Below are 44,385 nucleotides of genomic sequence, written 5' to 3'. Positions count from 1 at the left end.
CCCGCTTTTTGACGACTTCTCCATTATCTCAAACAATTGCCCCGTCTGGGTTTGCCCTCCATTGTCACCCTCTCAGGTTTTTCTCAATTCGTAGCGGTTCTGCGTGGCTCCTCCGGGAGCCATACATGATTATTGGAATTGAACATTTTTATCGGATACTACCTGGACTCTGGAGAATGTAAGACTTTCGTGTAGTTTACATGATTTTCTGATATGGCCTTCTCCCTCGGCAAGCGTCTCAAGGCTACCCGCGAGTCCCTCGGATTGACTCAGGAACAGGTGATCGAACAGCTAGAGATTCGCTATGGGGTGAGTCTCAGCCAACAAGCGATGTCCTCGATTGAAAATGGCAAGCGCAAGGTTGATGCGGAACGGGAATTACCGGCATTGGCGGCAGTGTATGGTCAGGCGATCGATTCATTCTACGATTCCTGGGGGTTGCCGGAGGGTGGGAAATCTCAGAAACGTGAGTTTGCAAAACCGGCGGGGCGATCGCCCCAGGATGTGAGAGCGATCGCCACGGTGGATTTGGAGGCACTCACGAAACGGGATATGTTAGAACTCGCGGCTGAACTGATTTATAATGTTTTAGAAGAACCTTAGCCCATTGAGGAGATGTTCAACTTATGGAGAAACCCCATCCTAAAACCGAGGTCAGAAAATCTCTGACTTGCAAGTATCAATCCGGATTTTAAGGATTAGATTACTCTTGAATTTAACTGCAATAAAGGTTTATTTATTCTATAAATTAAGGAGAAATTTGATGGGAATTGAACGAAGAATGTCACGGGATATTTTTGCTGCTACGGAGATTGTTGAACTGAAACAGCCTTGTTTCACTAGCACGGGTGTGTTGTATCCGGGACTTTATCCGGTGGGACAATTACCGGATGTGGCGTTTGAAATGGGGTTGGTGGATAGAGTTTATCCGGAACGGGGGAAGGCGGGGAAGGAGGAACAGCAATCTCCACCGGATGAACCGGGGGAAGGTTAATGGGTTTTATTTGATTTGGATAGATTTAGACAGGAGGCAGAGCCTCCAATTGGGCATTCCTAGGCAGAGCCTAGGAACGAGGATTGGGGGGATGGATTGTAGTTTGAATTGGATGAACTATGTCAACAAATCCTTATGGTTGGATAGAAGAATCGCTCAGGACGATTCATCGGGCGAAGTGGTATCGTTCGGTGCAAGAAATCATGGGTCGTCCGGGTGCTGTTGTGCGGATCGATGGGCAAGAATTGATTAATTTTGCGAGTAATGATTATCTGGGTTTGGCGGGGGATATTCGGGTAATTACTGCGGCAATAGAAGCGACTCAATTGTATGGGACGGGGGCGACGGGTTCGAGGTTGATTACGGGGCATCGTCCGATTCATCGGGAGTTGGAACAGGCGATCGCATCCCTGAAACAAACAGAGGATGCGATTGTTTTTAGTTCCGGTTATCTAGCCAATTTGGGGGCAATTTCGGCTTTGGTGGGGAAGCGGGATTTAATTCTGTCGGACCAATACAATCATGCCAGTTTAAAAAATGGTGCAATTTTGAGCGGGGCGATGGTTTTAGAGTATGAACATGGCGATGTGGAGGGATTGAAATTTCTTTTAGAATCCCATCGAAATGCTTATCGGCGCTGCTTAATTGTGACCGATACGGTTTTTAGCATGGACGGGGATTTATGTCCTCTATCTAAAGTAGTAGAATTGTCTGAAACTTATGGCTGTATGCTGTTAGTGGATGAGGCGCATGGGACGGGGGTGCTGGGAACCCGGGGTGCGGGGGCGGTGGAATATTTGGGATGTACCGGGCGGGGGTTGATTCAGATGGGAACCCTAAGTAAGGCATTAGGGAGTTTGGGGGGATATGTGGCAGGAACTGCACCGTTAATTGATTTTCTGCGAAATCGGGCGGGGAGTTGGATTTATACCACGGGACTTTCCCCGGCAGATACGGCAGCGGGGTTAGAGGCGATCGCAATTGTGAATCAGGAACCGCAACGACGGGCTAAATTGTGGCAAAATGTCAAGTACCTTAAACAGTTGCTGGTAGAGAGTGTACCCTCAGTGGCATCGCGGTTACTGCCCTCAGAGTCCCCGATTCTGTGTTTGCAAGTCCCTGATGCTCAAACGGTTTTAGCCGTGGGGGAGGGACTCAAAGCTGCCGGTATTTTAGTGGGTGCTGTACGTCCCCCGACGGTCCCAACCAGTCGGATTCGGGTGACGGTGATGGCAACTCACGAAAAGGCTCACTGTGAGCGACTTGTTGAAGGGTTGCAGTCTCTCTTAAAATCCTGATGAACCGAACGCTAAATGCTGTTTTTCCTGCTTTAGGACTGACGATCGCCCTGATGGGAGGTCCGGGGGTATTGCCGATATTGGGGGTCCCGGAGGCAGTTGCCCAAACTCGCCCTCAAGATTTCTTGACGGAGGGGGTGCAGAAGTTGGAGGAGGAAGACTACGAGGGGGCGATCGCCGATTTGACCCGGGCGATCGAGTTAGATCCAAAGTTAGTGGATGCTTATACAGCCCGAGGGATTGCCCGTCACCGGAATGAGGATTACGTTGGTGCGGTGGAAGATTTTACAGAAGTGCTGGAAATCCAGCCCGAAAATAGTCAAGTTTATGGGTTACGCGCTTTAGATTATTTATACTTAAGAGAGTATCAGGCCGCGATCGCTGACTTTAATCGGGTGATTGACGAGAATCCCAGGGATGCCGATGCGTATATGCTCAGGGCAGAGGCACAGACGGAACTAGGGGAGTTTCAGCGAGCAATTCGAGACTATAACCGGGCGATCGAACTTTCACCGGATAACCCCACCTTTTATAGAAGACGGGGGCAAAGTCGCGCCCGGAGTGGAGATTATCCCGGAAGTATCGAAGATTTTAATCGCGTCATTGAACTCGATGCCAATGATGCCCTTGCTTATGTATTTCGGGGAAATGCTTATGACGATCGCGGGGAGAGTGAAGCAGCACTTGCCGATTACGAGAAAGCCTTGGAACTGGACCCGACTTTAGCGCAAGCCTATTATAATCGGGGAATTACTCGGCGACGGTTGGAAGATTATCGCGGGGCGATCGCGGATTATACGAAGGCGATCGAGATAAATCGGACTGATGCCAATTCCTACTTAAATCGGGGGGTTGCTTATGCGTTATTGGAAGAATTCCCCGATGCGATCGCCGACTATACCCAAGCCATTCGGTTTAATCCCAACTTAGGAGAAGCCTATTATAATCGAGGGCTGACTTACCAACGGATGGGGGACGCCCAATCAGCCCGGGCGGATTTTCGACAAGCCGCGCAACTCTATCAACAACAAGGATTGACTGCAAAATACCAAGATGCGATCAAGGCAATTGAAAATCTCAATCGGTAAGAATTGAGACTCCCCCAAAAGATGGAGAAACCCATCAGTAATTGCACGGAAAATAGGAATAGATTTCCCAAAAACATCGGGCAAGGATAAGAGCATCTCTATTCCGGGGTAAACTATAAACGTTAACCTATTGGCAAAACCAATGAAGGGAATCGATACGGCGATAGAACAGCCGCCTAGTCCCAATCGGCTGGGCGCTCGCATTGGCAAAGTGTTGATTATCGCGTACAAAGAATCGACGGATTTGCTAGAGAAGACGTTGCGTGAGGAAGGGTTAACGGCGGAAGTCGTGCGACAAGAAGAAAATCCAGCGATGCAGGACTTTTCCCCCAGTTATCGCTGTCTGCTCAACCATCGTTCAGCCTGGGAAAAAGCCTTGAAGGAACCGAAACCCACCTTAATTGTCGAAGCAGATTTTGTGCCCGTGCGGGGATTTGGAAAACTGCCGTTATCTTATCCCGGCGATCGTACCGAGGCGCTAGGAATTGCGTGGCTTTATACCTGTGCGCCCCAAATTTATAGCGTTTCTCAAGACGGCTATGCCCAAGGATTTTCTACCGCAATGGTCGCTTATATTATCACGAATCATAGCGCTGAGTATTTAATACAACTGGCGGAGCGAATCAAAAATGAAATGGGGCCGAAGAATTACTCCGCTTGGGATTCAAAAATTGATGCTTTTTTGCGCCAACACAAATTTAAAAATTACGTTCCGTTTCGCAACTATGGAGAACATGGGGGCCGTCCTAATCCCGAACATAGTAAACATCAACTCAGTTCCACCCATCGTGCGGATGTTCTGTATGGAAAACTGGCTTTTTTACCCCTGTATGCCTGCGAAGCTCGGGAGGGGACTGTGAAATTGTTGGAAGTCCGACTCAAAGCTCGGCTCAAAGGCATCGGGCGTTTGGTAATGGGACGATATATCCGATTGGCGATCTTGAAAAAGTCGAGTGTTCCAGGCAGACTCCTGAGTTTTGCCATTCGCCGACACCTGATCCTGAGACTATAGGGGGAATGGGTTAGAGTGCCGGTAAAGTATGAGCTAACCAGGACAAGAAACGGAGTCTCCCCGTCCAGATGGGTGGGGAAGAAAGCCCAAATTTTGTACAGAACCCGGGTTTGTCACCTTTACTGTACCCCTGGACTAGAGCAACCGTCAGAAACCCGGGGGATTCTTCCCCCTCAACCCGTGGAGATCGCCCCCCTTCAATTTTTGGAAACTACGTTAGGGTAAAAATAGCGTATATTTTTTCTCCTATTCAATGGTGATGTTGTTAAAACCTGTATCGGTATCCCTGAGTGCGATCGCCCTAGTAATCGGATTGAGTGCCTGTGCCAATAGTCCGAATAGCCAAACCTTAGAACGAACTTTTGCAGCGGATCCGCTGCTGGAAGAGAATGAGGGAACTCCAGTGCCACCACCTCCGCCTCCGGATCCCGCCTTGGCACCCGTGGAAGGCTCCTCTGAACTTCCCCAGGATTTCCCAGACACCATCCCCCCCTATCCCAATGCGGAATTTATCCGGACGATCGCCCCGAATGAGACTCCTGAATCCACAAAAGCGGATGCGGGAGTTGTCACCCTCTGGGAAACTTCAGATACTGCCGAACAAGTGCGGAACTTTTATCAACAACAGTTTAATCAGCCGAATTGGGAAATCGTCCCCCAAGCGAACCAAGCCGGATCCCAGCCGAATTTAATAGCTCGTCACAACTTGGATTTGCTCGTGAATATTGACGTCGAACCGCAAATCGGGATGGGGGAAAATACTCCAGAGCGGGTAGAATTTTTAATTAGTTACGTTCGCGCGAATCCGGCTGAAACCACAGGAACAACCCCCGGATCTCAACCCCCCAACACGATCGCCATTGAAGCGGCAACTCCGGTTTCTCAAGGGACTGCGGAACCCTCGGCAACACCCGCCACCCCCACTGCACTAGAACAGGTTCCCGAACAGTTGCGACCCTATCTGCGCGACTTAGAAAAAATGGGCATTGCGATCGCCCAACCCACTGGGAATACCAGCGCTAATGGCACAGAATCTCCGGTAAATCTCAACCAAGGAATTACTCGAAAGCAATTTGCGCGATGGTTGTTAGAAGTCAATAATAAAATCTATGCTAACCAACCGGGAAAACAGGTGCGATTGGCACCTACCACCGCTAACCCAGCCTTTTCCGACGTGAGTACAAACCATCCCGATTTCCCAGTCATTCAAGGATTAGCGGAAGCGGGGATTATTCCCAGTGCATTGAGTGGGGATAGTAGCGCCACTACATTTCGTCCCGATGTTATTATCACCCGAGAACAATTGTTGTTGTGGAAAGTGCCCTTAGATCACCGCAGCAATTTACCCAGCGCCTCCGTGGATGCAATTAAGGAAAGCTGGGGGTTCCAAGATGCGGGTAAAATTGACCCGAATGCGTTGCGCGCAGTATATGCCGATTTTCAGAATGGGGACCGATCGAATATTCGCCGTGCTTTTGGTTATACTACCTTATTTCAACCCAAAAAAGAGGTGACGCGGGCTGAAGCGGCGGCGGCTTTGTGGTTTTTTGGGCGACAAGGGGAAGGACTAACGGTTTCGGATGCAATGGAAAATCCCACTCCGGTAGCACCGTAAAGGCGGTATAGGAGTGAGTACATCTGGGGTACTCTTAAAACCGCCCGAACAGATGAAATCGAGGGTCGATAGTCCCCTTCTCCTTGAGATAGATACCTGGTCAAGGTTTAGAACAAAAGTGAGTCAACGTTTATCAGTGGGTCAAAAATTTTTGAGGTTATTCCTCACTACGGTACTGGTGATGATCGTGGGATGGATTCCCGTGCAAATTGCGATCGCCCGCCTGTTGGTCCCGCTTCCTCAAGCGATCGTGGTTTTAGAAGGAAATTCCAACCGGATGACCTTTGCGGCCCAGTTTTGGCAGCAGCAGCCCCATTTAGATATCTGGCTCTCGGGAGTTGGGGTGGATAATCCGGGCTATCGTCAGATTTTCCAGAACGCAGGAGTCCCGGAATCCCAACTCTATTTTGAAGTGCGCTCAACAGATACCGTGAAAAATTTTACGGATATGCGTCAGGAGTTGGTCGCCCGGGGTCTACGCCATGTCTATTTAATCACGTCAGATTATCATATTCGCCGCTCCTGGGCGATCGCCTTTTTCGTGTTTGGCAGTCGGGGTCTGATCATCACCCCGATAGCGGTACCTTCTGTGGGATTTCCTTCGGAGTCCCCCGAGCGAGTTTTTCGCGACTGCTTGCGTTCGATTCTGTGGATCTTGACCGGATATTCTGGGGCGGACCTCAATCCCAATTTGCCCTAAGTTTTCGGGCAACAAACTTGAGGAGTGAGTGAGCAGGAACTGTCGGAAAATAGCAGGGGAAATCTTAGGTAAATAATCATGTCAGTGTTAGAGTCTGATCGCTTATTTGAGACAATTCAAACCTTAGTGTTGCACCATTCGCCCAGTGGGGATGAGGGAGAGATTGATCGCTGGTTATTGAATCGATTTCAGGAGATTGGGGTGGAGGTATGGCAGGATGCCGCAGGAAATGTGATTGCTAAAACTCCGGGACGCCCGGGGGGGAAGTCCCTGGCAATTACGGGACATAAGGATGAAATCGGGGCGATCGTCAAAACCATTGAACCCACGGGACGAGTCCAAGTCCGCAAACTGGGCGGTTCGTTCCCTTGGATTTATGGGGAGGGGGTGGTGGATTTTTTAGGCGATCGCCAGGTTATCAGTGGCATCCTCAGTTTTGGGTCCCGTCACATCTCCCACGAATCCCCACAGCAAGCATTTCAGAAAGATAAACCCCTGAATTGGGAAGATGCCTGGGTGGAAACCAAATGCACCCCGGAGGCATTAGCCGAGGCAGGAGTGCGTCCCGGTACTCGCATGGTGGTGGGCAAACATCGCAAAAAACCCTTGCGCCTGGGGGATTATATCGCCAGTTACACCCTGGACAATAAAGCCTCTGTGGCAATTTTGTTAGCCCTGGCGGAAACCGTGAAGAATCCCCCGGGCGATATTTATTGGGTGGCATCGGCGAAGGAAGAAGTCGGGGCAGTGGGGGCCTTGTATTTTACCAATCGGCAACGGTTGGATGCTTTAATTGCTTTAGAAATTTGTCCCGTGGCCCCGGAATATCCGATCGCCGAGGGGGAGGTTCCCGTGTTGCTGTCTCAGGATGGGTATGGGATTTACGATGAAGGGTTGAATCGGGAGATTCGGCAGGCGGCAGAACAAGAGGCGATCGCCTTGCAACTGGCAACCATTAGCGGATTTGGCAGTGATGCCTCCATCGCCATGAAATTCGGTCATGTCGCCCGGGCTGCCTGTTTAGGCTTTCCCACCCAGAATACCCACGGCTATGAAATTGCCCATCTCGGGGCGATCGCTAACTGCATTCGCATTCTCCAACGGTACTGCCTCCAAGAATAACCCCGATGAGGATGCTTAGGGATTGGAGATTCATCAGGTCCCATCCCGTGATTTAGTCCCGGTGATGGCCGAATCGGGGCTAAATCAAAAAAATAAGCCCTACAACCCTTGCTCTGTAAGCATTGCAAGCAAAATGCCAAAAATATCTAAATTTTTTTTGAAAAAGGGGTTGACAATACTAGGCGACCTGGTTAATATATAAAAGGTGCTGAGGGCAAGCGAAAAAACGCCAAGACGACCTCAATAAAGCACGAAATACCTGCCCCCATCGTCTAGAGGCCTAGGACACCTCCCTTTCACGGAGGCGACGGGGATTCGAATTCCCCTGGGGGTATTATACCGCAGTGCGGCAGGATTCATAAAAAAGACAGCTCATTTTGAGCTGTCTTTTTTAATGCAATCCGGTTAAGTCCCCTAATTGAACCCTGGGGGAAAATTAGCCGTAATCCCAGGGATTATTCCGAGAGGTTATCAAACTTTTCCTGAACCGAGAGATTGAGTAAAGAGCGCAGGAAAATTAGAAACGTGAAACCAGAGAGGGTAAAGAAGGCGATCGCCCCGCCTGGATAGGTCCCAATCAACAGGACTGCACCCGTTAGCAGAAAAAAGCCACTAACGCAGGCATAAATCAAACTTTTAATCCCGAGATTGATGCGTTTGAGGAGGCGATCGCTTTCCAAGGACCGGACGCGAAATTCCAACTCTCCCCGTTCAATCCGTTGTTCCATGCGGCGGATAATTTCCCCTTGGCGGGGTTGTTGTAGGCGATATTGGACAAACTCTCGCGCCTGTTGAGTCAGTCCGCTAATCAGACTGGTTTTACCTCGGGAAGTCGTCACCCGGCGGATGAACGGTTTAGCACAGGCAACGGGATTATATTGGGGGTCTAACGTGCGGGCAATTCCATCGAGGGTGGTGAGGGATTTGAGAATAAACGTCATTTGGGCCGGTAAGCGAAAAGGTTGCTGCTGAAACATCGCATACAACTCGCTTCGCAGTTCCCGTAATGCCTTGATTTCTAAGGGCTTTTCCGTGAAATTTTCTAATAAAAAGGTAATCATCCGGCGCACGGGTTTCATATCCGGAACCGGCACGACTAATCCCATCTCAATTAAGCTATTGAGAACCGCTTCTGTATCTTTCCTTAAGACAGCAAAGAACGTGCGAATCATCCGGTCTTTGGCCAGAGATTTCATTTCAGCCATCATGCCAAAATCGTAAAAGATGATACTGCCTTCCTGATTGACTGCCATATTGCCCGGATGGGGGTCGGCCTGAAAGAAACCATCTTCTAGGAGTTGTTTGAGATAGCAGCAAATTCCCTGGACGTTGACTTGCTTAACATCAATGCCGCAGGATTCTAACGTTTGGCGATCGTTAATTTTGATGCCAGGTAAATATTCCATCGCCAAAACCTTGCGACTCGTGTAGCGCCAATAGATTTTAGGAACGATGATATTAGAGTAATCTTTAAAATTGTCTCGGAAGCGATCGGCATTTTTGCCTTCTTGAACGTAATCGATTTCTTGAGAGAGGAAATTGACGAATTCCTGATAAATTTCTTGGAGTTCGTATTTGCGAGTCCAGGGAAAAAAGCGATTGCAAATTTTTACGAGGTCTTGCAATGCTTGAAAATCGAGTTGAAATAATTTTTCTAACCCGGGACGCTGAACTTTGATGACCACATCGTCGCCGGTATGGAGACGAGCTTTGTGGACTTGACCCAGACTTGCAGCAGCGATGGGGAATTCATCAAAATCGCGAAACAGGGAGTAAAGGGAGTTGCCGAGTTCCGATTCAATGACCGCGATCGCCTCAACGGAACTAAATTCCGGGACCTGATCCTGCAAGGTCGTCAATGCTTTAACGTATTCTTTCGGGAGAATATCGGCCCGCGTCGATAGGGCCTGACCGATTTTAATAAAAGTTGGACCTAAATCCAGGAGGGTTCCGACTAACCATTCCGCCCGACGATAGCGGTGATGGGGGGCATTGCGCGCCACCTTGTCATCCCACCACAAATAGAACATGAACTGGGCAGCCGAGCTAAAAATATCAAGCTGACGCCCTAGCAAAGAATAGTTAGAGCGTTGCCAACGGAGTGGTTTCGGAGCCGTCTTTACCACCATTTTTCGGTCAAGCGATGTGAATTCACCCCGAACAAGCGACAAGTTCTTTACCTCAAATTGTACGATCTAGGCCATCGGATGGCGATCGTCCACCCTACTGTCTTTTATTAAAACATGAAATCGGGTCAGGGGGAGTGCCATCCTGGGGGGAAAGAGACCTAACCCCCCAGCCCCCTGCCCTAGGAGGGAAGGGGGGGCCGGAACACTGGAAGGGGGAGCATCAAAGCCCCTTCCCTCGTAGGGCAGGGGTTTGGGGAGAGGTCTCTTCCCTGGGGACTAAACCAGGGAATTGTCCACCAACTGAGGTAAGGTCAGGGTAAAGCAGGTTTCCCAGACGGTGGAGTCTTTGATGGGGGTACTGGAGACGGTAATCGAGCCATTGAGGTGCTGAACCAAACATTTAACCAGGGCCAATCCTAAGCCGGTACCCCCGATCGCCTGTTGGGTAACCCCTTGACCCCGCCGAAACTTTTCAAAAATATGGGGGAGGTCCTCGGGAGAGATGCCAGCACCCGTATTGGTTAAGGTCACGATCACTTGATTTTGTTGTAAATCAATTTGGTGAGCAGCTTGTAAATAAACCGTAGTCCCGGGGTCGGAATATTTCCCGGCATTCGTGAGCAGTTCATGCAGGATCCGCTCGAAACTTTCGGCATCGGTGTTGAGTTTAAAAAATTTCTTGCCAATCCCTTTAGGGGCGCGTTTGGGCAAGTCCAAACTGAGATTTAATCCCTTTTCCTCAAATTTGTCCTGAAACGAGTTAGCGATGTCGTTGAGGACCAGTTTCAGGTCGAGGTTTTGGACATGAATAGTGGCTTGATTGGACTCATACTCCTGAAGTTTGAGCAAATCGCGAACTAAATTGCTTTCTCTGCGCCATTCCGACTCTAGGATATCCAGATAGCGGGTTTGGCGATCGGGGGTAATTCCCGGTTGCCGCAACATCTGGATGGCGACCTTCATGCTGGTGAGGGGGGTATTGAGTTCGTGGGAGAGGGTGGTGAGGAATTCGTCCTTGAGTTGGTTTAACTGGCGCAGTTGGTCGATTTGCTGACGGGTTTTTTCATAGAGTTTGGCTTGAACGTCCAAAGAGCGCTGTAATTGAGCCGTGCGTTCTTCGACCAATGCCTGAACTTGCTGCATGGTTTGCCGGTGAAGGATAGCGGTGCTCAATTGTGCCGCTACTAATTCGACGAGACGGAGTTCCTCCTCTTGCCATTGACGGGGTGTACTGTGTTCTAGGACGAGAAAGCCCAAAACCTTACCTGGGCCGGATCCGGCACTGGGAATCCCGACCAAGGGAAAGGTGAGGAGGGCGGGCATGGTTTCTGGAGAGAAGATTGGGGAGGTGCCGATCGCCGAATTGAGGGCGAGGAGGGAACGGAGATCGGCGATCGCCAAGGAATTGGGGGCCGCTAAAAAGGCTTGCTGACACCAGTAACATTCGGACAACCAAAACGAGCGATCGCCCGGGGCAGCGGAGGACTGGCCCTCTCCAAGGGGGGTGAAAGACTCCAAATCCTCTTGGGCTTGGGGGATACTGTCAGAGACAACGGATACTTTGGCTTTGGGAATGCGCGAGGCTGCCGAATCCGGGGGCCGTTCGGAATCCCCCTCTCGGGAAGCAGCCATGCGGTTGCTCGGCTGGAGGCCCGGTTTAAACAGGGGGTCAGCATATTTTAAGAGCAGGATGCGACCGCGATCGGCTTGCAACGTTTCAGCCAGACTATGGATTGCCATCTGAAGTATTCGTTCAATATCGGCCCCGCGATGAATTGCGATCGTGAGCTCGTGGATCAGGGTTTGATATTTTTCTTTCTGGCGAACCTGTTGTTCTAGGGACCCGACTGCTTGAGTCTGGAGGACCTGATTGAAGGCGATCGCCACTTGTTCCGACAGGGCCGTGAGGTTCATCATTTCCATAGAACTCCAATAGGAACCCTGAAATTGCTCCAGATTTTCCAACCGGGCCCTCCCCGCTGATCCCCTCTTTCTTCCCTCCACAGCGACTCGAAGACATCCACGCATAACAATAATGGCTCCGTTAATCTCACCCTGAAATCGGGTGGTGATGGCTAAGACTCTGCCGACGGGCACCGCCGCTGTGGCCCCCACCCCTAAGACCTCTCGCCAAGCGCCCTGGGGATCAGAAATCGCCACCAGGTTTGCACCGTCTAGGATTTCTAACCAATTTACTCCTTGCAGAGTTGCCAATTCCTCGGGCAAGAACGGCGCATTTGGGCTGGGAGATTGCCATATCTGGGTCTGGACAGATTGGTCTTGGGGGTCTCGAACCACCATCAGACAACAATCGGCGGGGAACAACGAGCCAACCCACTCCAGGATGCCGCGCAACACACTCCCGGTCTCGGTTTGCGTCACGAGGATTTGGGCAATTTGTCTCCCTAAATCAGCGCAGTGGAACTCTTGCATGAATCGACCCGGGGATTCGGGCCTCAGAACGGGTGAACTCAGGTGTATAGTAAAAGACTCAGCCATGTTTGCGATACTTTTCCTCGTGATGAGATCCAACAGGCACAGGTTGAGTCGGTTAGGGGCAGTAATTTTCCGGCCCAATCTGGCCGGTACGGGTGCATCGAGATCCGGTCTTCGGGATCGTTCCTGCACTTGATCCACTGCATCTTGATTCTCTCAACTGTTCCTGGCTTTATCTGCAAACCGAGCTGCCATTTCATCCATCAATGATAGACCGACTCTGCTGATCCCAAACCGATCCGGATGTTTTCTAAGACACCCCGGTGGATCTGAGTCCTTTTGATCCAGATTACACCCTGGAGAACCCTAATGGCATCCGTGATTTCGCTGCAATTTATCATTTGAGCTTGATGCTACGGTTCCAACCCATTCGCAAATTCGGCGGCAGAGGGCAGAACAGACCCCTTCAGGAACCCCCCTCCCGAAAAATCCAATATTAACTGGCTTTGATAGTGCTAGTATCACCGATTGGTTACCGGAGTTGATGAAGATAGATGGAAACAGGTGCACAGGATTAAATTAGAAATATGGGCAGAATTTTTATTTCAGCCGGTCACGGGGGTTATGAGAATGGGGCACTCGATCCGGGGGTGATGGCGGGAGGAACGACGGAAGCGCGGGAAATGATTCTCCTGCGGGATTTAATTGTGGCGGAGTTGCGATCGCGTCCTGGGGTAGAAGTCTTAGTGGTTCCCGATAACCTGAGCATGAGTCAGTCTATCTCCTGGATTAACAGCCGTGCAAGGGCTGGGGATGTGGCCCTGGAAATCCATGCCAATGCCTTTGCGAACCCGACGGGCCGTGGAGCCAGCGTCTACTACATTACCAACAATGACCAACGCAAGCGAAATGCTGAACAACTGCTGCTAAGTTTACTGCGACGAGTTCCCCAGCTTCCCAATCGGGGGGTTCAACCGGATACGGCAACGGCCCTGGGCAATTTGTCGTTTAATCGCTGGGTGATTATCCCCTCTTTGTTGATGGAAGTCTGCTTTCTCACCAACCCCGAGGACCGGTCTTTGCTCCAAAATCGTCGCCGGGACTTTGCGATCGGCATCGCTGAAGGGCTACTGGCTTGGGCTACTGGGACCCCCCTGCCGGACCCTGTGCCTCCAGGGACTTCCACTTCGGGGCCCCCGAGTTATCCCCCCATTAATATCAATATTAATGGGCAGATTTATGGCGAACAGGGGGTAATTATTAATGGGAATGCTTTTATCCCCATTGATGTGGCGGATAGTTTTAAAGTGAACCTGTCCACTAATGCAACGGTTCGTCGGGTCACCTATCGAAATATAGTATATGTTCGGGCGATTGAGTTGCGGGAACATAATATCTCGGTCGGGTGGGATGGGGGGACGCGCACGGTGCTGTTGCGCTCAATTTTACAAATTTGTCCGGGCTATCTCGATCGCATTGTTGGACATGGCAACACCTCAGAAGTGCAACTGATTGTCTTTCTAAAAGGCAACAATCCCCAGGCGATCGTCCAGTTCCCGGACCTTCCCAAACTCTATCGGGAAGAAGCGGCGATCGAAGGCATCAATTACGATATCGCCTTCTGTCAAATGTGTTTGGAAACGAACTTTCTGCGCTTTAATGGGGAAATTCAACCCACCCAAAACAATTTTGCGGGTTTGGGTTCCGTGGGTGGGGGCAATACTGCTGCTTCTTTCCCTAGCGCTCGGATTGGGGTCCGCGCCCATATTCAACATTTGAAAGCCTACGCCAGTATTGAACCTTTGGTCATGGAACAGGTTGATCCACGCTTTCGCTTTGTCGCCCGTGGCATCGCCCCTTTACTGGAACAACTCAGTGGTCGCTGGGCCGCCGATCTCCAGTATGGTCAGAAAATTTTGGCCCTATTGCGACGACTGTATGAATCCTCGGGTTTGTTGTAACCCAACTTTAAACCCTCAACTCTACACCAACCCGGATGAGAGTAATCTGGGCATTCCCAACCCGACTCTCATCCGTTCGGGCCCCATCCCCTTCTACAAATCAGGACAGGTCCTCAACATTTTCTTCAAAACAATTCATAATGAGAACGAAGAAGGGGGACTAGGGATATGGGGGATAAAATCAGCTTAAAAGATGTCATCCACTTTTATGCAGAGGGGCGTAGAAACTTTAAAAATGCAGATTTTAGTGGCTTAGAATTCAAGCGGATTAATCTCCAAGAAGCGGACCTCCAGGGGGCCTATATTCGCTGGGGCGAACTCCAGGGGGCCAATCTCAAAGGGGCTAATCTGTCTTGGGCGGACCTCCAAAAAGCGAACCTGTCTGATGCAGTTCTGCACAAAGCCAACCTGAAAGAGGCGAATCTGAAAGGGGCTTGTTTACAATGGGCGGACTTGAGTGAAGCCAATCTTCAAGGGGCAACGGTGATTAAGGGCAATCTCTCGTTTGCCAATCTCCGCGATGCTTGTCTGCGTTTGGCTAAGTTTCAAGATGCCAATCTGGATAAGGCGAACCTGAATGGGGTGGATTTGCGGGTGGCAATGCTCCAGGATGCGGATTTATCCGATTCCGATATTCAACGGGGGAAACTGCAAGAAGCGAACCTCACCCGGGCGAATCTGACGGGGGCGAATCTGGAAGGGGCCAATTTACAAGGGGCAACTCTGGAACAGGCAAACCTCATGGGGGCCAATTTGACCCGGGCCAATTTCAACCAAGCTTCTCTGCAAGGGGCTAATTTGACCGATGCTAAGTTGTTTGGGAGCAATTTCGATGGGGCCAATTTGACTGATGCCAAGTTGCCAGCGATCGAGAATATGCTGGGAGTTTCTTTTAAGGGGGCCAATCTGAAGGGGGCAAGGTTGCCGAATGGAGACCCCTTACAACAAGTGCTGCTGCCGAATGGTTCGCTTCCCGATCATCGGCATCCCTCGGAGATTGCCCCAACTTCCCCGGTTGAACCGAGGACGAATCAAACGAAACAAGATTTACTGGAAATTGCCAATGGTTACTCCACAACCTCGCGATCATCTTTGTCGGGGGGTACGGTTGGGGGGTCACCGGAAGGATTGCCCGCTGCCGCCACAAGGCGATCTCCTTTAAAATCCCCAGGGCCTGAGTTCCCGCTGACTCCAGACCCCTTACCTGTGCTAATTCCTCCCTTGCCACCAGAAAATGGTAAGGGTTTACACTCGAAGGACCCCGGGATTCGGTCCCTCCTAGAAGAGGGGATACCTTTGGGGAAGCATCGATATCTTTACAGCGCGAGTATCGCCATTTCTCATCGCCGTGGTCCTGGGGAATTCCGGCAAAATCTCCTCGCTGCATACAATGGCTGTTGTGCCGTCACGGGTTGCAATGCCGAACCTGTTTTAGAAGCGGTTTACCTCAAATCTAATGATCGCAATCCTTCCACTCATCCTTCTTCGGGGTTACTGTTGCGATCGGATATTCATACGCTGTTTGACCTGTATTTGCTGGCGATCGAACCCGAATCCCTGACGATGCTGTTTTCTCCCCAATTACGGGAAACTTGTTATGCCGAATACCACGGCAAACTCCTCCGGGAGGCGACTGCCCCGGAATTTCAACCGGACCCGCTCAAACTCCAATTTCACTGGGATTTATGTCAATGGATCCAGGAGTTATAGGGAGTCTATATCGGCGTTTCTTTACATATAACCTGGGGGCTTAATCAAATAAGTCGCCCAAGTTTGATGATCCTGTTCATCAGTCCCTGTGGGTTTAGCAATCCGCCAGGTTTTTCCTTCTGCCTGCCGTTGCAAATAGAGGTCAAAGTTATTCTTGCGATCGGTTACCCGTTTTTCGGGGAGTTGAATGGTCAGGTTATAAGTACCTTGGATATGGTAAGCCAACAGACCATCAATTTTCAAAGGGTCTTGTTCCCAAATCTCCACCCGATTGACTTCATAGCTGGGGATCGGATTCTCCGATTGCCCATGCTGAGAAAGATGCTTGCGGAGTTCGGCTTTGTTTTGACTCAGTTCCAAGGCGATCGCCCGTTGCACGACTTCTTGCGTGGGCTGAAATCCGGTGAGACTTAAATTAATGCTACAGCCACTCAATAACCCGATTAAAAGGGTCAGAGCGATCGCTCTCAATATTGGTTTAATATGGATGCCACTCATGTTAACCTCCCCTTTTAGTCTCTACTATAGATCTATTCCCGTTTTGACACTCCATCTTTAACACTCTCTAACCATGACTAAAAAAACCTTGGGATTAGACGATCGCCTCCACAACTATTTCCTCTCAGTTTCTGGGCGCGAATCGGACATTCTGCGCTCTTTACGAGAGGAAACCGCCGCTCATCCATTGTCGCAAATGCAAATTGCACCGGAACAAGGTCAATTTATGGCCCTGTTGGTGCAATTACTCGGGGCCACCAAAACCCTGGAAATCGGGGTCTTTACCGGCTACAGTAGCTTGGCGGTGGCTTTAGCTCTCCCGCCCCAGGGTAAAATTGTCGCTTGCGATATTAGCGAAGATTATACGGCAATGGCGCGCCCCTATTGGCAGGCGGCAGGGGTGGCGGATAAAATTGATTTGCGAATCGCTCCGGCATTGGAAACCCTCGATCGCCTGATTGAATCTGGAGAGGCGGGTACTTTTGATTTTGCCTTTATCGATGCGGATAAGCAAAACTACGATAACTATTACGAACGTGTTCTGCAACTGGTTCGGGTTGGCGGGTTAATTGCGATTGATAATGTTTTGTGGGGGGGTCAAGTTGCGGACCCAATGGTTGAGGATGCCAATACGGAAGCGATTCGAGCCTTAAATGCTAAGTTAGTCCAGGATGAACGGATCTCGTTGAGTGTGGTGCCGATCGCCGACGGACTCACCCTGGCCCTCAAGCGGTAAGTGCGATCGCCCGTTTTCAGGCCAGAAAGCGGGTCAAGGCTCTAAAAAAATAGATAAAATATTTTTGCGCCACCCTTGACAATTTTTGATATAATTATACAATGGAAATCTGTCTTGAATTATGCCGTACAAGATAGTTCTTCCTTATCAGTTTTATCTTATCACAAAAAAATCGAATTGTCTAGGGGTTTAAGAAAAAAAAGTCGCGATTTTTTGTTTAAATCGGACTTTCTCAACTTGACAATTTTTGATATAATTATACAATGGAAATCTGTCTTGAATTATGCCGTACAAGATAGTTCTTCCTTATCAATTTTATCTTATCACAAAAAAATCGAATTGTCTAGGAGGTTCAGAAAAAAAAGTCGCGGATTGCCTCTGGGCATCGATGCCGCGAAGTTTGCTTTTTCTACGGATGCGATCGCGTTTTTGGATGCTGTCCAATCAGGTGTGATGGCAAGAGACTGAGAAATGTTACCGACGAACGGCGGGTAAATCTGGATCAGTGCTGCAAACGTTCAACTCTAGGGCTTCACCACCTTCAATCCGAACAATTCTTTGACGTTGGCTATCGGTGACTACTTCTAAACAGGCGCAACCGTATCCATAATAACCGTTAGTCCTAACAAATTCTTCGGCACTGAGGCTCGGAATATTTTCCATCCCTTGTGCTTGATATCCACCCTGGGCTCCAATAGTCCAGGTGGTATCTCTATCTGTTAGCAACCAGTTTGCGGGGGTGGGATTTTTCAGCCAACCACATCGGAGTTCGGTTGCAGTGGCAGGAAGTGTGGTGGAAATTAACGCAAGGATAACCCATCCAATTTTTTGCATAGTTGTGAGATTTTGTACCAACTTGATAATATTGCAACATAGTTCTTCCTTATCGCTTTTATAATATCACAAAAAAAATAATCCGTCTAGGGGTTGGTGAAAAAAAAGTCGCGATGGTTGGGAATTTGGGTGAGATTAGCGCCAGAGGAACAAGAGGGCAATTCCAACAAGAGAGACAACGGCACCAAGAATGGCACGAATGCTGATAAATTCCCCGAGGGCGATCGCCAGGGGTAAAACAAAGATTGGACTGGTGGAGCTCAGGGTTTGGGCGATGCCTGCGGGAGCGAATTTGAGGGAAATCTGCTGCAACCAAATCCCGAGATAGGTGCTAAAAAAAGAAGTGATGAACACGATCGCCAACAGACGTTGCGACCCTAATCCCGTGAGGACCTGGCGACCCTGTTTCCATAACATCCACAGAAGCAAGAGGGAGACTCCTGCTAATAAGCGAATCAAGGTACTCCATAAGGGGTCGATCGCCGTTTGTGCGAGGGCAGCACGAGAGAGGACCGCCCCCACTGCCTGAGCAAGGGCCGCCAGCAATCCCAAACTGACTCCAGGGAGCAGGGGGGTGGTGCTGTTGGTGCCGGAAACCCGTTCGGCAATCGTCCAAGCAACGCCAATAATCGTGATCAGCATCCCCCCCCAGGCGATCAGGGTGAGTTGTTCCCCTAAAAAGAGGATGGCGAGTAAGGCAGTGAAAGGGGGTGCCAAGGTGTGAATTAGAAGAGTACGCCTTGCGCCGAGTTGATTGAGGGCGGCAAAAAACACTGTATCTCCGAAAGTAATGCCGATTGCGCCACTGAGGATTAACAGGAACAGGGGGAGGGCAAACTCGTTGAGGGTATTGAAGGGAGGGGACAGCGATGGGAGGAAGGCGGGGGAATCGATCGCAGGCAGCAGGAAGTCGCGCAGGAAGAGGGTAAGCAGCAGCAGGGCGATCGCCACGACTCCTTTGCTTAAATTGAGCAGCATCGGCGGAATTTTTTGGCCGAGGTAACCGTAAACCACGGAAACAACTGCCCATAATAATGCCGCACTCAGGGCGGCGAGTTCACCTTTAAATTCGGCGATCGCATTCATTCGGAACAATGGATTAAATTAAGGTTCTATTTATAATATCAGGTTTAGGCAGCAATCGTTGATCCCTGGGCTGTTTCGGGGTCCATTTATTAGCACTCTCAAGGCCAGAGTGCTAATAAATATTCAGGCGATCGCACCCTGGAGGAATAGATTTGTCAAATTCAATGTAAACTTTTAAAATAGAAGCAGATCTGGTAACAGCGGTAACGATTTGCTGCTCAAAATACTGGTATCAAAGAGATATTAAAACACAAGTAGAAAGCGGGAGGATGTGGCAATGGAATACACCTTCGACATTTTAGGGGTGTCCCCCATTTTATATTTTTTTAACCAACAACAGGAGAAAGTAATCACGGATTCAGGAGTCGGAGTGGAATATCTCGGAACTCCCAAATGTACCCTAGATGCCTTTATTGATTCCGTCCAGACGGTTTCTCCTACTAAAGAGTGGGATGTAGATGGGGTGGTCCAAACGGTGATCAACTTTTGGATGCATAACCCGGATAAAATTGGCTATTGGAAAGGACGCTTAGAAGATGCGGGAGATCATAACTTATTAGTAACTCGCGTGGCGGATATGGGTTCATTACGCGCTACCTTTGAATCAATTTTGAATCATTAAGATAAGGATAACCTCTTGATGTTCGTAGTCAACGACTTCAGTCGTTCTTTCAGTTCGTAGTAACGACTTCAGTCGTTCTTTTCAGTTCGTAGTAACGACTTCAGTCGTTCTGAACCAAGGTAGCAAGACTTACGCAATCTTTAAAGTCAAAAACCAAATGTAGAGGCGAGAAAGCAAATCGCCTCTACATTTTGCGTTAGTTCTGAAAATTTGCGTAAGTCCTGGGTAGACTTTATCAGAAGCTAACCCGTGAGAGTTCGTCCCTGAGTGAATCTACTCAACAAGACTGACTCGGTTCAGAATGGAGATGACGAGTGATACCGATCGCCCTGAAGCTACGATCGCGATCGCATTGAGTGTTCGATGAGAATCACGGCGAAAGTATCCATCATGCCTGATAATGGATAGTATGAGGACAGGTGATGGGGAGTGTAACAGCATGAAATCAGGTATATTTGCGATCGCCGCATGGACAATCACAATCACGATGAGCGCCACAATGACAGCACCAGCCGTGGCGGAAAACCCAGAACACCTGAAACAGTTGCTCGAAACTAACCAGTGTCAGGGATGTGACTTGAGCGGAGTGAATTTAGCCGGTCAAAACTTACGCGGGGCGAACTTAGAGGGCGCGAACCTTAATGGGAGTAACTTAGAGGGCGCGAATCTAAATGAAGCCTATTTAGTGAATGCCGAACTCATGGATGCTTCATTACGCGGGGCGAGTTTAATTGCGGCAAGACTGCATGGGGCGAATTTAGAGAATGTAGACTTATCCCGCGCTAACCTCACACTAGCGGGGATGGTGATTGCGAATTTAACGAATGCGAATTTGCAATCGGCGAACTTAGTCGGTGCCAACCTAGAGAGTGCCGAACTGGTGGGAGCCAATCTTCATAACACCCGACAGTCTGTGGGGGACGAGCTTCAGTTTAGTCTTCAAGATGGCGGACCCTACCCCTTTGATATCGCGGGGGTCAACCTGCGCGATGCGAACCTCACCGATGCGAACTTGATGGGTGCGAACCTGATGGCGTCGGATCTCACAGGGGTTCGGGTGAACTATGCCAATCTACAGCAGGCACAACTCGACGGTGCCAATCTGCCACAAGGATTTACGATTTCTAAGTTTTAAGGGGCGATCGTCGCAGGGTGCAGATTAAGCACTTGCGAAATTGTGAGACAACAGAGAATTGAGAGTGATAAAAACTCAATTCTCTGTTTTTTTATGGCGAAACTGGGACGGTGAGGGTTTTGACAAGGAGAACCGGATTCCGGATTAAACCCGATCGCCTGCTAAGTTGGGGGTTGCGGTACTGCCATCGGGGGCGATCGCACCCCGCAAATCAGCCTCAGCGAACTCCGTATCCGTGATTTTGGCCCCGAGTAAATTAGCCCCAAGGAGATTGGCTCCCGTCAAGTTAGCCCCACTGAGGTTGGCATTCTCCAGATTGGCGCGAGAGAGGTCCGCACGAGTCAGGTCCGCGCCGCTTAAATTGGCTCCACTGAAGTCCACCCCACTGAGTCGGGCCCCGGAGAGGGTGGCATCGACTAGGGAAGACTGAGGGCGAATCCAATAAACCCCGGCGCTGTTCGCATCGAATTCCTCGTCAAAGCAAGTATCCGCATCACAAAGAGCAGCACGGAGGTCCGCCTCACTTAAATCCGCTCCTCGGAGGTCAGCGGAACGCAGATCAGCACGGTAGAGATAAGCTTGGGCGAGGTTGGCATGGGTGAGCTTGGTCCAGCGCAGGTCCGCTTTATAAAGATAGGCGAGGGATAAATCTGCATTCGGGGCGATCGCATAAGCATTTCTCCCGTTAGGGTCAAACCCCAGGGGAAACTGGGTCTGGCTATTATAGAGGGCATTAGAAATATCCGTCCCTGCCATATCCGCCCATCTCAAATCCGTCCCTCGCAGGTCCGCCCCTTTCAAATAAGCCCCTCGCAGGTCCGCTCCCTTGAGGTCGGCCCCTCGAAAATCGGTCCGGCGCAGATAGGCGGAACTCAGGTTAATTTCCTGTAAGGTAGCATCACGAAAAACGGCTCGACTGAAATTTGTTCCGCTCAGGTGCGCTTCACAGAGATTAACCTTGGAAAACAGTCTCTCTCCTTGAGCATATTGGGTTAGCAGTTGATGAATGTCCATGAGTGTGATGGAAATCAGTAAATTGATTGAGGGTAAGAGTGGGTCGAAGTCAGGGGAAAGAGTCCTGCGTTAGAAGCGTTCCCCAATCTTAAAGATGGCGCTGAGATCTCGTTGATCGCTCACGGCAAATTCCAGACGCACGGGACCAAAATCCGTGAGTAATCGCACCCCGAGACCTAAACCGAACCCATTACCCGGTTTATTTCGGACTTCCCCGGGTTCGCCAAAGACAGATTCTGCCGAACCGAGGTCACTGGCAAAATCACCAAATACGGTGCCGCTTAAGGCTGAGGAATAGGGGAGATTTAAGTCTTCAATGATGGGAAAGCGATATTCTACGGTGCCTTGGATATAACTTTGTCCGGTGCCGATTTCGCCGTCCTGATATCCCCGCACGGAGTCACTGCCGCCCAAATTAAAGGCTTGATAGGGTGGGACATCGCCGAGGATGGTCCCGCCTTGGAGGTTAAAGACAAAAGTTTGGTTTTGAAAGGGGACAAATTGGGTAAAACTGGCACTTAAGCGGTTAAACAGGATATCGGCACTGCCAACGGGGATGGATTGTTCGGTTGCCAGTTCAAAGCGATAGCCTTGGGTGGGCCATTCGCTACTATTTCGGCGATCCTGAAAGAGTCCTAAGTTGAGGGTGACGAGGGTATCGAGACCTTGCTCGCTTAAGGTTAGGGGATTGCCGAGGCGATCGCTGGCGTAGAGGCGATCGGTAAAGGCGGAATTGCGAATGGCAACGCGCTGATAACTGGCTCCTGCGGAGAGAACGACGCCGGTAGGGGTGACGGGTTGGTAGAAGGAGAGGCTGCCTCCGAGGCGATCGACCCAAGCTTCGTGATCATGGACAAGATTCACCTCGCGATCGCCTTCGAGAAACTGGGGTTCGGGCGCTCGGGTATTAAATAAGCGGAGTTGATACCCCGGGTCGAAGGATCCAGACTCTAGCCAAGGGTCGGTATAGCGGAAAGTTGCCCCAATGGTGCGCTCACCGCCTTCCAGACGCAGATCTAGGGTTTGGTCATTTTCCCCTAGGTTGGTCAGAATCAAGTCAAGGGTGCCATGAATCCCTTTAATCGAGCTATAGCGAGGTAAGGGAACGATCGCAAAATCCGGTTCTTCATCCAGTCCTTCTTCAATGGTTTCCAGTTCTGGACGTTGCGGTTGAGTCGGGGGACTTTCTCTCTGTTGGGAAATTCCCTGTTCTAAACCCTCGCTTTTTAAATCTTCTGCGGAATAGGAGGACTGGGTTGGGCTATCAGTTGAAGAGACCTCTCCCCAAACCCCGCCCCTAAGAGGGGAGGGGCTTTGATACGCTCCTGCCGGGGGATCGAGAGATTGAAGATTGAAAGGGGTTGTTTCTGTCCCTTGTCCCCAAGCGGGGAGGCGAGTGATAAAAAGGGCAGAAGTCGCTCCTAGCAACAAGGCTAGGGCTTCTAAGGATTTATACAAGATGATGTTCGCGGTCATGCCGTTGACTCCCACAGACTCCATGATGATGTCGGGCTGCTCGTTCTGGCGATCGAGCAACCTGACTGGATAAAGGATTGATTGGGGTCGGTGGAAGAAATACCTGGCAGGTTTGCACCCCAACCGATCCCGAAATCTCCTCTATCTTAGGCATTTGTGGGACCGGCGATCGCATTGGGGGAATTGCTGCGGTTTTTTATTGATGGGGGAATCGTGACAGAAGGGCGATCGGTCCTGTGAACCCAACCCGTTTACGAATATTGGTGTCCGTCTGGAAGAATCGTATTATGGAGATTCGCACCATAGAGATTGCTGTTCCAGAGATTCGCACCGATTAAATTCGCATCGGTTAAATTAGCGCCCCCAAAATCAGCGGCAATCAGGTTTGCACTGCTCAGGTCCGCTTCTTGTAAATTTGCGCCAACAAAGCTCGTACTGACAAGATCCGCACCAGAAAAATCGGTGTTTGATAGATTGGCATTCATTAAGTCGGCCTTATTCAGGCTGGCTTTCCACAAGCTGGCCCTCTGCAAATCCACGCCGTTTAAATCCGCTTGCCCCAGTTGAGCCAGCATCAAATTAGCACGAAGGAGTAAAGCATCACTGAGATTGGCTTTTTTCAAGAGGGTTGCAGCCAATTTAGCATCGGTTAAATTGGCTCCACTGAGATTGGCCCCATTGAGATTCGCACGACCTAAATTAGCATCGGTCAGGTTAGCCCCTGCTAGGTTGATTTCCGGCAAATGAGCGCGATAAAGGTAACAGCGGCGCAGATCTACGCCGGGGAAATCTCGTTCTCCTTCTCTGTAGCGATTGAGAAGTTCATCAGTATCCATCAGATTTGTTCAAGAGTGAGTAGGACAGAAAAAATGAGAAGATAACAGCCCTGATTTCCCCTGATTTTGCCCTAAGTTGCGAGGGTTAGAACCGACTCTGTTGCTGGGATTCAGTCCTGGGATCAAACCTTAACTGTAGGCGTTCCCAGAATAAAGCCGCCCACAACCTGCCTTGCGCTTTGGTGCTGAGGATCGATGCCTTCGCTCACAGCGCCCGGACATTTCCTTAAAAACCAGCAAGTGTGGACGGCCAACACCAAAAATAAATATACGGCGATCGCCGTTTTAATTAACGATAACGTCTCTTGCGTCGCGCAGCACTGGCCTTGCGTTTACGCTTTTCCTGCGGGGTTTCAAAATGGCGACGGCACTTAACATCTGCGAGGATCCCCGCTCGCGAGACTTGCCGTTTAAAGCGACGTAAGGCAGATTCAATGCCTTCGCTTTCTCCTACCAAAACTTGGGTCATTCTTACTCCTTTTACTAGAGGTCCATTGGCTGTGAGATAGCCTCAAGTCAGAACTTTTCAGTTCTTATTTTACTTGAGGCCAGCAAAAATGGCGGCCTATCTGTATTATGCCCTAACAGGGTTGACGATAGCCCGCACGCCAGGGTGAGTATCTAATATCAAAGTGTGCAGATGAGGAGATGTCCTAGCGAAATGATGCTAGATGATTTTCACCATTCCTCTATCATGCTATTGATTAGGTTGGGGAGAATTATCTGTAACCGCCACCGCCTCCGCCGCCGTAACCACCACGCCCGCCACGGTTACCACCGCCGCCGCCGCCGCCGCCGCGTTTGTTATCGTCGCGGGGTTTTGCTTTATTTACCTTGAGATCACGCCCCATCCACTCAGCGCCATCTAGCGCTTCAATGGCAGCGGTTTCTTCTGCATCGGTGTCCATTTCAACAAAACCAAAGCCACGGGGACGCCCTGTTTCCCGGTCCGTGGGAAGGTTAACTCGTTTCACCGTACCATATTCAGCGAAAACGCTGTTTAGGTCTTGTTCGGTGACATCGTAGGATAGATTGCCTACATAAATCGACATGGAAAGCCTCCAAAAGTTTAAGGGGATTCAGTTTCATCAGAAGTACCTGCCGACGAAGCCGATTCGGATTGATCCGGAGGCAATTCTGGAGCAAATAGCAAAACTCATTACTGAATCAAATTTTTCTTCACTACTTTAACACACTGCCCCAAGGTCGGTGAGTGTTTTTGTTTAGGGAAATTATTCGGGTTCGGGAGATGGGGGAAATTGGGGGGATGGGGGAGATTGGGGAGATGGGGGGATCGGGGAGAGGGGACTGGGTTTTTCTCTCTAATTGGGTGGCTAATTAGTAGAGATGTAGAGATTTTGTCAGGAAACCTGGGGATCTGGCCGCTACTCTAACCAGATTCTAAGCATTCGCGGAGGCGATCGGCTAGATATTGCACCTGGGGCTTTCTCAGCATGGTGAGGTGGTTCCCGGGAATCCGAATCAGTTTGATGGGTTCCTCGGTGAGTTGGCCCCAGCCCAAGGTTGGATCCTCACCAGTGGCGATCGCCCGATCGCTGGAGTTAATCAAGGTTATGCGATCGGGATAAATCGAGGGTTGATAGTGCAGAACCGCTTGACTATTTGCTTGGAAAATGGGTAACAGGGGGCGCAGGGCGACTTCCCGTAAGATGCGGCGATCGGATGTGGAATGCAAAGATTCCGCCAGGGTCGTTTGGGCGAGATAACGGTGTAAAAAATTGAACAGGGGATGCACTCGTTGAGGGAGGCGATCGCCCTTGGGATTAAATCCTGCTTTCTCCCGCTGTTTCCCTTGGGTCATCAAATAAACATAATCCCGTAAAAACGGCCAAATTGAACTCGCTGCCGTGGTGAACAAAAATTTACCCCCCTGCCAGAGAGAGGGTTGATTCGTAGAAACTGGCGCAAGGGTATCCAAAACCGCCAATAACCCAACGGCATGACCCGCTTTTTTTAATTGTTGGGCCATTTCAAACGCCACTAACCCCCCAAAGGACCAACCCCCTAAGAAATAAGGACCTTCCGGTTGTATAGTCCGCATGGCTTTAATATAATAAGCCGCCATGTCTTCTAGGCGAGTTAGCGGGGGAGATTTGCCTTCTATGCCTTGAGGTTGTAACGCATAAAAGGGTTGATTTTTTCCCAAATGTAAGGCTAATTCATAATAAGGAAAGACCACGCCGAAAATGGGATGAATGCAGAAAAAGGGGGGATTTGTGCCTTGGGTTTGGATGGGAACTAAGGGAGAACAAGGCAGGTTGTCTAGTTCAGAAAAGAGACAATCCGCTAATCCTTGTAAAGTGGGATTGAGGAAGAGTTTAGAAACGGGTAATTGTTGCTGGAATTGCTGGTTAATTTGAGTCAGGAGTCGGACGGCGAGGAGGGAATCGCCGCCTACGTCGAAAAAGTTATCATTCATACTCACGCGATCGCACTTGAGCAAGGTAGCCCAAATTTGAGCTAAAGCCGCTTCACTGGGGTTACCTGGGGGGATAAACTGCCCCGGGGCAAGGGTTCCGGGGGCGGGTAATCGGTGATGATCAAGTTTGCCGCGATCGGTCATAGGCAGGGACTCTAGCACAATCAACTCCTGGGGAATCATGTATCCGGGTAACGTTCTGCCCAGAAAACTTTGCAGTTTCTCCAGGTTAATCGGTTGATTCCCTTCCGGCACAATATAAGCAACCAGTTGACCCCGGTCTGTGGCAATGACTTGGGCTTGTTTTATGTTATAATATTGGGTAATTGTTATCTCAATTTCCCCTAATTCTATCCGATAACCGCGAACTTTAACCTGATGGTCTAAGCGACCTATAAATTCCAAATTGCCATCGGGTTGATAGCGGGCTAAGTCCCCGGTTTTGTACAGCCGGACTGTTTGTTCTGGAGTAAAAGCGTGAGTAATAAACCGTTCTGAGTTTAATTGCTGCCGATTGAGATACCCTCGCGCCAATCCCTCCCCGGCGATATAAATTTCTCCAGGAATTCCAATGGGAACTGGCTGCAAATTGGCATCCAAGAGATAGACTTCCATATTAGGAATAGGGCGACCGATGGGCGGGTTCTGAGTGGGGTCGGTAATTTCGGCAACGGTAGCCCAAACTGTGGATTCAGTTGGACCATAGGCATTGAAAAAGTAGCAGGAGTTAAACCAGCGTTTAGCTAATGCTAGGGAACAGGATTCTCCGGCAGAAATTAGGGTATGGAGGGCGGGTAATTCCCCGGTCGGCAAGGTTGCCAAAACTGCGGGAGTGAGGGAGGCATGAGTAATCGCAAATTTGCTCAAAAAGGTCATTAAAGCGGTTCCGCCATAGCGGGATTCTTCGTCCGCTAAATAGAGGGTTGCGCCGGTACTGAATGCTAGAACAATTTCAAAGATTGAGGCATCAAAACTCAGGGAGGCAAATTGCAAAATTCGGCTATTTTGATTCAGTTGAAAGACTTGATGTTGGGCGAGGATTAAGTTAGAGAGTCCTCGGTGTTCGATTAAGACGCCTTTGGGTTTTCCGGTGGAACCCGAGGTGTAAATCACATAAGCGAGATGATCCGGAGTGATGGGATAAGTGAGGGATTCTGGACTTTGTTGCGCGATCGCCCCTTGATGTTGTTCTAAATCCAGGATGGATACTTGGGGGGAAGTGTGGGGGGGGATAAAGGGCGATCGGGTCAATAGGAGAGAGACATCGGCATCGGATAGGATAAACTGGAGTCGTTCTGGGGGATAGGTGGGGTCACAATAGAGATAGACGCCCCCTGCTTTGAGAATGCCAAGGATACAGGCGACTGCATCGATGGAGGGCGGTAAACAAAGACCCACTAACTTTTCCTGTTTAACCCCCAATTGTTGTAGATACCGGGCGATTTGATTGGATTGGTGGTGTAAATCTTGATAAGTGAGAGAGTTTTCAGCAGAGACGAGGGCCAGGTGATTGGGCGATCGCTGAACAATTTCTTCAAATAAATGCAGAAAGGAGGGATGCTGTAGTTGGGGTTGAGGAAGGAATGGATAGACAGGAGAATTAAATTCAACCAACAGGCAGTCCCGTTCCCCTGGCGTTAAAATCTGCAAATCTGAAATCTTTTGATTCGGGTCAGTGACAATTTCAGCTAACAGCGTTTGAAAATGTCCCATCCATCGGGTGATTGTGCTAGAGTCAAATAAATCTGTACTATAAATCACTTGACCTTTAATTTGGTCAGATTCTTCCCATAAATTAACCTCTAAATCCAGTTTAGCCCTAGGGATGTCCCACTCTAACAGACTCAAGGTGAGTCCGGGCAATTCCAGGCCATTCCTTGGTGTATTTTGCAAGCTAAAACTGACTTGAAACAGGGGGTTTTGACTCAAATCTCGCTGAGGATGCAGTTCCTCAACCAGCTTTTCAAAAGGCAAATCCTGATGGGCGTAAGCGGCGAATGCCAAAGATTTGACTTGAGTTAATAACTCCAGAAAGGTGGGATTTTCGGATAAATCCGTTCGTAGGACTAAACTATTGACAAAAAAGCCGATTAACCCTTCAATTTCCTGATGATTGCGGTTGGCAATGGGAGAACCGACTGCAATATCGGTTTGTCCAGTGTAGCGATAAAGTAACGTTTTAAAGGCCGCCAGCAGGGTCATAAACAGGGTGGTTTCCGTTTGCTGACTCAACTGTTTAATCGAGGCGGTTAAGGCGGGAGAGAGGGCAAATTGTTGTTGTCCCCCGCGATAACTGGGAATCGGGGGTCGAGGGCGATCGCTAGGTAGATTCAGGGGAGATAAATGCTGTAATTGCTGTTTCCAATAGGTTAACTGGGTTTCCAAAAACTCTCCCTGCAACCATTGCTGCTGCCATTCGGTAAAGTCAGCATATTGAAGTGGTAAACCCGGCAAAGGGGAGGATTGCTGATTAGCAAAGGCAGTATATAATTTCCCCAACTCCCCCAGCAAGATGCCAATGGACCATCCATCGGCAACAATATGATGAAAATTCAGCAACAAAATCGAGTCCGTTTCACTGCGTTGTAACAGAGAAATTCTCAGTAAAGGACCGGTGGTTAAATCAAACGGTTCTTCTGCCGCTAAAGTTGCCAAGCGTTGCGCTTCTGAGTCTCGTTCAGATGGGGGAAGATGCTGCAAGGCGATCGCATTCACAGCAAGGGTCAATTCTGGGGAAATCACTTGCACAACTTGTCCTTCTAAAAGAGCAAAAGTAGTGCGTAAGCTTTCATGACGGCGAACAATTTCATTAAAACTTTGTTCTAAAGCGGATAAATTGAGTTTCCCGGTCAGTTGAATCGCTGCTGAAACATTGTAAAATGGATTATCCGGCGCTAATTGGTTGAGAAACCATAACCGTTGTTGGGCAAAGGACGCGGGAAAGACAAAAACCTCGGTTTCTTGAGTCATGTTAAGTGAAATTTCCTCGAATTAAACGGATATAGCGGTTCCCCAAGTTATGAGTAGGGTGGGCACTGCCCACCGACAGGAGTAATGTGGGCAGTGCCCACCCTACAATTGCGCTATCTATCTGTACCATGAAAGTTCAGAAACCGCTATATCATGACTATTTGCGATCGGGGTTTAACGAGGATAACTTCATCCGCCGCCTTTCTCGGGAAACGGGAACTAATGCTGGTGCATGAGGGTTAGAATTCTGCTGTTTTAATCCCTGAACCACAGGCGCTAATTCGGCAATAGTGGGCGATTCAAAGACACTGCGTAAAGGCAACTCTAGCCCAAATTTATCGCGGACTCGGGAGGCGAGTTGGGTTGCCAGTAATGAATGTCCCCCGAGTTCAAAGAAATTATCGTGTATTCCCACTCGTTTTATCCCCAAAACTTCGGCCCAAATTTGGACGAGATGTTCTTCGGTGGTTGTACGCGGTGGAGTATAATTTCCGGCTAATTCTGGGGTGATAGCGGTGGCAGTGGGTAAGGCATGGCGATCGACTTTGCCGTTCGCAGTGAGGGGAAGATACTCTAATACCACAAATGCTGAGGGTATCATATAATCGGGCAGTGTTTGGCTGAGATATTCCCGCAATTCCGGCACAAATTGACGCGCTGCTTTTCCTTGTAAGGGATTGTTGGCATAAGCAACTTCGGCACTGGGTTCGGGACTCGCTTCTAGGATGAAATCGGTAATATCTTCCCGCACAAAGACGACATCATAGCATCCCTCGACGCTGGAATCAGACCAGCGAATCTGAACGCGATAGGGGATGTCTAAATTATACCAGTCTTCGGGATTGATACCTGAATTTTGCAGGGGTTCAACGGCTTTTTTCAATTGACCCGCTGTTTTAAATTGGGTAGAATTAAACAGCCATTCTGTTGCTTGAACTGCGGCATTGACTCGGCTATTTTGGACCCGCGAGAGTCCGCAGATATCGGGGTTATGTTCGATTAAGTGTTGGCGCAGTTTGTCCAGGGTCCAATCGTCGTTAGTTTGCCCCTGATTCAGCCAGTTAATCCGATGAGTTTTTTTTGATTTGGACTGAATCTCGGTTGTTGCTAGATGGAGAATGGCATTATACCGAAACTGGGTTAATTCATTCTGAGAGTGACCGCGCATCAGTTGAATTTCTACGGTTTCAATCTGGGGGATACGAGATTTTAAGGTATTGAAGAATGCCGGGTCTACGGCTAATTCTACCTCTTGAAAGAGTTGCATTTCTACCCGTTGTTGTAACTGTTGGCGCGTGAGGCAAGGTTGGGCGCGAGTTAGTTCCACATCGGTATAAAAGGCTTTGAGGAGGGGTAAACTCCGTAAGTCGCCGATGAAGATGTGCCCGCCTGGTTTGGTGGCGGTGACTGCCCCAGAAATGGCCTCAATGAGGTAGTCTAAACTGGGGAAATATTGGACGATGGAGTTGAGAATTACGGTATCAAAACTCTGGGGGGCAATACTTTCAAAATCGGTAGCTAGTTTTTCGAGTAAGGTGACTTGATTTAAGTCGTATTTGCCCAAATGTTGGCGAATAAAATTGAGGGAGGGGGGCGAAAAATCGGTCCCGCAATATTGGGTGGTTTGCGGGGCTATTCTAAACAGTAATAATCCGGTCCCGCAGCCAATTTCTAGGACTTGATTCGGTTCTAAGGCTAAAATTTGGGCTGCTTGATGGTCTACCCATTCCCGCATCTCTGCTGGGGGGATGGGTTCGCCGGTATAGCTGCTATTCCACCCGACAATATTAAAACTGGGTTCCATGCCAACGGCGGGCATTTGATAAGTTTCATTGTAGAGAATTTGCCATTGTTGCACTTGTTCTGCTTGCAAGGCAATGGGGTTCAGGGCGACCTGTTCTACTTTCTTCAAATTTAAGGCCAGATAAGCAGTTAATTGGGTCTCTCCTCGCTCATTTTCCGAGGCAGTGACGAGGGTTTGATTTACTGTGGGATGTTGGGCTAAAGTTGCTTCAATTTCTCCTAATTCAATGCGGAATCCGCGAATTTTTACTTGTTGGTCCAGACGACCCAAAAACTCCAGACTGCCATCGGGTTGATAGCGGACTAAATCCCCGGTTTTATACAGCAAATTGCCCGGTTCGGGGTGGAAGGGGTTGCAGATAAATGCTTCGGCAGTGAGTTCGGGATGGTTGCGATACCCTCTGGCGAGTCCATCTCCGCCAATATATAATTCTCCAGGAATACCGATCGCCACCGGGTGAAACTGTCGATCGCAGACATAAAGTTGAGTATTGGCGATCGCCTTGCCAATTCCCGGGTTCATCTCCCGACCCTTGCCGACAGGAATGATTCCAGAGGTAGTGACAACAGTATTCTCCGTGGGTCCGTAATTATTCACCACCTGGAATGGATGAGAGGGTAACGGATGGTGATGCAATGTTTCTCCCCCGGTGAGTAACAGGCGCAAGGGAGTCTGTTCCGGCCACTTTAATTGTAAGACTTGTTCCGCTAAGGGGGTGGGTAAAAAGCTGATGGTTATCGCATTTTTCACCAACCAATCCCGCAATTTTTCCGGCGATCGCCGGGTTTCGTTATCCACGATATAAATACAAGCGCCTGCGGTTAAATAGGGCCAAATTTCCCACCCACAGGCATCAAAGGCAACTCCGGCAACCTGGGTACTGCGATCGCTGGCAGACACGGCAAACGCTTGTTGATGCCAATAGGTTAAATTTAACAGACTCTTTTGCTCAATTTCTACCCCCTTCGGTTCCCCAGTAGAACCCGAGGTATAAATCACGTATGCGAGGGAATTTGGCGTCACCGAACTGCTGAGATTTTCATCCGGTTGGCGTTCAATTAGCGCCTTGTCTGTATCCAAACATACAATCTTACAAATAACTCGACTAAATTGAGATAAACTGGACTGTTGAGTGAGTAAAACCGGAACTTTGGCCTCGGTTAACATCCGATTTAAACGACTGCTGGGAACTGAGGGGTCTAGGGGTAAATAAGCGCCCCCTGCTTTGAGAATTCCCAGCATCGCCACTGCCATTTCTAAGGTGCGATCGAGGCACAATCCCACAACAACTTCCACCCCTACCCCTAATTTTTGCAAATAATGGGCCAGTTGGTTACTCCGGCGATTTAACTCCCCATAAGTCAGGGTTTTGTTCCCACACACTAAAGCGGGTTTGTCTGGATTTTCTGCTGCCTGAATTTCGACTAACTGATGGATCGCTAACTCTTGGGGATACTTCACCTGAGTTTGATTCCACTGCACTAATAATTGATGTCGTTCTGCTTCACTTAAAATCGGTAAATCGGCAATCCGTTGGTCCGGGTTTGCCACAATTGCTTCTAGTAAGGTTTGAAAATGGGCGACTAACCGGACAATGGTGGGTTCGTCAAACAAATCGGTGCTGTAAATCACAAATCCGCTAATTCCGTCCCGACTATCTACCCACATCGGATTAGTAGAGGACTGTTCCCATAAATGTAATTCTAAATCAAACCGGGCAGTCCCCGCTTCTAACCGTTGGGGACTCAAGGTTAATCCCGGTAATTCTAACTCCTGCATCGGGGCATTTTGTAACGCAAATGCGACCTGAAACAGGGGATTATGATTTAAAGACCGTTCTGGATGCAACTCTTCGACTAACTTTTCAAAGGGAACATCCTGATGAGCATAAGCGCCTAATGCCACGGGTTTAACCCGGGCCAATACTTCTCGAAAAGTTGGATTTCCTGATAAATCGGTTCGGAGGACTAAACTATTGACAAAAAAGCCAATTAAGGGTTCAATTTCACTGCGATTGCGATTGGCAATGGGGGAACCGACTGCAATATCTTCTTGTTGCGTGTAGCGATACAACAAGGTTTGAAATGCCGCCAGTAAGGTCATAAATAAAGTGACCCCTTCCCGCTGACTCAATGCGGCTAATTCTGCACTTACAGCCTTGGAAATCTGCAACCCATAACGTTTTCCGCGATAACTGGGGACCGCAGGACGAGGGCGATCGCTGGGTAAATTCAGCATGGAAATTCCCTCTAACTGTTGTCGCCAATAGGCCAATTGTTGCTCTAAAATTTCCCCTTGTAACCATTCCCGCTGCCAATGGGCAAAATCTGCATATTGAAGGGTCAATTCTGGCAGGGGAGACAGTTCTCCCTGGACAAAAGCGCTATAAAGTATCCCCAATTCCTGAATCAGTACCCCAATCGACCAGCCATCGGAGATAATATGATGCATATTCAGCATCAGTAAATGTTCCGATGCCGTTAATTGAATTAAAGAAATCCGCAGTAAAGGACCCGTGGATAAATTAAACGGACGTAGCGCCTCATGGGTGATAATCCGTTCCACCTGCTTCTCTCGTTCGGTGGCGGATAAATTCTGCAAATTCAGCACATGAATCGGAACGGGAATATGAGCTTGAATCTCCTGAACTCCTTCTCCTTTCCTCTCGGGGAAAACCGTTTTCAACCCTTCATGACGGCGGATAATTTCCTGAAAAGCCGCCTCCAGGACCTCTACATTCACCTCCCCCGTTAACCGCACTGCTGCGGGCATATTATAAAAGGGATTGTTCGGCACTAATCGGTCTAAAAACCAGAGGCGTTGTTGAGCGAAGGAGAGGGGTAAATTCCCGGTTCGGGAAATTGGTTTAAGATTAGTCGGCGTCTCGGTGACACTGCGGTTCGCCCGCTGAAAGAAGCTCAAAATATCCCCTTTATGTTGAGAAATTTGGTTGCGGATTTCAGGAGTTAACCGGCCTTCGGGAGCTTGGCAAATTAGGCGACTGCCTTCTACGGTTAACTGAATCTCTAACTCGCGCAATTCTGATAAAAATTTTAGGGTATTCAAAACTCTACCTCTTCTGTAAAATCCTGGTTTGGATTGGACCATTTGGGCTGTTTTGCCGCCCAAGAAACTGTTTCAATATAGTTGGCTAAACTCGCCACCGTTGGCGCTTCAAATAATTGACTGACTGGTAACTCGATTTTTAACCCGTCGCGAATCCGGGAAATGAGTTGAGTTGCCAGGAGGGAATGTCCTCCCAACTCGAAGAAATTATCATAAACACCTACCTGCGGTTTTCCTAACACTTGTCGCCAAATGTCCACCAACAATTCTTCAACCGAAGTTCGAGGTGCTACATAATTTTCTGGTAACTCCTCAAATGTTGTCTCTATCTCAGGTAAGATTTGCCGGTTGATTTTTCCATTTTGTGTCAACGGTAACACTTCTAGGAGAGCATAGGCAGCAGGTAGCATATAACGGGGTAATTTTTCACTCATAAACCGCCGCAATTCACCAATATTCAACCCCGAAGATTCCCCGGGAGTGACTCGGGGGACCACATACGCAACCAATTGTTTATCGCCGGGTATCTCTTCTTGGGCGATCGCCACTGCTGCTGCAACTCCCGGATGCTGACACAACATCGCCTCTATTTCCCCGAGTTCAATCCGATAACCCCGAATCTTCACCTGATGGTCAATTCGCCCTAAAAACTCCAGATTCCCATCGGGTTTATACCGCCCTAAATCCCCCGTTTTATAAAGTCGCCTTCCCGATGTATCCCCGGGATAAATGATAAAGCGTTCCTCGGTTAATTGCGGACGATTCAGATACCCTCGCGCCAGTCCATCCCCACCTAAATAGATTTCCCCAGAAATCCCCACGGGTACTGGTTGCAACTGCTCATCCAACAGATAAACTTCCGTATTGGCAATGGGTTTACCAATGGGAATCGTCTTCGCTGCTTCCGGGAGGGAATCTATCCGGTAATAGGTGGAAAAAGTGGTATTTTCTGTCGGTCCATAAACATGAAGCAACTCCTGTGGCATCCCTTGTTTCAGCAGCTTTTTCACCCAGCGGGGATCGACAGTTTCCCCTCCAAATAATAAGCAGCGCAAGGACTGAAACCCTTGGGGAATCGCCCGAACCACCTGCTGAAATAACGCTGTAGTTAAGAATAATATATCAATTTGTTTCTCCTGCAATTCCCGAACTAAATCGTGAGGAGAGAGGATAACTGCCGGACTGATTCCCACTAAGTGAGCGCCATTGAGCAACGCACCCCAAATCTCAAAAGTTGCGGCATCAAAAGCGAGGGTTGCTGCTTGAGCAATCCGGTCCTGGGGGGTGATTTGGATATAATTTGTATTTAAAACGAGACGATTGACTGCGCGGTGAGAAACTGCCACCCCTTTCGGTGTTCCCGTTGATCCCGAGGTGTAAATCACATAAGCAAGACGACTCCCGGAAATTGACGCCGTGAGATTCTCCGGGGATTCCTGGGAAATTGCCTGCCAGTCGCCATCCAAACAAACCCGCACCTCTCCCACAGCGCTCAATTGCTGCTCAAATCGTTCCGGCGTAAGCACCACCCGAATTGCCGCATCTTCCCCCATCCACTCCAGGCGATCGCGCGGATAACTCGGGTCTAATGGCAAATAAGCACCCCCCGCCTTCAAAATCCCCACCATTCCCACAATTGCCTCCAGGGATTGTTCGGCACAAATTCCCACTACCTCCTCAGACTCTATCCCCAATTTTTGTAAATAATGCGCCACTTGATTGCTGCGCCGGTTCAGTTCCCCATAACTCAAAGATTCCCCGGCGATCGTCACTGCCACCGCCTCCGGATGCGCCAACACCTGCGCCTCAAATTGTTGAGGAATTCCCCCTTGGGGATACTCCGTTTGCGTCTGATTCCACTCCCTTAATTTCCCCTGTTCCTGCTCACTGATTAATCCCACCTGATTGATGCACTCCTCTGGATTTTTAACCATATTCTCTAACACCGTTTTAAACTGTTCCAACATCTGGTTAACCGTCTCCCCCTGAAAGCGACTGCGATTGTAAACCACCAATCCCCGCAGACCCTCCCCATGCTGCCAATCTTCCCCATAAGTGCGGCGAAAACTGTCTCCCGCCTCCCACAAATGCACCTCTAAATCAAACCGGGTGGTCTTCACCCCCAAACTCATAGAACTCACCGTTAACCCCGGCAATTCCAACTCCTGCATCGGGGCATTTTGCAAATTAAACACCACCTGAAATAGGGGATGAACCGTTAAAACCCGGTCCGGATGTAACGCCTCCACCACCTTTTCAAAAGGCAAATCTTGATGAGCATAAGCGCCTAACGTCACCTCTCGCACCCGCGCCAAAAACTCCCGAACCGTCGGATTTCCAGCCACCGAAGTCCGCAACACCAAACTATTCACAAAAAACCCAATTAACCCCTCAATTTCGCTGCGGTTGCGATTGGCAATCGGGGAACCCACGGTCACCTCATCCTGCTGACTGTAGCGAGATAACAGCAGTTGAAACCCCGCCAACAGCGTCATAAATAAAGTCACCCCCGCATCCTGGGATAACCGTTTTAACCCCTGGGTCAGAGCAGGAGAGAACTCAATTTGTAGACTGCCTCCCTGATAGCTAGGTCTGGGGGAAGGGGGGAAATCTCCCGGTAAATTCAGGGGAACAATCCCCCGTAATTGCTGCCGCCAATAGCCTAACTGCTGCTCTAAAACCTCTCCTTGAAACCACTCCCGTTGCCATTCGGCAAAATCCGCATATTGTAAAGGTAATTCTGGCAAATTAATCGGACGATTTGCCACCAACGCCCCATAAATTTCTCCCCATTCCCGAATCAACACCCCCATCGACCAATCATCAGAAATAATGTGGTGCAGATTTAGCAGTAAAATCCACTCCAACTCCCCTAATTGCAACAGAGTCACCCGCATTAAAGGACCCGTGGATAAATTAAACCCCCGTTCCGATTCCACCCCCGCCAATCTTTGGACTTCGGCGAACTGTTCCTCGGGGGGAAACCACCTTAAATCCACCCAATTCAGAGGAATTTCCGCCTCCGGTGCAATCACCTGGACAGGTTCCCCTTCCACTGCTGCAAACCTCGTCCGTAATGCTTCATGACGGTTGCCAATGGCGGTAAAAGTAGCGGTTAAAGCGGTTAAATTCACCTCTCCAGTTAACCGCAATGCTGTGGTGACATTATAGAACGAATGACCGGGAGCAAACTGGTCAATAAACCACAATCGCTGTTGAGCAAAAGAGGTGGGGAAGACAAATACATCTATCTCCGGAGAGAGATTTAAACCATCCGGCGAGGGGGTTAAAGGAGAGTCAAAACAGTTGGATTCCATTGGGGTCATCTGGAAAAACAGTAAACCTCAGCGCACCCCATCGGAGGCAATTTGGTCAAATCCACGGGTTAAAACCCGGGAATGGGTGATTTAAACCTAGATTCAACCTCAGTCACCCCGCAGAGAGTCAGCAGTCAATCCTTAACATGAACTGCCGCTACAGCGCTGATATTTCCTAGAGGATAGACCCCCCCTCCCCGGTTGTCCACACACCAGAGGAAGAGAAGGGGAGAGGGTTAACGTATAATTTAAAGTTTATATTAAGTGTTAGTAACGGTTGTTTGAATGGGTCAGGCGCTTGGGTATGGAGTGAGAAGCGCTAAGTTGAGAACCTCAGCATTGGACCGGAACCAGCAAGAGGGATGTTTTGTTGTATATTCACCGACTCGGACACCAGTATCCACAAGGGTTACCCTAATCCGAAGTTTCCGTCCCCTTGCGGGGAATTGATAGGGATTAAACCTCACAGGCTTACGGAGCAGCCGGGCACGTTGAGCGCTCGTTTGAGTTTCCGTCCCCTTGCGGGGAATTAATAGGAATTAATACAGGGGTTACTCCTTAGTAATCCCTTAATACTCCATTGGTAGTTTCCGTCCCCTTGCGGGGAATTGATAGGGATTAACGTTTGGGGCAATGACCGCCATTCGGATGCTGGGTATGGTGTTTCCGTCCCCTTGCGGGGAATTGATAGGAATTAACCAACATCAACGGCAGTGGGAAGATGATTTTCCCTCATGTGTTTCCGTCCCCTTGCGGGGAATTGATAGGGATTCACTATTCTGGGAGTGGCTCGGGCTAGAGTTCCGAGCAAACAAGTTTCCATCCCCTTCCGGGGAATTGATAGGAATTCACTATAACACAAGCAAACTGGAGGAGTGGCCAGAATGGCCCTTCGGGTTTCCGTCCCCTTGCGAGGAATTGATAGGAATTCACATCGGGCATTTGCAGCTATTGGGATCCGCAAATTCTTTCAGCAGTTTCCGTCCCCTTGCGGGGAATTGATAGGGATTAACTTGCCATCTGGTGAGTCTATGAAGAACTTGGACTCGGAGGTCTAAAGTTTCCGTCCCCTTGCGGGGAATTGATAGGGATTAACCGTTCTTCATGTACAGTGCCGGTGTGGTGAACGGGCAGTTTCCGTCCCCTTGCGGGGAATTGATAGGAATTAACTCGATAATGGTATTCGACGAAGCCGGGATTTTCGCTTCAATTGAAGAGTTTCCGTCCCCTTGCGGGGAATTGATAGGGATTAACAATCTGGACGAAGTACCGTCTGGATCTCAAGTGAATCAAGTGTTTCCGTCCCCTTGCGGGGAATTGATAGGGATTAACATTTCCTGGAGGTCAGAGCCGACGGGCAAACTTTTCATGTTTCCGTCCCCTTGGGGGGAATTGATAGGGATTAACAAATCATGGGGAAACTACACTAACCAAATCGAATGGGACCTGTTTCCGTCCCCTTGCGGGGAATTGATAGGGATTAACGCTAGGTTGTATGGCGATGGGAATGGCCATGAATGTAGAGTTTCCGTCCCCTTGCGGGGAATTGATAGGGATTAACCCTATCCTGTTGAAACCGTTGCACTCTCTAGTTTTCAAGGTGCGATTGCGCCAAAGTACAGAGGGTCAACGTTACAAAACTTAACGCGCTGCTTTAGCGGGGAAAGATTGACGGAAATCAATCTATGAATGAACAATAGCGCAAAAGGAGCGAATAAAAAAGCGGGAAATTACCCGCTTTATCTCCTCCTAGCTCAAAATTACGCCCGAATCCTCCCTCTAGCTCTTTCCGTCAAATCCCAGGAAAAATTTACATTTCGTTACAGAAGCCAAAACCCCCATCGGGTCAAAGGTTGGGGAAAAAATCCCCCCCTTTGACCCGGGATAACCCCTTCAAAAAATTAAATAATCCGGGGGTTCATACAGCGGAGGACTGCCGTAAATTTTCGCCTGCTTCTTCGCCGTCCGAGTCAACGGATAGGCGCGCAGACTGTCTTCCGACAGGTTCAACACCTTCACCCAGCGATTCTCCATCAACCCCGTGAGAGTTTCCTCATCCAGGGGACACTCAAACACCGAATACTGCTGACTCGAAAAAGGCTGATAAATTTCGGGTCAATAGAGCCAATTTCTAATTGTTTTATCAAATTTTATAACAGCAATACCATCTATATATAGAGACAACGCACGGTTTTTCCCATATAGTTATTGATGGCTTGTATAAAATCGAGTCCAAAATATATCATGAGAAAAAAGCGGATTTGATATTAAAATAGAATACAATATCAGAACAGCAACCCCCATCGAATCTCGATGATAGACCACGATCGCCTATTCAAAGAACTCCTAGAAACCTTCTTCCCCGAATTCTTGGAACTGTTTTTCCCCGAACTCTGGAACGCCATAGACCCGGACTCTTTATCGTTCCAAGATAAAGAACTCTTTACCGACATCACCTCTGGGGAGAAATACGCAGCGGATCTCGTCATCCGAGCCCAACTGAAATATGGGAAAATCCCCATCCTGATTCATCTCGAACCTCAAGGGCGCAGCGAGTCCAGCTTTCCACGCCGGATGTTTATTTGCTTCTGCCGGTTGCGGGAAAAATACGCGATCGGCATTTATCCGATTGCGGTGCTATCCTTTGATACACCGCAACGACCGGATCCGAATTACTATCAAGTCGAATGTTGCGGCAAAGAAGTGAACCGATTTAACTATGAAGTCGTCCAGTTAAATCGCCTAAATTGGCAAGATTTTCGGGACTGCAACAATGCGATCGGCTGTGCATTGATGGCAAAAATGCAAATGGAAATAGGCGATCGGCCCCGAGTCAAGCTAGAATGTTTGCGACTGCTGCATCACCTACAACTGAATCCAGCCCGAACCCAGTTAATTTCCGAATTTATCGATATTTACCTCCGTTTAAATCCAGAAGAACAAGCCCTATTTCAAGCCGAATTGAGTACCATTTTACCCCAAGAACAGGAGGGAGTTATGGAAATCGTCACCAGTTGGATGGAACAAGGAATCGAACAAGGGATGCGGCAAGCAACGGTTTCCCTGGTTCAGCGTTTACTCAATCGCCGTTGCGGGGGCATTTCTCCCGAGTTAGATTTGGCAGTACAACAGTTATCGACTCCCCGGTTAGAGGAGTTGAGCGAGGCCCTATTGGATTTTACCAGTGAAGCGGATCTCGTCGCCTGGTTGAACGAAAGAACTGAGGGTTAATAGTTTAAATGCGTCAGCAGATGTTTGCTGACGCATTTAAACCAATAATTTAACGAGAAGTAACTTTGAATTTATCGGTTGCATTTTCACTGGGGCCCGTTAAATATTGAATCCCAGTATTTCTGTCTAATAAATCAATCAGGGTTCAATATTCCAAATTCTGCGATCGCAATCTCCTAAATCTTCTCTAACCCAAGGCTCTCCTTGCCATTTTCCAGCCGTTTTCTCAAAAAAATCAGCGGGATACCCTAACTCTTCTGGAGTGGGCATTGTTTCTTGATTTGAGTAGAAATTCAATTGTCTTTTCTCTACTTTCAAGCCGAATGGAGTACCATTTTACCCGAAGAACAGGAGGGACTCATGGAAATCGTCACCAGTTGGATGGAACAAGGAATCAAACAAGGAATCAAACAGGGAATCGAACAGGGAATCGAACAGGGGAGACGGCAAGCAGAGGTTTCCCTGGTTCAGCGTCAACTTAACCGCTGTTGCGGCGGCATTTCTCCCGAGTTAGATTTGGCAGTCCGACAGTTATCGATTCTCCAGTTAGAGGAGTTGAGCGAGGCCCTCCTGGATTTTACCAGTGAAGCGGATCTCGTCGCCTGGTTGAACGAAAGAACCGAGGTTTAATGGGTAGGGTGCGTCAGATAAACAGGCGATCGGGTTTATCGTTAGTGATGTTTGCTGACGCACCGGGTTAACGAAAATGGATAACTTTTATATCCCATTTAAGCTGACAGCAATACCTTATTCTGATTTAAGAGGTAAACTCTTTTTGTAGATGTAAAGCAATGGTATTTGTCTCAGCCAAATTCCGTCCCGTGGTTTGAATGCATAACCCATATCCCTTGTCTGTCCAAGTTAGGACAAATTCAACAATTCCATTGGAATATGTCCGACGAATCGGCGTTTTAAGACTTGAGTTAAAGGGGAGAGAGTTGATAATCTGTTTAACATAAGGAGAACGGCGGATTTTTTTAGCGAAAGCATCTAACACATCTTTACCATGATCGTCTCTCAAGCTAATAGGTTTACGGGTCGGTTCGGCATCATCTTGAGGAATGAGCGCTAGAATTGCAAATTCTTGTTTGGCAAATTGTAAACGCGATCGCTCGTTAAACAGGACCCCCATTGCCGATAGGGAGACATGAAGTTCCCCATCTAAATCTTCTTCATCAATGAGGGACTGCAATAATTCATTATCTAGGATGCCTTCAATTTCAGCCTTAGCAACGACTTGCTCGCTTTCTAGCTGTTCAAATAGGGGATAATGATTGAGCCAAAACCCCAGATCCAGGGCAACTGGTTGCGGTGGTAACTCGATGACTTCTGAAAATTTTTCAAAGAGATAGTAAACTGGAATTTCCAGGGCTTGTCCAATCATCCCGGCAAAGGAAATTTGGGCTTTATAACCGCCAGTTGCATTAATCGCGATCGCCTCGGGAGAAAATTTTCGCACTTCTGTGCTGATTTCGCGCACGAGATTTTTTAATCCTTCTTGCTTAAAGGCTTTGATGTTATCATCACGCAACCCTTTCAGGACTCGAACATCAACCTCTTCAAACTGCAATGGGTTTTTAGCGCGATCATAATAGAGCTTGAGCAATTCTCCCGTTGCTTTGCCATCTTCGGTATCAGAAACTAAAAAAATCAAACGAAGGCGGTTATTCAAGAATCCTTTGGCACAGATACTCGTGATTGAGTTAATTTCCGCCCCACATAAACGCTCGGTGTTTGCTCGTTCTAACAGCAGCAACGACAGTTGATTCCAGTTTTTTGACTCCCATACTTGCTTAATGGAATCATCAGCATATTTGAGATTATTGAACAAGCTGGTGCCTACGGTACAAATCAGGGTGTTTCTCATCATTTTATCCTAACTATCGTCTAAATTTAGGTAAGTTTTTCCCATGCCTAAGCGGGTTTTGATACCCGTTCCGGCAAATTCGCCATAGCGAATGAGCAAGTGAGCGACATTTGCCAGTAATGGATCGGCGCGGGTGCGAGTTTTTAGAGTGACATCGCCAACAAAACCGCTGATAGAACTACGATTAACTTGAAACGAGCGGGTGGAAAGTTTATGTCTGGAAAGGGCCATCGCCTGACTTAAATAAGTAATCAGTTCATCACTTCCCAGGTAAACTGGCCCAAATTCGTTCCACCGCGTCAACCAACTTTGGAACATCAAAGCAGGAACGGGTAATGGTAAATAAACCTGTTGTTGGGAAAAAGCAGTCGGGGTGGTAAATTGCAGGTTAAAGTGTCGAACGGGTTCGGGTTCGTTGGCGACTAATGTGGTGTAAAGTTGTTCATAACTGGTAATCTCGTCTTCGCGATCGCTGATTGCGAATTCAGCCCCCAAAAATTCCAGGGTATCCGATAAGTCGAGATTGGCGATCGCTTTGGAAGTGGGTTCCTGTAAACCGCACAGGTATAAACGATACAGTTCCTCGGGGTGAAAGGTGCAAAATTCTTTGGAACTGCTGTAGTAACCCTGTAGAGCAGAAAAAGTCAAGGCAGGGGTTTGATTTCCCCCTATTTCTAATCCCATGCGCCGATGCAGTTCTTTCACCAGTTCCAAATGATAAGACCGAGGTAAAACTATAGAACTGGCGACAGATAGGGTCCAAGTTGAACGGATTAGCATTAATTTTTCAACTCCTGAAACTTCACCCATCCTGGAACATATTTGATCTCTCCTTTGTGACTAATGACTGTGCGTCTGGATTTCGGGGCATTAAATCCAGGCGCTTTAATGCCACAAGCATCGCGGATATCTGCCACTAAGTCATCGGGAAACAGTAAATTAACCGTAGTCCCCCGCATTCCGCTTCCCCAACCCAATCTCAGACTATGGGGACATTTTTCAGCTTCGTAAATGTCACGAATTTCGCTAAAGTCTAAATTTCGTCCATTCTCATTTTGCTTATTTTGAATATCCTCCCAGTAATCATGTTCAAAATCCCATTGCTGTTGGGCAAATTCTTGGCAGATGTTTAAAATATCGTCAACGGTTTTAAATGGCAGTTGCATCCCTTCTTGGTGGGAAAACCAAGACAGCATTTCCGGATTGACCGAGAGGGTAAACTCTGTCCGCACTTTAACGACCATCTCGGCATAAATCGATGCGCGATATTTAGCTTGCCCGTTTTGATAGTGACTAGAGACCATCACCTCAGCAACAACGGGAATGTTGTAAGGAAGTTCTTTCCCTTGCTTATTGGGGACTTTATGTTCCACTAATGGCTGAGAATC

The 44,385-nt window shown here is 48.8% G+C and carries 33 protein-coding genes and 1 tRNA gene (1 of these 34 cut by a window edge); 16 read left to right on the top strand and 18 right to left on the bottom strand.

Annotation, left to right across the window (positions count from 1 at the left end):
• The first annotated feature begins 213 nt into the window (after positions 1 to 213).
• The 9 genes from NG795_RS22440 (at position 214) to NG795_RS22400 (ending at position 8,163) form a co-directional block, all read left to right on the top strand.
• A complete protein-coding gene (locus tag NG795_RS22440) occupies positions 214 to 603 on the top strand; it encodes a helix-turn-helix transcriptional regulator (RefSeq protein ID WP_367290861.1) in 390 nt (129 codons plus the stop codon).
• 160 nt (positions 604 to 763) lie between these two features.
• Positions 764 to 994 (top strand): hypothetical protein, encoded by a 231-nt coding sequence (locus tag NG795_RS22435; RefSeq protein WP_261235911.1) that lies wholly within the window; start codon positions 764 to 766, stop codon positions 992 to 994.
• Between the two features lie 119 nt (positions 995 to 1,113).
• Positions 1,114 to 2,292 carry an 8-amino-7-oxononanoate synthase gene (gene bioF / locus NG795_RS22430; protein WP_367290860.1) on the top strand — a complete coding sequence of 393 codons (1,179 nt, stop codon included), beginning with the start codon at positions 1,114 to 1,116 and terminating at the stop codon, positions 2,290 to 2,292.
• Complete coding sequence (locus NG795_RS22425) at positions 2,292 to 3,380, top strand: tetratricopeptide repeat protein (protein WP_367290859.1); 1,089 nt, start codon at positions 2,292 to 2,294, stop codon at positions 3,378 to 3,380. Before bioF ends, NG795_RS22425 begins: the two co-directional genes overlap by 1 nt.
• A gap of 142 nt (positions 3,381 to 3,522) precedes the next feature.
• Positions 3,523 to 4,392 (top strand): LPS biosynthesis glycosyltransferase, encoded by an 870-nt coding sequence (locus NG795_RS22420; RefSeq protein ID WP_367290858.1) that lies wholly within the window; start codon positions 3,523 to 3,525, stop codon positions 4,390 to 4,392.
• 259 nt (positions 4,393 to 4,651) lie between these two features.
• Positions 4,652 to 6,007 (top strand): S-layer homology domain-containing protein, encoded by a 1,356-nt coding sequence (locus NG795_RS22415; protein WP_367290857.1) that lies wholly within the window; start codon positions 4,652 to 4,654, stop codon positions 6,005 to 6,007.
• A 118-nt stretch (positions 6,008 to 6,125) separates the two neighbouring features.
• Entirely contained in the window at positions 6,126 to 6,707 is a 582-nt protein-coding gene (locus tag NG795_RS22410; protein ID WP_367290856.1) for a YdcF family protein, read from the top strand.
• A 78-nt stretch (positions 6,708 to 6,785) separates the two neighbouring features.
• Positions 6,786 to 7,829 carry a M42 family metallopeptidase gene (locus NG795_RS22405; RefSeq protein WP_367290855.1) on the top strand — a complete coding sequence of 348 codons (1,044 nt, stop codon included), beginning with the start codon at positions 6,786 to 6,788 and terminating at the stop codon, positions 7,827 to 7,829.
• 261 nt (positions 7,830 to 8,090) lie between these two features.
• A tRNA-Glu gene (locus NG795_RS22400) sits at positions 8,091 to 8,163 on the top strand.
• Between the two features lie 121 nt (positions 8,164 to 8,284).
• Here NG795_RS22400 and NG795_RS22395 read toward each other — a convergent pair.
• Complete coding sequence (locus NG795_RS22395) at positions 8,285 to 9,958, bottom strand: ABC1 kinase family protein (protein ID WP_367290854.1); 1,674 nt, start codon at positions 9,956 to 9,958, stop codon at positions 8,285 to 8,287.
• A 276-nt stretch (positions 9,959 to 10,234) separates the two neighbouring features.
• Positions 10,235 to 12,457: a GAF domain-containing sensor histidine kinase gene (locus NG795_RS22390; RefSeq protein ID WP_367290853.1), complete on the bottom strand. Its 2,223-nt coding sequence runs from the start codon at positions 12,455 to 12,457 to the stop codon at positions 10,235 to 10,237.
• 524 nt (positions 12,458 to 12,981) lie between these two features.
• On the opposite strand from NG795_RS22390, the gene tftA reads away from it, so the two are divergent.
• Both tftA and NG795_RS22380 read left to right on the top strand, forming a co-directional pair.
• Positions 12,982 to 14,355, top strand: a complete 1,374-nt coding sequence (gene tftA, locus NG795_RS22385; RefSeq protein ID WP_367290852.1) for a hormogonium tapered terminus morphoprotein TftA — start codon at positions 12,982 to 12,984, stop codon at positions 14,353 to 14,355.
• A gap of 168 nt (positions 14,356 to 14,523) precedes the next feature.
• Entirely contained in the window at positions 14,524 to 16,065 is a 1,542-nt protein-coding gene (locus tag NG795_RS22380) for a pentapeptide repeat-containing protein (RefSeq protein ID WP_367290851.1), read from the top strand.
• Between the two features lie 21 nt (positions 16,066 to 16,086).
• Here the strand turns inward: NG795_RS22380 and NG795_RS22375 are convergent, their stop codons facing one another.
• On the bottom strand, positions 16,087 to 16,563 hold the full coding sequence (locus NG795_RS22375) for a hypothetical protein (RefSeq protein ID WP_367290850.1): 477 nt from the start codon (positions 16,561 to 16,563) through the stop codon (positions 16,087 to 16,089).
• A gap of 73 nt (positions 16,564 to 16,636) precedes the next feature.
• On the opposite strand from NG795_RS22375, the gene NG795_RS22370 reads away from it, so the two are divergent.
• Positions 16,637 to 17,299 carry a class I SAM-dependent methyltransferase gene (locus tag NG795_RS22370; protein WP_367290849.1) on the top strand — a complete coding sequence of 221 codons (663 nt, stop codon included), beginning with the start codon at positions 16,637 to 16,639 and terminating at the stop codon, positions 17,297 to 17,299.
• A 474-nt stretch (positions 17,300 to 17,773) separates the two neighbouring features.
• On the opposite strand, the gene NG795_RS22365 is transcribed toward NG795_RS22370, so the two are convergent.
• Together NG795_RS22365 and NG795_RS22360 are read right to left on the bottom strand one after the other, a co-directional pair.
• Positions 17,774 to 18,133, bottom strand: coding sequence for a DUF4087 domain-containing protein (locus tag NG795_RS22365; RefSeq protein WP_367290848.1), 360 nt, complete (start codon positions 18,131 to 18,133; stop codon positions 17,774 to 17,776).
• Positions 18,134 to 18,268: 135 nt separating this feature from the next.
• On the bottom strand, positions 18,269 to 19,219 hold the full coding sequence (locus NG795_RS22360) for a DMT family transporter (protein ID WP_367290863.1): 951 nt from the start codon (positions 19,217 to 19,219) through the stop codon (positions 18,269 to 18,271).
• A 277-nt stretch (positions 19,220 to 19,496) separates the two neighbouring features.
• On the opposite strand from NG795_RS22360, the gene NG795_RS22355 reads away from it, so the two are divergent.
• Both NG795_RS22355 and NG795_RS22350 read left to right on the top strand, forming a co-directional pair.
• Positions 19,497 to 19,841 (top strand): hypothetical protein, encoded by a 345-nt coding sequence (locus NG795_RS22355; protein WP_367290847.1) that lies wholly within the window; start codon positions 19,497 to 19,499, stop codon positions 19,839 to 19,841.
• Positions 19,842 to 20,280: 439 nt separating this feature from the next.
• Positions 20,281 to 20,976 (top strand): pentapeptide repeat-containing protein, encoded by a 696-nt coding sequence (locus NG795_RS22350; protein ID WP_367290846.1) that lies wholly within the window; start codon positions 20,281 to 20,283, stop codon positions 20,974 to 20,976.
• A 144-nt stretch (positions 20,977 to 21,120) separates the two neighbouring features.
• Here the strand turns inward: NG795_RS22350 and NG795_RS22345 are convergent, their stop codons facing one another.
• The 9 genes from NG795_RS22345 to cas2 form a co-directional block, all read right to left on the bottom strand.
• Positions 21,121 to 21,990 (bottom strand): pentapeptide repeat-containing protein, encoded by an 870-nt coding sequence (locus NG795_RS22345; protein WP_367290845.1) that lies wholly within the window; start codon positions 21,988 to 21,990, stop codon positions 21,121 to 21,123.
• Positions 21,991 to 22,059: 69 nt separating this feature from the next.
• Entirely contained in the window at positions 22,060 to 23,466 is a 1,407-nt protein-coding gene (locus NG795_RS22340; protein WP_367290844.1) for a BamA/TamA family outer membrane protein, read from the bottom strand.
• 251 nt (positions 23,467 to 23,717) lie between these two features.
• Positions 23,718 to 24,302 carry a pentapeptide repeat-containing protein gene (locus NG795_RS22335; RefSeq protein WP_367290843.1) on the bottom strand — a complete coding sequence of 195 codons (585 nt, stop codon included), beginning with the start codon at positions 24,300 to 24,302 and terminating at the stop codon, positions 23,718 to 23,720.
• A 289-nt stretch (positions 24,303 to 24,591) separates the two neighbouring features.
• Positions 24,592 to 24,771 carry a 30S ribosomal protein S21 gene (gene rpsU / locus NG795_RS22330; RefSeq protein ID WP_015146781.1) on the bottom strand — a complete coding sequence of 60 codons (180 nt, stop codon included), beginning with the start codon at positions 24,769 to 24,771 and terminating at the stop codon, positions 24,592 to 24,594.
• A gap of 250 nt (positions 24,772 to 25,021) precedes the next feature.
• Positions 25,022 to 25,354, bottom strand: coding sequence for an RNA-binding regulator (rbp, locus tag NG795_RS22325; protein WP_367290842.1), 333 nt, complete (start codon positions 25,352 to 25,354; stop codon positions 25,022 to 25,024).
• Positions 25,355 to 25,692: 338 nt separating this feature from the next.
• Entirely contained in the window at positions 25,693 to 29,712 is a 4,020-nt protein-coding gene (locus tag NG795_RS22320) for a non-ribosomal peptide synthetase (protein WP_367290841.1), read from the bottom strand.
• 157 nt (positions 29,713 to 29,869) lie between these two features.
• A complete protein-coding gene (locus tag NG795_RS22315; RefSeq protein ID WP_367290840.1) occupies positions 29,870 to 34,582 on the bottom strand; it encodes a non-ribosomal peptide synthetase in 4,713 nt (1,570 codons plus the stop codon).
• The gene (locus tag NG795_RS22310) at positions 34,579 to 37,899 is read right to left on the bottom strand and encodes a non-ribosomal peptide synthetase (protein WP_367290839.1); all 3,321 of its coding nucleotides are present in this window, start codon (positions 37,897 to 37,899) and stop codon (positions 34,579 to 34,581) included. The genes NG795_RS22315 and NG795_RS22310 overlap by 4 nt, the downstream gene beginning before the upstream one ends.
• 1,893 nt (positions 37,900 to 39,792) lie before the next feature.
• Complete coding sequence (gene cas2, locus NG795_RS22305; RefSeq protein ID WP_367290862.1) at positions 39,793 to 40,008, bottom strand: CRISPR-associated endonuclease Cas2; 216 nt, start codon at positions 40,006 to 40,008, stop codon at positions 39,793 to 39,795.
• Positions 40,009 to 40,212: 204 nt separating this feature from the next.
• Here cas2 and NG795_RS22300 point away from each other — a divergent pair, with 204 nt between their 5' ends.
• Positions 40,213 to 41,130 (top strand): DUF4351 domain-containing protein, encoded by a 918-nt coding sequence (locus tag NG795_RS22300; protein WP_367290838.1) that lies wholly within the window; start codon positions 40,213 to 40,215, stop codon positions 41,128 to 41,130.
• Positions 41,131 to 41,268: 138 nt separating this feature from the next.
• On the opposite strand, the gene NG795_RS22295 is transcribed toward NG795_RS22300, so the two are convergent.
• Positions 41,269 to 41,400 (bottom strand): hypothetical protein, encoded by a 132-nt coding sequence (locus NG795_RS22295; protein ID WP_367290837.1) that lies wholly within the window; start codon positions 41,398 to 41,400, stop codon positions 41,269 to 41,271.
• Positions 41,401 to 41,427: 27 nt separating this feature from the next.
• Between NG795_RS22295 and NG795_RS22290 the strand changes: the two genes are divergently transcribed.
• The gene (locus NG795_RS22290; RefSeq protein WP_367290836.1) at positions 41,428 to 41,760 is read left to right on the top strand and encodes a DUF4351 domain-containing protein; all 333 of its coding nucleotides are present in this window, start codon (positions 41,428 to 41,430) and stop codon (positions 41,758 to 41,760) included.
• 127 nt (positions 41,761 to 41,887) lie between these two features.
• Here the strand turns inward: NG795_RS22290 and NG795_RS22285 are convergent, their stop codons facing one another.
• The 3 genes in view from NG795_RS22285 to csm5 are tightly spaced (at most 6 nt apart) and all read right to left on the bottom strand, a layout consistent with a single transcriptional unit that may run on beyond the window.
• Entirely contained in the window at positions 41,888 to 43,000 is a 1,113-nt protein-coding gene (locus NG795_RS22285; protein WP_367290835.1) for a putative CRISPR-associated protein, read from the bottom strand.
• Between the two features lie 6 nt (positions 43,001 to 43,006).
• Positions 43,007 to 43,777: a CRISPR system precrRNA processing endoribonuclease RAMP protein Cas6 gene (gene cas6, locus NG795_RS22280; protein ID WP_367290834.1), complete on the bottom strand. Its 771-nt coding sequence runs from the start codon at positions 43,775 to 43,777 to the stop codon at positions 43,007 to 43,009.
• A protein-coding gene (gene csm5, locus NG795_RS22275; protein WP_367290833.1) for a type III-A CRISPR-associated RAMP protein Csm5 crosses the window boundary here: on the bottom strand, positions 43,777 to 44,385 show its end. Its footprint extends 687 nt past the window's final position; 609 of the gene's 1,296 nt are visible here — the last part of the coding sequence; its start codon lies beyond the right edge, outside the window; the stop codon is at positions 43,777 to 43,779. The genes cas6 and csm5 overlap by 1 nt, the downstream gene beginning before the upstream one ends.

Origin of the sequence: Laspinema palackyanum D2c (assembly GCF_025370875.1) — a bacterium.
Lineage (GTDB): Bacteria > Cyanobacteriota > Cyanobacteriia > Cyanobacteriales > Laspinemataceae > Laspinema > Laspinema palackyanum.
This window is presented reverse-complemented; position numbering and strand designations above follow the sequence as displayed.

What these genes read in the sequence shown, in the direction of transcription:
- NG795_RS22440 (WP_367290861.1), top strand. Translation starts at nt 214, where the DNA reads ATGGCCTTCTCCCTCGGCAAGCGTCTCAAGGCTACCCGCGAGTCCCTC.
- NG795_RS22435 (WP_261235911.1), top strand. Translation starts at nt 764, where the DNA reads ATGGGAATTGAACGAAGAATGTCACGGGATATTTTTGCTGCTACGGAG.
- bioF (WP_367290860.1), top strand. Translation starts at nt 1,114, where the DNA reads ATGTCAACAAATCCTTATGGTTGGATAGAAGAATCGCTCAGGACGATT.
- NG795_RS22425 (WP_367290859.1), top strand. Translation starts at nt 2,292, where the DNA reads ATGAACCGAACGCTAAATGCTGTTTTTCCTGCTTTAGGACTGACGATC.
- NG795_RS22420 (WP_367290858.1), top strand. Translation starts at nt 3,523, where the DNA reads ATGAAGGGAATCGATACGGCGATAGAACAGCCGCCTAGTCCCAATCGG.
- NG795_RS22415 (WP_367290857.1), top strand. Translation starts at nt 4,652, where the DNA reads ATGTTGTTAAAACCTGTATCGGTATCCCTGAGTGCGATCGCCCTAGTA.
- NG795_RS22405 (WP_367290855.1), top strand. Translation starts at nt 6,786, where the DNA reads ATGTCAGTGTTAGAGTCTGATCGCTTATTTGAGACAATTCAAACCTTA.
- NG795_RS22395 (WP_367290854.1), bottom strand. Translation starts at nt 9,958, where the DNA reads ATGGTGGTAAAGACGGCTCCGAAACCACTCCGTTGGCAACGCTCTAAC.
- NG795_RS22390 (WP_367290853.1), bottom strand. Translation starts at nt 12,457, where the DNA reads ATGGCTGAGTCTTTTACTATACACCTGAGTTCACCCGTTCTGAGGCCC.
- tftA (WP_367290852.1), top strand. Translation starts at nt 12,982, where the DNA reads ATGGGCAGAATTTTTATTTCAGCCGGTCACGGGGGTTATGAGAATGGG.
- NG795_RS22380 (WP_367290851.1), top strand. Translation starts at nt 14,524, where the DNA reads ATGGGGGATAAAATCAGCTTAAAAGATGTCATCCACTTTTATGCAGAG.
- NG795_RS22375 (WP_367290850.1), bottom strand. Translation starts at nt 16,563, where the DNA reads ATGAGTGGCATCCATATTAAACCAATATTGAGAGCGATCGCTCTGACC.
- NG795_RS22370 (WP_367290849.1), top strand. Translation starts at nt 16,637, where the DNA reads ATGACTAAAAAAACCTTGGGATTAGACGATCGCCTCCACAACTATTTC.
- NG795_RS22365 (WP_367290848.1), bottom strand. Translation starts at nt 18,133, where the DNA reads ATGCAAAAAATTGGATGGGTTATCCTTGCGTTAATTTCCACCACACTT.
- NG795_RS22360 (WP_367290863.1), bottom strand. Translation starts at nt 19,219, where the DNA reads ATGAATGCGATCGCCGAATTTAAAGGTGAACTCGCCGCCCTGAGTGCG.
- NG795_RS22355 (WP_367290847.1), top strand. Translation starts at nt 19,497, where the DNA reads ATGGAATACACCTTCGACATTTTAGGGGTGTCCCCCATTTTATATTTT.
- NG795_RS22350 (WP_367290846.1), top strand. Translation starts at nt 20,281, where the DNA reads ATGAAATCAGGTATATTTGCGATCGCCGCATGGACAATCACAATCACG.
- NG795_RS22345 (WP_367290845.1), bottom strand. Translation starts at nt 21,990, where the DNA reads ATGGACATTCATCAACTGCTAACCCAATATGCTCAAGGAGAGAGACTG.
- NG795_RS22340 (WP_367290844.1), bottom strand. Translation starts at nt 23,466, where the DNA reads ATGACCGCGAACATCATCTTGTATAAATCCTTAGAAGCCCTAGCCTTG.
- NG795_RS22335 (WP_367290843.1), bottom strand. Translation starts at nt 24,302, where the DNA reads ATGGATACTGATGAACTTCTCAATCGCTACAGAGAAGGAGAACGAGAT.
- rpsU (WP_015146781.1), bottom strand. Translation starts at nt 24,771, where the DNA reads ATGACCCAAGTTTTGGTAGGAGAAAGCGAAGGCATTGAATCTGCCTTA.
- rbp (WP_367290842.1), bottom strand. Translation starts at nt 25,354, where the DNA reads ATGTCGATTTATGTAGGCAATCTATCCTACGATGTCACCGAACAAGAC.
- NG795_RS22320 (WP_367290841.1), bottom strand. Translation starts at nt 29,712, where the DNA reads ATGACTCAAGAAACCGAGGTTTTTGTCTTTCCCGCGTCCTTTGCCCAA.
- NG795_RS22310 (WP_367290839.1), bottom strand. Translation starts at nt 37,899, where the DNA reads ATGGAATCCAACTGTTTTGACTCTCCTTTAACCCCCTCGCCGGATGGT.
- NG795_RS22300 (WP_367290838.1), top strand. Translation starts at nt 40,213, where the DNA reads ATGATAGACCACGATCGCCTATTCAAAGAACTCCTAGAAACCTTCTTC.
- NG795_RS22295 (WP_367290837.1), bottom strand. Translation starts at nt 41,400, where the DNA reads ATGCCCACTCCAGAAGAGTTAGGGTATCCCGCTGATTTTTTTGAGAAA.
- NG795_RS22285 (WP_367290835.1), bottom strand. Translation starts at nt 43,000, where the DNA reads ATGATGAGAAACACCCTGATTTGTACCGTAGGCACCAGCTTGTTCAAT.
- cas6 (WP_367290834.1), bottom strand. Translation starts at nt 43,777, where the DNA reads ATGCTAATCCGTTCAACTTGGACCCTATCTGTCGCCAGTTCTATAGTT.